This window comes from Nocardiopsis sp. iso_186 (assembly GCF_056173365.1).
The window spans coordinates 4,132,089-4,189,290 of record NZ_CM149670.1; the positions used below are offsets into that span (position 1 = coordinate 4,132,089).

The 57,202-nt window shown below is 68.1% G+C and carries 53 protein-coding genes (2 of these 53 only partly in view); 17 read left to right on the plus strand and 36 right to left on the minus strand.

Annotated features, from left to right (window positions below; translation table 11 throughout):
• On the plus strand, positions 1 to 433 hold the 3' portion of the coding sequence (locus AC0VYP_RS18165; protein WP_285757268.1) for a glycoside hydrolase family 3 protein. Its footprint begins 1,025 nt before the window's first position; only the last 433 of its 1,458 coding nucleotides appear in the window; the start codon falls outside the window, past its left edge; it ends in the stop codon at positions 431 to 433.
• Positions 434 to 604: 171 nt separating this feature from the next.
• The gene (locus AC0VYP_RS18170; RefSeq protein WP_285757269.1) at positions 605 to 1,057 is read left to right on the plus strand and encodes an RrF2 family transcriptional regulator; all 453 of its coding nucleotides are present in this window, start codon (positions 605 to 607) and stop codon (positions 1,055 to 1,057) included.
• Positions 1,058 to 1,134: 77 nt separating this feature from the next.
• Here the strand turns inward: AC0VYP_RS18170 and AC0VYP_RS18175 are convergent, their stop codons facing one another.
• From AC0VYP_RS18175 to AC0VYP_RS18220, 10 genes are all read right to left on the minus strand, one after another.
• Positions 1,135 to 1,602, minus strand: a complete 468-nt coding sequence (locus AC0VYP_RS18175; protein WP_475470866.1) for a Dps family protein — start codon at positions 1,600 to 1,602, stop codon at positions 1,135 to 1,137.
• A gap of 192 nt (positions 1,603 to 1,794) precedes the next feature.
• The gene (locus tag AC0VYP_RS18180) at positions 1,795 to 2,148 is read right to left on the minus strand and encodes a helix-turn-helix domain-containing protein (protein ID WP_475470868.1); all 354 of its coding nucleotides are present in this window, start codon (positions 2,146 to 2,148) and stop codon (positions 1,795 to 1,797) included.
• Positions 2,149 to 2,305: 157 nt separating this feature from the next.
• Positions 2,306 to 2,806: a CinA family protein gene (locus AC0VYP_RS18185; protein WP_475470869.1), complete on the minus strand. Its 501-nt coding sequence runs from the start codon at positions 2,804 to 2,806 to the stop codon at positions 2,306 to 2,308.
• Between the two features lie 4 nt (positions 2,807 to 2,810).
• Positions 2,811 to 3,413, minus strand: a complete 603-nt coding sequence (gene pgsA / locus AC0VYP_RS18190; RefSeq protein ID WP_285757273.1) for a CDP-diacylglycerol--glycerol-3-phosphate 3-phosphatidyltransferase — start codon at positions 3,411 to 3,413, stop codon at positions 2,811 to 2,813.
• Complete coding sequence (rimO, locus tag AC0VYP_RS18195) at positions 3,413 to 4,861, minus strand: 30S ribosomal protein S12 methylthiotransferase RimO (RefSeq protein ID WP_475470871.1); 1,449 nt, start codon at positions 4,859 to 4,861, stop codon at positions 3,413 to 3,415. The genes pgsA and rimO overlap by 1 nt, the downstream gene beginning before the upstream one ends.
• Positions 4,862 to 4,972: 111 nt before the next feature.
• Positions 4,973 to 5,821, minus strand: coding sequence for a helix-turn-helix domain-containing protein (locus tag AC0VYP_RS18200; protein WP_475470873.1), 849 nt, complete (start codon positions 5,819 to 5,821; stop codon positions 4,973 to 4,975).
• Positions 5,822 to 6,045: 224 nt separating this feature from the next.
• On the minus strand, positions 6,046 to 8,547 hold the full coding sequence (locus AC0VYP_RS18205; RefSeq protein ID WP_475470875.1) for a DNA translocase FtsK: 2,502 nt from the start codon (positions 8,545 to 8,547) through the stop codon (positions 6,046 to 6,048).
• 117 nt (positions 8,548 to 8,664) lie between these two features.
• Entirely contained in the window at positions 8,665 to 10,350 is a 1,686-nt protein-coding gene (locus tag AC0VYP_RS18210; RefSeq protein ID WP_475470877.1) for a ribonuclease J, read from the minus strand.
• Positions 10,347 to 11,324, minus strand: a complete 978-nt coding sequence (gene dapA, locus AC0VYP_RS18215; protein WP_475470878.1) for a 4-hydroxy-tetrahydrodipicolinate synthase — start codon at positions 11,322 to 11,324, stop codon at positions 10,347 to 10,349. The genes AC0VYP_RS18210 and dapA overlap by 4 nt, the downstream gene beginning before the upstream one ends.
• Before the next feature lie 90 nt (positions 11,325 to 11,414).
• On the minus strand, positions 11,415 to 11,795 hold the full coding sequence (locus AC0VYP_RS18220; RefSeq protein WP_475470880.1) for a phage holin family protein: 381 nt from the start codon (positions 11,793 to 11,795) through the stop codon (positions 11,415 to 11,417).
• 251 nt (positions 11,796 to 12,046) lie between these two features.
• Between AC0VYP_RS18220 and AC0VYP_RS18225 the strand changes: the two genes are divergently transcribed.
• The 5 genes from AC0VYP_RS18225 (at position 12,047) to AC0VYP_RS18245 (ending at position 17,463) form a co-directional block, all read left to right on the plus strand.
• Positions 12,047 to 12,598 (plus strand): N-acetyltransferase family protein, encoded by a 552-nt coding sequence (locus AC0VYP_RS18225; RefSeq protein WP_475470881.1) that lies wholly within the window; start codon positions 12,047 to 12,049, stop codon positions 12,596 to 12,598.
• A 109-nt stretch (positions 12,599 to 12,707) separates the two neighbouring features.
• Entirely contained in the window at positions 12,708 to 13,583 is an 876-nt protein-coding gene (locus AC0VYP_RS18230) for a 1,4-dihydroxy-2-naphthoate polyprenyltransferase (protein ID WP_475470883.1), read from the plus strand.
• Between the two features lie 511 nt (positions 13,584 to 14,094).
• Positions 14,095 to 14,865, plus strand: a complete 771-nt coding sequence (locus AC0VYP_RS18235) for an IclR family transcriptional regulator (RefSeq protein WP_475470885.1) — start codon at positions 14,095 to 14,097, stop codon at positions 14,863 to 14,865.
• Between the two features lie 181 nt (positions 14,866 to 15,046).
• Entirely contained in the window at positions 15,047 to 16,552 is a 1,506-nt protein-coding gene (glpK, locus tag AC0VYP_RS18240) for a glycerol kinase GlpK (RefSeq protein WP_475470887.1), read from the plus strand.
• Between the two features lie 161 nt (positions 16,553 to 16,713).
• Entirely contained in the window at positions 16,714 to 17,463 is a 750-nt protein-coding gene (locus AC0VYP_RS18245) for an MIP/aquaporin family protein (protein WP_285757284.1), read from the plus strand.
• A 17-nt stretch (positions 17,464 to 17,480) separates the two neighbouring features.
• Here the strand turns inward: AC0VYP_RS18245 and dapB are convergent, their stop codons facing one another.
• The 12 genes from dapB to rimP form a co-directional block, all read right to left on the minus strand.
• Positions 17,481 to 18,227 carry a 4-hydroxy-tetrahydrodipicolinate reductase gene (gene dapB, locus AC0VYP_RS18250; RefSeq protein ID WP_285757285.1) on the minus strand — a complete coding sequence of 249 codons (747 nt, stop codon included), beginning with the start codon at positions 18,225 to 18,227 and terminating at the stop codon, positions 17,481 to 17,483.
• Positions 18,228 to 18,302: 75 nt separating this feature from the next.
• Positions 18,303 to 19,637, minus strand: coding sequence for a M16 family metallopeptidase (locus AC0VYP_RS18255; RefSeq protein WP_285757286.1), 1,335 nt, complete (start codon positions 19,635 to 19,637; stop codon positions 18,303 to 18,305).
• 150 nt (positions 19,638 to 19,787) lie between these two features.
• A complete protein-coding gene (locus tag AC0VYP_RS18260) occupies positions 19,788 to 22,103 on the minus strand; it encodes a polyribonucleotide nucleotidyltransferase (RefSeq protein WP_475470889.1) in 2,316 nt (771 codons plus the stop codon).
• 437 nt (positions 22,104 to 22,540) lie between these two features.
• Positions 22,541 to 22,810 carry a 30S ribosomal protein S15 gene (gene rpsO / locus AC0VYP_RS18265; RefSeq protein ID WP_285757288.1) on the minus strand — a complete coding sequence of 90 codons (270 nt, stop codon included), beginning with the start codon at positions 22,808 to 22,810 and terminating at the stop codon, positions 22,541 to 22,543.
• 249 nt (positions 22,811 to 23,059) lie between these two features.
• Entirely contained in the window at positions 23,060 to 23,995 is a 936-nt protein-coding gene (locus AC0VYP_RS18270; RefSeq protein WP_475470891.1) for a bifunctional riboflavin kinase/FAD synthetase, read from the minus strand.
• A 152-nt stretch (positions 23,996 to 24,147) separates the two neighbouring features.
• Positions 24,148 to 25,032, minus strand: coding sequence for a tRNA pseudouridine(55) synthase TruB (gene truB / locus AC0VYP_RS18275; protein WP_475470893.1), 885 nt, complete (start codon positions 25,030 to 25,032; stop codon positions 24,148 to 24,150).
• Between the two features lie 107 nt (positions 25,033 to 25,139).
• Positions 25,140 to 25,580 carry a 30S ribosome-binding factor RbfA gene (gene rbfA / locus AC0VYP_RS18280; protein WP_285757291.1) on the minus strand — a complete coding sequence of 147 codons (441 nt, stop codon included), beginning with the start codon at positions 25,578 to 25,580 and terminating at the stop codon, positions 25,140 to 25,142.
• A 6-nt stretch (positions 25,581 to 25,586) separates the two neighbouring features.
• Entirely contained in the window at positions 25,587 to 25,880 is a 294-nt protein-coding gene (locus tag AC0VYP_RS18285) for a DUF503 domain-containing protein (protein WP_285757292.1), read from the minus strand.
• A gap of 110 nt (positions 25,881 to 25,990) precedes the next feature.
• A complete protein-coding gene (gene infB, locus AC0VYP_RS18290) occupies positions 25,991 to 29,077 on the minus strand; it encodes a translation initiation factor IF-2 (protein WP_475470895.1) in 3,087 nt (1,028 codons plus the stop codon).
• A gap of 253 nt (positions 29,078 to 29,330) precedes the next feature.
• Positions 29,331 to 29,564 carry a YlxR family protein gene (locus AC0VYP_RS18295; RefSeq protein WP_285757890.1) on the minus strand — a complete coding sequence of 78 codons (234 nt, stop codon included), beginning with the start codon at positions 29,562 to 29,564 and terminating at the stop codon, positions 29,331 to 29,333.
• Positions 29,565 to 29,598: 34 nt separating this feature from the next.
• Positions 29,599 to 30,636: a transcription termination factor NusA gene (nusA, locus tag AC0VYP_RS18300; protein ID WP_475474288.1), complete on the minus strand. Its 1,038-nt coding sequence runs from the start codon at positions 30,634 to 30,636 to the stop codon at positions 29,599 to 29,601.
• A gap of 24 nt (positions 30,637 to 30,660) precedes the next feature.
• Positions 30,661 to 31,140, minus strand: coding sequence for a ribosome maturation factor RimP (rimP, locus tag AC0VYP_RS18305; RefSeq protein WP_475470897.1), 480 nt, complete (start codon positions 31,138 to 31,140; stop codon positions 30,661 to 30,663).
• Between the two features lie 305 nt (positions 31,141 to 31,445).
• Here rimP and AC0VYP_RS18310 point away from each other — a divergent pair, with 305 nt between their 5' ends.
• Both AC0VYP_RS18310 and AC0VYP_RS18315 read left to right on the plus strand, forming a co-directional pair.
• Positions 31,446 to 31,940: a hypothetical protein gene (locus AC0VYP_RS18310; protein ID WP_285757295.1), complete on the plus strand. Its 495-nt coding sequence runs from the start codon at positions 31,446 to 31,448 to the stop codon at positions 31,938 to 31,940.
• Positions 31,937 to 32,395, plus strand: a complete 459-nt coding sequence (locus AC0VYP_RS18315; protein WP_475470899.1) for a ferritin-like domain-containing protein — start codon at positions 31,937 to 31,939, stop codon at positions 32,393 to 32,395. The genes AC0VYP_RS18310 and AC0VYP_RS18315 overlap by 4 nt, the downstream gene beginning before the upstream one ends.
• Before the next feature lie 96 nt (positions 32,396 to 32,491).
• Here AC0VYP_RS18315 and AC0VYP_RS18320 read toward each other — a convergent pair whose 3' ends face one another.
• Entirely contained in the window at positions 32,492 to 34,243 is a 1,752-nt protein-coding gene (locus AC0VYP_RS18320) for a proline--tRNA ligase (protein WP_475470901.1), read from the minus strand.
• 198 nt (positions 34,244 to 34,441) lie between these two features.
• Here AC0VYP_RS18320 and AC0VYP_RS18325 point away from each other — a divergent pair, with 198 nt between their 5' ends.
• From AC0VYP_RS18325 to AC0VYP_RS18335, 3 genes are all read left to right on the plus strand, one after another.
• Positions 34,442 to 35,209 carry an SAM-dependent methyltransferase gene (locus AC0VYP_RS18325; RefSeq protein WP_285757298.1) on the plus strand — a complete coding sequence of 256 codons (768 nt, stop codon included), beginning with the start codon at positions 34,442 to 34,444 and terminating at the stop codon, positions 35,207 to 35,209.
• 90 nt (positions 35,210 to 35,299) lie between these two features.
• Positions 35,300 to 36,136 carry a spermidine synthase gene (locus AC0VYP_RS18330; protein WP_285757299.1) on the plus strand — a complete coding sequence of 279 codons (837 nt, stop codon included), beginning with the start codon at positions 35,300 to 35,302 and terminating at the stop codon, positions 36,134 to 36,136.
• Positions 36,137 to 36,163: 27 nt separating this feature from the next.
• On the plus strand, positions 36,164 to 36,862 hold the full coding sequence (locus tag AC0VYP_RS18335) for an aspartate/glutamate racemase family protein (protein ID WP_285757300.1): 699 nt from the start codon (positions 36,164 to 36,166) through the stop codon (positions 36,860 to 36,862).
• A gap of 17 nt (positions 36,863 to 36,879) precedes the next feature.
• Here the strand turns inward: AC0VYP_RS18335 and AC0VYP_RS18340 are convergent, their stop codons facing one another.
• Positions 36,880 to 37,566, minus strand: coding sequence for a hypothetical protein (locus AC0VYP_RS18340; RefSeq protein WP_285757301.1), 687 nt, complete (start codon positions 37,564 to 37,566; stop codon positions 36,880 to 36,882).
• Between the two features lie 486 nt (positions 37,567 to 38,052).
• On the opposite strand from AC0VYP_RS18340, the gene AC0VYP_RS18345 reads away from it, so the two are divergent.
• The 4 genes from AC0VYP_RS18345 (at position 38,053) to AC0VYP_RS18360 (ending at position 41,838) form a co-directional block, all read left to right on the plus strand.
• Positions 38,053 to 38,973 carry a DMT family transporter gene (locus AC0VYP_RS18345; protein WP_285757302.1) on the plus strand — a complete coding sequence of 307 codons (921 nt, stop codon included), beginning with the start codon at positions 38,053 to 38,055 and terminating at the stop codon, positions 38,971 to 38,973.
• 970 nt (positions 38,974 to 39,943) lie between these two features.
• The gene (locus AC0VYP_RS18350; RefSeq protein ID WP_285757303.1) at positions 39,944 to 40,309 is read left to right on the plus strand and encodes a hypothetical protein; all 366 of its coding nucleotides are present in this window, start codon (positions 39,944 to 39,946) and stop codon (positions 40,307 to 40,309) included.
• A gap of 81 nt (positions 40,310 to 40,390) precedes the next feature.
• Positions 40,391 to 41,104 carry a TetR/AcrR family transcriptional regulator gene (locus AC0VYP_RS18355; RefSeq protein WP_475470903.1) on the plus strand — a complete coding sequence of 238 codons (714 nt, stop codon included), beginning with the start codon at positions 40,391 to 40,393 and terminating at the stop codon, positions 41,102 to 41,104.
• A 29-nt stretch (positions 41,105 to 41,133) separates the two neighbouring features.
• Entirely contained in the window at positions 41,134 to 41,838 is a 705-nt protein-coding gene (locus AC0VYP_RS18360) for a DNA alkylation repair protein (RefSeq protein ID WP_475470904.1), read from the plus strand.
• 9 nt (positions 41,839 to 41,847) lie between these two features.
• Here AC0VYP_RS18360 and AC0VYP_RS18365 read toward each other — a convergent pair whose 3' ends face one another.
• Positions 41,848 to 42,849: an FkbM family methyltransferase gene (locus AC0VYP_RS18365; protein WP_285757306.1), complete on the minus strand. Its 1,002-nt coding sequence runs from the start codon at positions 42,847 to 42,849 to the stop codon at positions 41,848 to 41,850.
• Positions 42,850 to 43,043: 194 nt separating this feature from the next.
• Between AC0VYP_RS18365 and AC0VYP_RS18370 the strand changes: the two genes are divergently transcribed.
• Entirely contained in the window at positions 43,044 to 43,232 is a 189-nt protein-coding gene (locus tag AC0VYP_RS18370) for a hypothetical protein (protein WP_285757307.1), read from the plus strand.
• Positions 43,233 to 43,479: 247 nt separating this feature from the next.
• Here the strand turns inward: AC0VYP_RS18370 and AC0VYP_RS18375 are convergent, their stop codons facing one another.
• From AC0VYP_RS18375 to AC0VYP_RS18425, 11 genes are all read right to left on the minus strand, one after another.
• Entirely contained in the window at positions 43,480 to 43,779 is a 300-nt protein-coding gene (locus tag AC0VYP_RS18375; protein WP_285757308.1) for a Dabb family protein, read from the minus strand.
• 141 nt (positions 43,780 to 43,920) lie between these two features.
• Positions 43,921 to 45,141, minus strand: a complete 1,221-nt coding sequence (locus AC0VYP_RS18380; protein WP_475470906.1) for an LPXTG cell wall anchor domain-containing protein — start codon at positions 45,139 to 45,141, stop codon at positions 43,921 to 43,923.
• Between the two features lie 1,341 nt (positions 45,142 to 46,482).
• A complete protein-coding gene (locus tag AC0VYP_RS18385; RefSeq protein WP_475470908.1) occupies positions 46,483 to 47,367 on the minus strand; it encodes a bile acid:sodium symporter family protein in 885 nt (294 codons plus the stop codon).
• A 205-nt stretch (positions 47,368 to 47,572) separates the two neighbouring features.
• Positions 47,573 to 47,836 carry a DUF6406 domain-containing protein gene (locus AC0VYP_RS18390; protein ID WP_475470910.1) on the minus strand — a complete coding sequence of 88 codons (264 nt, stop codon included), beginning with the start codon at positions 47,834 to 47,836 and terminating at the stop codon, positions 47,573 to 47,575.
• Positions 47,837 to 48,059: 223 nt separating this feature from the next.
• Entirely contained in the window at positions 48,060 to 49,169 is a 1,110-nt protein-coding gene (gene bar / locus AC0VYP_RS18395) for a barbiturase (RefSeq protein WP_285757313.1), read from the minus strand.
• Positions 49,170 to 49,249: 80 nt separating this feature from the next.
• Positions 49,250 to 50,197: a carbamate kinase gene (locus AC0VYP_RS18400; RefSeq protein ID WP_475470911.1), complete on the minus strand. Its 948-nt coding sequence runs from the start codon at positions 50,195 to 50,197 to the stop codon at positions 49,250 to 49,252.
• Between the two features lie 196 nt (positions 50,198 to 50,393).
• A complete protein-coding gene (locus AC0VYP_RS18405) occupies positions 50,394 to 51,398 on the minus strand; it encodes an NmrA family NAD(P)-binding protein (protein WP_475470913.1) in 1,005 nt (334 codons plus the stop codon).
• Positions 51,395 to 53,269, minus strand: coding sequence for a hydantoinase B/oxoprolinase family protein (locus tag AC0VYP_RS18410; RefSeq protein WP_475470915.1), 1,875 nt, complete (start codon positions 53,267 to 53,269; stop codon positions 51,395 to 51,397). Before AC0VYP_RS18410 ends, AC0VYP_RS18405 begins: the two co-directional genes overlap by 4 nt.
• 3 nt (positions 53,270 to 53,272) lie before the next feature.
• The gene (locus AC0VYP_RS18415; RefSeq protein ID WP_285757317.1) at positions 53,273 to 55,396 is read right to left on the minus strand and encodes a hydantoinase/oxoprolinase family protein; all 2,124 of its coding nucleotides are present in this window, start codon (positions 55,394 to 55,396) and stop codon (positions 53,273 to 53,275) included.
• Positions 55,397 to 55,567: 171 nt separating this feature from the next.
• A complete protein-coding gene (locus AC0VYP_RS18420; protein WP_285757318.1) occupies positions 55,568 to 56,260 on the minus strand; it encodes a response regulator transcription factor in 693 nt (230 codons plus the stop codon).
• Positions 56,248 to 57,202 carry the 3' portion of a sensor histidine kinase gene (locus AC0VYP_RS18425; protein WP_475470918.1) on the minus strand. Its footprint extends 380 nt past the window's final position, so the window shows 955 of its 1,335 coding nt (coding positions 381–1,335); its start codon lies off the right edge, out of view — the gene reads right to left on this strand; it ends in the stop codon at positions 56,248 to 56,250. The genes AC0VYP_RS18420 and AC0VYP_RS18425 overlap by 13 nt, the downstream gene beginning before the upstream one ends.

The following is a 57,202-nucleotide window of genomic DNA, read 5'->3' on the forward strand; positions in this document are numbered from 1 at the left end:
CGGAATCGGACTGGACGGGGCGCGGCGCGCCGTCCGCGTCACCGGAGAACTGGAGCGCCTCCACGCCCCATTCGTCCTTGAGGTGGACGCTCCCGCGGGAATCGCGGTGGGTGAGGTCCCGTGGGGGTTGTCCCCCTGGTTCCCCCAGACGGTGCGCCTGGACGCCGAGAAGGCCGATGTGGCGGACCTGCTGGCCTCGGCCTCTGGACGCGACCTGGTCGTCGTGGTGCGCGACGCCCATCGTTACCCCACGACCCGCGCGTTCGTGGACCGCGTGTGCCAGGCCCGTCCGGACGTAGTGGTGGTGGAGATGGGCCTTCCGGTGTGGCGTCCGGACAGCCGCGCGCACATCAGCACCTACGGTGCGGCACGGGTCAACGGACAGAGCGCGGCCGAGGTCCTGGGCTCGCCGACCGCGGCCTCGGTACGCTGATAGCGCCAGACGGCGCGCGGGGCCGGTACCGAACCGGCATCGGATTTCACGCGCTCCCGTCATCGCCAATCCCGGTAGGAGAACTGGTAATGCGGAACAACGACGTTTCGGCGCGGCCCCGCGGGTGCCCCATTGACCCGAACTCCCTTCGATTCACGGCATAATCGCAGCATGCGCCTTTCCGCCCGGGTCGATTACGCGTTGCGCGCCGCGGCCGAACTCGCAGCCGCCAGTGGCGGCCCCGTCACGGCCGAACAACTCGCGCGCGCCCAGGCCATACCCGGAAAATTCCTGGAGAACATCCTCACCCAGTTGCGCCGCGCCGGCCTGGTGCGCAGCCAGCGGGGCCCGGTCGGCGGGTACTGGCTCGCCCGGCCGGCGTCGGAGATCTCCCTCGCCGACATCATCCGAGCCGTTGACGGGCCACTGGCCAACGTCCGCGGCGAACGTCCAGAACACGTTGACTACGACGGCGCCGCACGCAGCCTGCAGCAGGTGTGGATCGCGTTGCGCGCCAGTGAGCGAGCCATCCTGGAGACAGTGACGCTGGAACACGTCTCCACGGCCAAGCTTCCCGACGCCGTCCGGGTACTCGCCGAAGACCCGGAAGCGTGGGCGAGCTGAGCCCACACACGTAAGCGCCGGCGGCGACTCCCCCGAGTCGCCGCCGGCGCTTGAACGTCAACCGATGGCCTCCGCGGTCAGCGCATGGCCTCGAACATCCAGTGCTGCTGTTCGAGGTCCTGCGAGGCGCTGATGAGGAAGTCCTGGGTCACCGGGTCGGCCTCCTCGGTGGCGTGAACGTGCGCGCGGAAACGCTTGACCACGTCCCCCAGGACGTTGACGATCGTGGCGATCGCCTTGTCCTCCTGCAAATATCCCGGGTCGGGCTGGTTGATCTGGGAGTCCTGCGCGACCTTGATCGACCGCCCGTCGGGGTTGACCCCGATGGCGATGGCCCGCTCGGCCAGTACATCGGTGTGGTTGCGGGCGGCCTCGACGAGTTCGTCGAGTTGGAGATGGATGGAGCGGAAGGTCCGCCCGACCACGTTCCAGTGCGCCTGTTTGGCCAGCAGCGACAGATCGATCAAGTTGACGACGGCTTCTTGCAGCGCCTGACCCGTGATCCTTCGTTCGTCCTCGCCGAGCGCTCCGTGAATCTTCGCCATTGCTGATCATCCCCCTGATGTGTTGCGTACGGCACCAGGACCACTGCCCGAGGGCGACCGGGGGAAACGGGCCGTCAGCCGCAGGGAGTCAGGACGCATCCGGGGAAAACCTGGGGGAACAGCAATGCGCCGGCCGCATCATCGCGACCGACGGCATCACCGATTGACCACTGGCACCGGCCGGGGTGTCCGTTACACACCCACCATGTTCACAACGTCGGGGACGCGGTCGGGGATCGACTCGATACCGAGCCGCCCCGCACCGGATCCGGCTGGAACGGCTCCGCCGAGCTGAGCCGCTTCCTGGAGCTCTGCCAGGGCCAGCTGGTCGGAGACCTCACGCAGTACCTGGGAGAGTGGGACCCCCAGTGCACCGCAGATCGAGGAGAGCAGTTCCGAGGAAGCCTCTTTCTGCCCGCGTTCAACTTCCGACAGGTATCCCAGCGAGACTCGGGCATCGGCCGAAACCTCACGGAGAGTGCGGCCCTGCCGCTGCCGTAGCCGCCGTAGCACGTCACCAAGTAGGTGACGAAGCAGGACCATCATTCGCGCTCCCTCCCACCGGTAGCGACCTTCTTGGAAACACCGTACCTGGCCGAAGCCCGATCGTCGCACCTCATGGCTTCCTGTTCGCTGGAGGGGTAACACGATCTTGGTCAGGGTTTGTTCCCCACCCCTGGTCACTTGAACGGGATGTGCCCCGCTATTTCAGGGTGGTTTTGGCCACGCTGCACAAAAGGAGGGAAAGTGCCTGGTCAACAGTTTTTTCGCGTATTTCGCCCCGGTCTCCTGTCAGCCGCAACTCCACCACGGTCAACCAGTGGCCGGGACCGGCCACCGCCGCGAACACCGTCCCGGGAGGTCGGCCGTCCTGGGAGTCGGGCCCCGCCACGCCGGTCACGGCGAGACCGAAGGTGGCCCAAAGCACTCTGCGAACCCCCTTCGCCATGGCGAGCGCGACATCGGGATGCACCGCGCCGTGTTCGGCGAGCAGTTCACCCGGCACTCCCAGGACGTCGCGCTTGGCGTCGGTGGCATAAGAAACCACTCCCCCGCGGAACGTGGCCGATACACCTGGAACACAGGTGATCGCGGCACCGATCAGACCACCGGTCAGCGACTCCGCGGTCGCGACAGTGGCCGCGCGGCCGAGGAGCAGGGCGTGCGCCTGCGCAGCGAGGGCCACCGTCTCGGGGCCGGCCATCGGATCAGCCCTTGTCCGAAGCGGACCTCGACTGCTTGCGCAGCTTGAGGGCTTGGAAGATGTAGTCGCCACCGGTCCACAGGGTGACGCCGAGAGCGACGGCCATGATCGCGTGCGCGATCGCCTGGAGGAACAGGTAGTCGGGCAGCGGGAAAAGGTAGACACTGATCGCGACGATCTGCAGGACCGTCTTGAGCTTCCCCCCGCGACTGGCCGGGATGACTCCGTAGCGGATCACCGCGAAACGCAGCGCCGTGATCCCCCACTCGCGCACCAGGATGACGATGGTGACCCACCACCACAGCTCCCCCAGCATCGACAGCACGACGAGCGCCGCACCGGTGAGTGCCTTGTCGGCGATGGGGTCGGCGATCTTGCCGAAGTCGGTGACGAGGTTGCGACGGCGGGCGAGTTCGCCGTCGATCCGGTCGGTGATCGCGGCGATGACGAAGACGGAGAATGCCGCCAGGCGCCACCACAGGCCGTCCTGGAACATGAAGATGACGAAGAGCGGCACCATGACGAGCCGGCTCACCGTCAAGACGTTGGCGATGTTGAGAACCGGGGCTTGCTGGCCTGCCGGGACAGCGGGATCGGGTCGGCTCATTACGGGGCCGTATCGTCGTCGAGTTCGGTCACGAGGTCCACGCCCAGCGCCGCCATAACGGTCGCGGTCACGATCTCGCCGATTGCCAGTTCGCGGTCGGCGTGCACGATCGTGCTGCCGTCCACCTCTGGCGCCTGGTGCTCCGAGCGGCCCTCGTAGGTGCCCTCGCCGAGCTCGGCCTCCACGAGGACCCGCACGGTCGATCCCACGCGCTCCTCCGCGCGCTGGGCCATGAGCTCCTCGGCCAGTTGGTTGAGTGTCTCGACCCGCGACGCGACGACCTCCTCGGGGAGCTTGTCCGCGTGGCCGGCGGCCTCGGTGCCGTCCTCGTCGGAGTATCCGAAGATCCCGATCGCGTCGAGACGGGCCTCCTGGAGGAAAGCCGCCAGGTCGTTGAACTCCTCTTCGGTCTCCCCCGGGAAGCCGACGATGAAGTTCGAGCGCGCCCCGGCCTCGGGGACGGCCTTTCGGACGGTCTCCAACAGTTCGAGGAAACGCACCCGGTCGCCGAAACGGCGCATGCGCCGCAGCAGTGTCCCGCTGGCGTGCTGGAAGGAGAGGTCGAAGTAGGGGACGACACCGGGCGTACGGGTGAGCACATCGATCAACCCGGGACGCACCTCTGCGGGCTGGAGGTAGCTCACCCGCACCCGCTCGATACCGGGAACCGCGGCCAGGCGGGGCAGCACCCCCTCCAGTGCGCGCAGGTCGCCCAGGTCCTTGCCGTAGGAGGTGGAGTTCTCACTGACCAGGAAGAGCTCTCGCACTCCCTCCCCCGCCAGCCATTCCGCCTCGCGCACCACGTCGTCGGGCGTGCGGGAGACGTAGGCGCCGCGGAAGGCAGGGATCGCACAGAAGGTACAGCGCCGGTCGCAGCCGGAAGCGATCTTGAGGTTGGCGACAGGACCACCGGTCAGGCGCAGCCTCGGCAGGACCGGGCCGGAGGCCGGGGCGACGCCCTCGGGCAGCGGGGTCAGCGGGTCGGCGAAGGGCGCGTGGCCCGGGACGTGCACACCGGCCTGCGCGCTGCGCTCGACCGGGGAGATCGGCAACAGGGTCCGCCGGTCCCTGGGCTCGTGCGGGACGAGCGACCTGCCTTCGACGACGTCGTCGAGACGCTGGCCGATCTCGGCGTAGTCGTCGAAGCTGATGACCTGCGCCTCGGGCATGGCCTCGGCGAGCTCGGAGCCGTAGCGCTCGGCCATGCAGCCGGCGGCGACGACTTTGGTCCCGTCCTCGGCCGCGTTGAGCAGGGCCTCGATGGAGTCCTGCTTGGCGGCTTCGATGAAACCGCAGGTGTTAACGACGACGACGTCGGCGCTTTCGCCTTCGTCGGGGTCCACCAGGTCCCAGCCGCTGACGGCGAGCCGACCGGCTAGTTCTTCGGAGTCAACCTCATTTCGCGCGCACCCCAGGGTGACGAGCGAAACAGTACGGCGCGATGACATGGCTTCCAAGGTACGGGAGAACGGGAATACGGCGGGACCGCCGCGGTCCTTCAAGGGTAGGTCGTCCCAAGGGGCTCTTCGGCCTCAGGGTTGCCTTCCCTCGGGTCTCCGTCACCGTCCGGCGACACCCTCCGGGGTGAAAGTGAAGCGGGTCACCTCACCCACGGACCCGGGCTCCCCGATGTCCTCGCCGTTGACTTCGATACGGAGACCTCCGGCGTTTCCCACGTGGAGCCGCAGCTCCCGACCGTCGGTCCATTCGTCGGTGGTCCCCTCGTCGAGCACACCGACGAAGAGGTTGTCGCCCGCCTCGTTGTGGACGCTGAGCCACGTGCGCTCCCGAGCGGTGATCCGCAGGGTCACCGGGCCCTCCACGGGAACGGCTGCGGCACCGGTCGTCCCCGTGTCGTCGGGACTCGCGGCTGGAGCGGCCGGCTCGGCGTCCCTGGCCGGTACTTCTGCTCCGGCCGGTACCGACCTCTTCTCCTGTTCGGACGCCTCGCTCCGGGCCGGGGAGGGCCCCTCCGCCGTTTGCAGTGCGATCCGCGCCGCCGTGCCGGACTGCTGGCTCGCGGAGTCCGACCAGGCCCAGACCGTGAGCGCACCCAGCATCAGCGCGATCGCCGCCCCGGCCACGACCCTGCGCCTGTCCCGGACACGCGCGGCCACGGACGCCTGGGGCCCGGGCGCCATGACCTCCTCCGCACTCGCCGGCTGAGGAGGGGCGTCGGCGTACTCCTCGTCGAACCAGCGGATCAATGGGGCCGGATCGACCGCCAGCACCCGGCAGACGGACCGGAGGTGACCCCGGGTGTAGAAGTCCCCTCCGCAGGCGTCGAAGTCGTCACGCTCCATCGCATGGATCACCTGCTCGGTGATGCAGGTGGCCCGGCTCAGGTCGGCGACCGAGCGGCCGGCGTCCTGACGGGCGCCGGCGAGGACCTGGCCGATCGTCGTCATACGCACTCCCATCGACACGCGTGTGGTTACGTCTTCAATCTCCCAATGTCTCGACTGGGCGCCGCAACGATGCGCAAACACGCCTAGGCCCAAGGTCAAGAAAAGACCAACATCCGCGCAGGTGTCATGGAGCGGCGACGGGGCCCGACACGTGACCGGCAGAAACCCTTCCTGCACGAGACGGTCGGTGTCCCGGGCGAGAAACCGGTGCTCCCGTGCCCCGCTCAGTCAACTCGCAGACCCGCCAGGACCTCGGGAAGCCCCTCAGGAGTGACGAGTACGTCACGAGCCTTGGACCCCTCGCTGGGGCCCACGATGTCGCGGCTCTCCATGAGGTCCATCAACCGCCCGGCCTTGGCGAAACCGACGCGCAGCTTGCGCTGCAGCATCGAGGTCGAACCGAATTGGGTGGTCACGACCAGTTCGATGGCCTGGAGCAGCAGGTCGAGGTCGTCGCCGACCTCCTCGTCGATCTCCTTCTTCTTCGCCTCGCCTACTCCGACGTCCTCGCGGTAGGCGGGTTCGGACTGCTTTTTGCAATGGTTGACGATCGTACGGATCTCCTTCTCGGAGACCCAGGCGTTCTGCAACCGGATGGGTTTGGAAGAGCCCATCGGCAGGAAGAGCGAGTCGCCCTTTCCGACCAGTTTCTCGGCACCGGGCTGGTCCAGGATGACACGACTGTCGGAAAGGCTGGAGGTGGCGAAGGCCAGACGCGACGGCACGTTGGCCTTGATGAGCCCGGTGACGACGTCAACGCTGGGGCGCTGGGTGGCCAGCACGAGGTGGATCCCGGCGGCACGGGCGAGCTGGGTGATGCGCACGACCGACTCCTCGACGTCGCGCGGAGCGACCATCATGAGGTCGGCGAGCTCGTCCACGATCACCAGCAGGTAGGGATAGGGCTCGTAGACCCGTTCGCTGCCCAGTGGTGCGGTGAGCTCTCCTGCGCGCACAGCGGCGTTGAAGTCGTTGACGTGCCGGTAGCCCGACGCCGCGAGGTCGTCGTAGCGGCGGTCCATCTCGCCGACCACCCACTGCAAAGCGTCGGCAGCCTTCTTCGGGCTGGTGATGATCGGCGTGATGAGGTGCGGGATGCCCTCGTACATGGTGAGCTCGACGCGCTTGGGGTTGACCAGGATGAGTCGGACCTCGTCGGGGGTCGCCCGCATCATGATCGAGGTGATGAGTCCGTTGATGCAGGTTGACTTACCGGCACCGGTGGCACCTGCCACCAGCACGTGCGGCATCTTCGCGAGGTTGGCGACCACGTCGGACCCTTCGACGTCCTTGCCCAGGCCCACCAGCATGGGGTGGTCGTCGGAGGTGGCGGCGGTGGAGCTCATGACGTCGCCGAGACTGACGATGTCCTTGTCGGTGTTCGGGATCTCCACCCCGATCGCGGACTTTCCCGGGATGGGCGACAGGATGCGCACGTCGGCGCTCTTGACCGCGAGGGAGATGTTCTTGGTGAGCGCGGTGACCTTCTCGACCTTCACCGCCGGGCCCAGTTCGATCTCGTACCGGGTGACCGTAGGACCACGGGTGAAACCGGTGATCTCGGCGTCCACGTTGAACTGGTCCATGACACCGCTGAGCGCCTCGACGACGATGTCGTTGGCCTTCGTCCGGGGTTTGGACGGAGTCCCCGGCTTGAGCAGCATCGGCGGCGGGAGTTCGTAGTCGCCGTCCACCACCCGGGAGGGGATGGACAACTGCTCCACCGCGGCCGGCGCCGGGGTGGGGTCGGGGGCAGGCTTGCGCGGCGGCTTGGCGGTCTCCACCACAGGCGTGTCGTAGGGACGCTCGTGGTCCCCCGCATGCGTTTCCGGCTGCTCCTCGTCCTTCTTCGCCCTCGGTTTGCGCTTGCGCTTGGGCGGGGCCTGCTGCTCCCCCTCGTCGTCGAAGATCTCCAGGCCGGCCGAGGGGCCGTCGTCCTCACGCTCCACGAGGCCGCCGAAGAGCTGGCTGAGCCGCTCGGGAATGCGGTGGACGGGGGTGGCGGTGACCACGAGCAGACCGAACACCACCAGCATCAACAGCAGGGCACCGGTGAGCCACGGGGTGATCAGCATGCTGAGAGGGCCGGAGGCGGCGAACCCGATGAGGCCTCCGGAACTGCGCATGGCCTCCTGCCCCTCCGAAGGCCAGGGAATGCCGTGACCGATGTGGATGAGGCCGAGCAGGCCGACCAACAGTGCCACGCAACCGATGACCAGGCGGCCGACATCGGTCTGTCCGGTCCCCGGTGTGCGCATGAGCCGCCAGGCGAACGGCAGGCACAACAGCGGCAGCACCGGGGAGAAAGCACCGAAACCGCCGACGACGACCATACGGGTGGCATCCAGCAGAGGCCCCTCGGTGTCCCACCATACGGCTGCGGCGATGAGCAGCCCCAGCGCGAGCAGGATCATCCCGGCGCCGTCGCGGCGCAGGTCGGGGTCGAGGTCGCGTGCGCTGCGCCCGGTGGCACGGGCCAGACCGCCGACGGTATGGGCGAGCATGCGCCACGCGAAGAGGATCGCGCGACCGATCCAGGTGAAAAGCAGGGCGATGGGGCCCTCAGAGGCGTTGCCCCGCCTGGCGGCCGGGGCCCGCTTTGCGGACTGCCGGGGACGAGACGTCGGAGCGGCGGGCCGGCGGGCCGGGGCCTTCCGGCCCGATCCGCCGCCACGGGACGTTTCACCGCCGGAACGCTGGGAGGACTTGGGCGCGCGGGTGGCCATGACCGGCAGCCTACTAAGGAAGTCACCGGTTTCCCGGAACAGCGGTCCCTGGCGTGTCGCGCCCCGGGGGGCGGCCAGCGGGCCGCCCCCCGGGGCGCGTAATGGTGGTGCCGGTGCCTAGACCTCGACCACCACGGGAACGATCATGGGGCGACGACGGTACGTGTCACTGACCCAACGACCGACGCTGCGGCGCACCAGTTGGCGCAATTGCCCGGGATCGGTGATGCCGTCGGAGGCCGCCCGCTCCAGTGCGCTCTGGATCTTGGGGATGACCTCGTCGTAGGCGTCAATGTCGATACCGGCACCGCGCGTGTGGATCTGGGGTTCCCCGATGAACTTGCCGCTGGTGGAGTCCACCGCGATGACCACGGAGATGAAGCCTTCGTCCCCGAGGATCCGACGGTCCTTGAGCGCGGACTCGGTGACGTCGCCCACGGAGTTGCCGTCCACGTAGACGTACCCGGCCTGGACCACTCCGGCGATGCGCGCCTTGCCCTTGTACAGGTTGACGACGACGCCGTCCTCGGCGATGACCACCCGGTTCTCGGGAACACCGCTGAGTTCGGCGAGGCGGGCGTGGGCCCGCAGGTGGCGCCATTCGCCGTGGACCGGCATGAAGTTGCGCGGCTTGACCATGTTGAGGACGTACAGCAGCTCGCCGGCAGAGGAGTGCCCCGACACGTGCACCAGGGCGTTGCCCTTGTGCACGACCTTGGCGCCCCACCGGGTCAGGCCGTTGATGACACGGTTGACCGAGTTCTCGTTGCCCGGGATGAGCGAAGAGGCCAGGACGACCGTGTCGCCCTTCTCGATGCGGATCTGGTGGTCGCGGTTGGCCATCCGGCTCAGCGCGGCCATCGGCTCGCCCTGGGAGCCGGTGCACACCATCAGCACCTCGCTCTCGGGCAGGCCGTCGAGCTCCTTGACGTCCACCAGCAACCCGCCGGGGATCTTCAGGTAACCCAGGTCCCTGGCGATGTTCATGTTGCGGACCATGGAGCGCCCGACGAACGCGACCTTGCGGCCGTGTGCCTGGGCAGCGTCCAGGACCTGCTGGACACGGTGGATGTGCGAGGCGAAACAGGCCAGGATGATGCGCTTGTCTGCCTTGGCGAAAACGTTGTCGATGACTCCCGCGATGTCGCGCTCGCTGGTGACGAAGCCCGGCACCTCTGCGTTGGTGGAGTCCGACAGCAGCATGTTGACGCCTTCGGCACCGAACCGGGCGAATCCGCCGAGGTCGGTGATGCGTCCGTCCAGCGGCAGCTGGTCCATCTTGAAGTCGCCGGTGTGCAGCAGCGAACCTGCCGGGGTCCGGATCCCCACGGCCAGGGCATCGGGGATGGAGTGGTTCACCGCGAAGAATTCGAGGTCGAAGTCACCGAAGGAGCGGCGCTCCCCCTCTTCGACCTGGACCACCTCCGGCTTGATGCGGTGCTCGCCGAGCTTGGCCGAGATGAACGCCAGCGTCAGGCGGGAGCCGACCAACGGAATGTCGGCACGCTCGCGCAGCAGGAACGGCACGGCACCGATGTGGTCCTCGTGGCCGTGCGTGAGCACGATCGCCTCGATGTCGTCGAGGCGGTCCCGGATGTAGTCGAAATCCGGGAGGATGAGGTTGACACCGGGCTGCTCCTCTTCGGGGAAGAGCACCCCGCAGTTGACGATCAGCAACCTGCCGGCGTATTCGAACACCGTCATGTTGCGGCCGATCTCGCCCAGTCCGCCGAGGGCGACGACCCTCAGCGCCCCTTTGGCCAGGGGCGGAGGCGGAGCAAGCTCGGGATGCGGGTGACTCATGCGGATCCTTCCGTCAGCCGTTCCACTCCCACGGCACCCCCGGGAACCGCCTGGTGCGGAGCAAGCCCGATGGGCCCCTTCACACCGGCCGCGGCAAGGTCCTCGCGCAGCAGCGCCTGGAGCTCTGCCGAGGCATCGGCGAGCGGAGTGCGCACCGCGCCGCCGGGCAGCCCGAACATGTTGAGCACGGCCTTGGTCGTGATCACGCCCTGGGTGCGAAACATCCCGGTGTAGACCGGGGTCAGCCGGCGGTGGATGGCGAGTGCCCGGGTGACGTCGCCGGAGTGGTAGGCGTCGATCATGTCGTACAGATCGGTGCCGACGATGTGGCTGACAACGCTCACAAAGCCGGCTGCGCCGATGGAGAGCATCGGCAGGTTGAACATGTCCGAGCCGCAGTAGTAGGCCAGGCCGGTGCGTTCCATGACCCAGGAGCTCGCGCCCAGGTCGTCCTTGGCGTCCTTGTTGGCGAGGATGCGCGGGTGCTCGGCGAGGCGGACCAGGGTCTCAGAGGCGATCGGGGTCCCGGTGCGGTGCGGGATGTCATAGAGCATCACCGGAAGCTCGGTGGCGTCGGCGATCGCGGTGAAGTGGCGCAGCAGCCCCTCTTGGGGCGGCTTGTTGTAATAGGGAGTGACCGTGAGCAGGCCGTGCGCGCCAGCGCGCTCGGCGGCCTTGGCCAACTCGATGCTGTGTCGGGTGTCGTTGGTTCCCACCCCGGCGATGACGGTGGCCCGGTCGCCGACGGCCTCTACAACGGCGCGCAGGACACGGTCTTTCTCGTCATCGCTCGTGGTCGGCGACTCTCCGGTCGTGCCACTGACAACGATCCCGTCGTTGCGCTGCTCGTTGACCAGGTACACCGCGAGCCGGGCAACGCCGTCGTAGTTGACGTCGCCGTCGTCGTGCATTGGGGTGACCATCGCGGTCAACATCTGGCCGAAGGGCGCGTTCGGCGTAGTACTGCCTACCATGCAGCAAACGGTACCGCGAAAGCCGGACGGACGGCGCCAACGACCCCGTTCAGCGGGGACTGCGGCGTGCCGCGCCCGCCCGGCACCGGGTCACTCGTCGTCGTTGCCGCCGACAAAAAGGCTGAGGAGCCAGCTGACGACGGTGATGATGATCGCCCCCCAGAAGGCCGGCCAGAAACCGGTGATCACGAAGGGGATTCCGAGGATGCCGGCAAGCCACTCGGTGAGCAGCAGCAGCAGCGCGTTGACGACCAGGGCGATGAGGCCCAGCGTGAGGACGTAGAAGACACAGCCGACCGTCTTGACGATCGGCTTGATAACGGCGTTGACGAGGCCGAAGAGCGCGCCGACGCCGAGATAGACCAGGATCGTGGTGGCCACGTTCTGGGTGTTGACGTTGATCCCGTCCACCAGAAGAACTGCCGCCCACAGTGCGAACGCGTTGACGATGACTCGAATAATGATGCTCACGTTGCCGATGCTCCCATGACCGCTACCGCCTGCTGAACGCCGAATCACCGATTTCAGGGACATCTCAGGGGAGGTGCCCCACGCCCCCGACCGGATACTCCGGGATGAACGCGTGTCAGTTGGGTCTCCCCACGGCAGCCGGCTCCAACCCGGGTCGCCCCGGTTGACTCCGCCGGTTTCACCGATCCCGGTCCGGCTGCGACGATGGTCGCTGGTCAGCGTTGACTACCGAGCGAATGGGGACGCTTCCCGTGTTGACAGAGAAACTTTCCAGTTTTGTTCGTACCGCGCGTACCGAGGACGTCGGGCCGGTGGTGGGCGTGCAGGTAGCCGCCTGGCGGGACATGTACGCAAGCGTCCTGCCGGCGGACGTATTGGCCGAGCTCACCGGGGACGAGGCGGGGGCGCGGTTCGCCGAACAGTGGCTGGACGCGGTGGAGAAGCCTCCGACCGGCAAGCATCGTCTGCTGGTGGCCACCGAGGAGCGAACCGTCGTGGGGTTCGCCGCGATCGGCCCGGCCGAGGACTCCGATCGCTGGCCGGGCACCGACGCGGAGGTCTACGCGCTGCACGTGGACCCCGGGCACCTGCGGAGAGGGCACGGCAGCCGGCTGCTGAACGCGCTCGTGGACCACCTGCTCGACGACGGTTTCCATGCCGTCTACGTGTGGGTTCTGGAGGCCGACAACCCGTTGCGCGCCTTCCTCGAAGCAGCCGGGTGGCGCTCGGACGGCGCCCGCCGCGAGCTGGACATGGGCGTCCTGATCCCCATGGTCCGACTGCACGCTTCGATCAGCCGCTGATCGGGGACGACCCGCCCGGCGATACGGTTGGGGACCGAACCAGGTGGAACGCCTGCTCGCGGGGCACGCCCTCGACGCTGCAGGCCGAGTGCGGAAATGGGGCCGGTGCGTGGCCACGGTCAGCGATTGGGTGGCGGGCGCACGCCCGCGGACCCTGCCCAGCTCGGTCGTCCCTGTTGTGGTGGGGACGGGGGTCGCCTTCGGAGTGGGGGCGGCCGTGTGGTGGAAGGCCCTCCTGGCCATGGTGGTGGCACTGGCGCTTCAGGTCGGGGTGAACTACGCCAACGACTACAGCGACGGGATCCGGGGCACCGACGAGAAACGCGTGGGGCCGCTCCGTCTGACCGCCAGTGGGCTGGCAGCCCCCGAACAGGTGCTGGCCGCCGCCCTAGGGGCCCTGGCAGTCGCGGCGGTGGCGGGGCTCGCCCTGGCAGCGACCTCCTCCTGGTGGCTGCTGCTGGTGGGCGCGGCCGCGATCCTGGCGGCCTGGTTCTACACCGGTGGTGCCAACCCTTACGGGTATCGGGCGTTCGGCGAGGTCTCGGTGTTCGTGTTCTTCGGCCTGGTCGCGGTCACCGGGACCGTGTTCGTCCAGGTGGGTTCCGTCCCGTGGCAGGGTTGGCTGGCAGCCGTCCCGGTCGGGCTCCTGTCCTGCGCGGTCCTGGTGATCAACAACGTGCGCGACATCCCCACGGACTCCGAGACCGGTAAGCACACCCTGGCCGTCCTTCTCGGCGACACGAAGGCGCGTGGGCTCTTCGCTGTCTGTGTGCTGGTCGCCTTCGCCGCGGCACTGGCGACCGCTCCGGCGAGCTGGTGGGTACTCCTGGTAGTGCTGTCGGCCCCACTCGCGGTGCGTCCGACCAAGCGCGTCCTCGGCGGCCAATCCGGCGGCGACCTCGTCCTGGGACTGGGCGAGACCGGCAAGTTCCAGTTGGCCTTCGGGGTGCTCTACGCGGTCGGGCTGGCGCTGGGGGCGCTCTGAACGGCCCGGACCGCGCTCCGCACTGGACGACCACTGGCCTTCTCGGCCGCCGGACCGGTTTTCGTCAGGGTCAACGCACGAGCCTGATCAGCGCAGTGGACATCACCTGCCGCCCGGTGCACTCGTCGCCTGTCGGCTGCTTCCTGCCCGAGCGGCTGCTCCCTTCCCCCGACGACGAGGCCGGGCGCCCGGTTGGTGGGGTGCGTCGGCTCCGCGCTCCCCGTGCACGAGGAGGCCGGTCCTGCGCACCGACGCGGTGGGCGCGATGTAGCGCCATGGCCGGGCGCGGTTCGGCCGTCCCGGTCATGCCGGAGGTCCACTGCGCCGACCGTCCCAGGGGCGAGGCACTGCGCCGTACGGGCCCTGCCTCTCTCGTGTCCTTCTGCTCCCCGCGCCGGGCGCCCGCACCCGTCCGCTGAGCAGGGCTGCGGCGCGCGGATCAGTAGCCCAGGTCACACGCACGAGTAAGATCGGCGTGTGACATTGTCGTATTAAGGAGCGTTTGTAGCCGATGCCTGGACGCATTCAGTCGATCGAACGCGCGGCGGCTGTCCTTCGGCTGCTTGCCGGCGGGAACCGCGGGCTGAGCCTGGGCGAGATCTCACGGTCCCTGGAACTGCCCAAGGGGACCGCGTTGGGCATCCTGCGCACTCTCCAGCACGTCGGGTTCGTCGAACAGGACTCCGGGTCCAGCCACTACCGCCTGGGCGGGGGCGTACTCAGCCTGGGCACCCGCTACCTGGACGGCAACGAACTGAGGGCTCGCGCCCTCAACTGGGCGGACTCCCTGGCGGGCCGCAGTGGGGAGAGCGTGCGCATCGGTACGCTCCACAAGCACCAGGTGCTGATCGTGCACCACGTGTTCCGGCCCGACGACAGCCGCCAGATCTTGGACGTGGGCACTCTGCTGCCCTTGCACGCCACCGCCCTGGGCAAGGTCCTGCTGGCCTTCGACCCGCTCGCCACTCCTGAGTACTACGCCGAGGGCGGAGCCCTGGAGTCCTACACCCCTCGGACCATCACCTCTTTCGCCGACCTGACGGCGCAGCTTTCACTGGCGCGGGCCAGCGGCTGGGCGGCCGATGTGGAGGAACTGGTGGAGGGCGAGGTGTCGATCGCCGCTCCGATCCGGGACCGCCGTGGAATGACCGTGGGTGCCATCGGGGTGCGCGGCGCCGTAGAACGACTGTGCGAGGACGGGAAACCCGACATGGGCCAGGTCTCCTACGTCCGCGATGCAGCCCGTGCGGTCTCCCGGGACCTCGGTGCGACCCCCTGGTAGTGGGGGCTCCGCGGGTCGGTAACACAGCCGGATTGCCAACGCTTGACAAAATCTGGAGAGGCACATCACACTTTGCGTACGACAATGACGTACGACGTTCGGGAATAGCAGGCGACCGCACTGGGACAGTTCCACAACGGGCCATCTGCCACCCCCGGACACCCACCGGAGGCGAACACCGATGACCCAGCAGTACGTGGCCGCGATCGACCAGGGAACCACGTCGAGTCGTTGCATCATCTTCGACCGCGACGGACGGATCGTGTCCGTCGGCCAGCGTGAACACCGCCAGATCTTCCCGCAGCCCGGCTGGGTCGAACACGATGCAGCAGAAATCTGGGACGGCGTGCAGCAGGTCGTGCACGAGGCGCTGGAGAAAGGCGACATCACGCCCGACCAACTCGCCGCGGTGGGCATCACCAACCAGCGCGAGACGACTGTCGTGTGGGACCGCGAGACCGGCGAACCCGTTCACAACGCCATCGTGTGGCAGGACACCCGAACCGACGATCTGATCCGACGGCTGGGTGGTGTGGTCGGCCAGGAACGTTTCCGTGAACGCTGCGGTCTGCCGCTGGCCACCTACTTCGCCGGCCCGAAGCTTCGGTGGTTGCTGGACGAGGTCCCCGGTCTGCGCGAACGGGCCGAGCGCGGCGAGGTGCTCTTCGGCACCATGGACAGTTGGATCATCTGGAAACTGACCGGACAGCACATCACCGATGTCACCAACGCCAGCCGCACCATGCTGATGAACCTGCACACCCTCCAGTGGGATCCCGAGATCCTGGACGCGATCGGCATTCCCGCAGCCGTGCTGCCCGAGATCCGCTCCAGTGCCGAGGTCTACGGCGAGGCCACCGGTTTTCTCGCGGGGGTACCGGTCGCGTCCGCTCTGGGCGACCAGCACGCCGCACTGTTCGGCCAGACCTGCTTCTCCCCCGGCGAGGTCAAGGGCACGTACGGAACCGGCACCTTCCTCGTGCTCAACACCGGCACCGAACCGGTCATGTCGGCCAACGGACTGTTGACCACCCTGGGTTACAAGATCGGCGACCAGCCCGCGGTCTACGCGCTGGAGGGCGCCGTCGCCGTGACCGGCTCACTCGTCCAGTGGCTGCGCGACAACCTGGGCCTGATCGCCAGTGCCCCCGAGATCGAGACACTGGCTCTGACCGTGGAGGACAACGGCGGCTGCTACATCGTCCCGGCGTTCTCCGGGCTGTTCGCCCCTCATTGGCGCAGTGACGCGCGCGGTGTCATCACTGGGCTGACCGGCTATGTCAACAAAGGCCACCTCGCGCGCGCCGTGCTGGAGGCCAGTGCCTGGCAGACCCGCGAGGTCGTGGACGCCATGAACACCGATTCCGGCATCCCCTTGACCTCGCTCAAGGTCAACGGAGGCATGACCGCCGACAACCTGCTGATGCAGACCCTCGCCGACGTACTGGATGTGGAGGTCGTGCGGCCGATGGTCGCCGAGACCACCTGTCTGGGAGCGGCCTACGCGGCCGGCCTCGCCGTGGGCTACTGGAAGGACATGGAGAGCCTGCGCGCCAACTGGCACAAGGCTGCCGAGTGGAGCCCCCGAATGGACCCGAAGGTCCGCGAACGGGAATACCGCAACTGGACCAAGGCCGTGCAGCGCACCCTGGGCTGGGTGGAGCACGACGAGCAGCCTCAGGACTGACCAGGTGCGCTGGCCGCACGGTCGGAGCGGCCCGTTTCCCTCCTCGCCGACCGTGCGGACATCCTCGAACATCACCCCGCTCATCCCCATCACCGCCGCGCGTCCCCTCGGCATGCCCGAACACCCGGGGCGGATCCGCCGTTCAGTGGAAGGTCCCCGAAATGGAATACCTAGCGGAGTTCATCGGAACCGCCATCCTCGTCCTACTCGGCAACGGTGTCGTAGCGGGCGTCCTACTGGCCAAGTCCAAGGCCAACAACGGCGGCTGGATCGTCATCACCCTGGGCTGGGGAATGGCCGTGATGGTCGCCGCCTACGTCACCGGCCAGGTCAGCGGCGCGCACCTCAACCCCGCCCTCACCCTGGGGCTGGCCTCCATCGGCGACTTCTCCTGGGCGATGGTGCCCGGGTACATCACCGCCCAACTGGCCGGCGCCGTCATGGGCTCGGTACTGGTGTACCTGGCCTACCTCCCCCACTGGAGGATCACCGAGGACGCCGACGCAAAACTCGCCGTCTTCAGCACCGCACCGGCCGTCCGCAACGCGCCCGCCAACTTCACCACCGAGGTCATCGGCACGTTCATGCTGGTGCTGGGCATCTTGGGCATCGGGGCGAACTCAGGCGCCATCACCCAGGACAACGTGGACCTGTCGGCACTGTTCAGCACGGGAATCGCCCCCCTGCTGGTCGGGCTGCTGGTGCTGGCGATCGGCCTCTCGCTGGGCGGTCCCACCGGGTACGCCATCAACCCTGCTCGCGACCTGGGACCGCGTATCGCGCACTTCCTGCTGCCGATCCCGGGCAAGCGCGACTCCGACTGGTCCTACGCCTGGATTCCGGTCGTCGGCCCCGTCGTCGGTGGAGTGCTGGGCGCCCTGGTCTGGAAACTCACGGGTTTCGGAGGCTGAGCGCCCAGCGGTCGGGGTCAGTCGGTGAGACCGAGCAGCGGTTCCAGGCCCAGGGTGAGCGGTCCGGCCAGGCCGGCCACCTCACGGACACCGAGCAGCACCCCCGGCATGAACGACTCGCGGTTCATTGAGTCGTGTCGAATGGTCAGCGTCTCACCGTGCGTGCCGAACACGACCTCCTGATGCGCGATCATTCCGGTGATGCGCAGCGCGTGCACGTGGACCCCCGCCACCTGGGCACCACGGGCCCCCTGGATCTCGGAGGTCGTGGCATCGGGGGCCGGGGCCAGCCCCGCCCGGTCACGAGCGGCACCGATCAGTTCAGCGGTACGGTACGCGGTCCCGCTGGGCGCATCGGCCTTGTTCGGATGGTGGAGCTCGATGACCTCGGCCGACTCGAAGTAGGGGGCGGCCTTGGCAGCGAAATGCATCATCAGCACCGCGGCAATACCGAAGTTGGGAGCGATGAGGACCTTTGCCCCAGGGGCCTCGTCGAGAAGGCCGCGCAACTCGGCAAGACGGCCCTCGTCGAAACCACTGGTTCCCACCACGGCATGAATGCCGTTGGCGATGAGCCAGCGGAGATTGCCCATCACCTCGTCGGGGTGGGTGAAGTCCACGACCACGTCCGCGCCGAGCACGGCATCGCGCTCGCCCGGCCCTCCGACGCCGGCCACCAATTCGGTGTCCGGAGCCGCCTCGACGGCCTTGACAACTTCAGACCCCATACGCCCTTCGGCGCCGAAAACTCCTACCTTGATCACGGGCCTCACCGTACCAAAATCACCGGTGGACGCCGCCCAACGGCTACTGGGCGGCGTCCGTCCGCCAGCCCCGAATCAGAAGGAACGTCCCTCCTCGTAAGGACCGACTACCGCCAGCGCCTCCGGACGGGAAAGAATGTCGGCGGCGATGGCGTGCACGTCGTCGAGGGAGACGGCGTCGAACAGCGCGAGGTCGTCGCTGAGCGATACATGCCGGGGGTAACCCAACTCGTGAGTGGTCAGCCTGCTCATCCGAGCACTGGTTCCTTCGGTCCCCAGCACCCACGAACCCCGGATCTGACCCTTGGCGCGCGTCAGTTCCTCCGAGGTGATCCCGTGCTCCGCGGCCTTGGCGAGCTCCGCCCGGCACACCGCGAGTACCTCGTCGATCTTGTCCGGGAGGCACCCCACATAGACCTGGAACAAACCGGTGTCGCAGTAACTGGAGGAATAGCCCTGCACCGAGTAGGCCAGCCCACGCTTCTCTCTCACCTCCTGGAAGAGCCGTGAGGACATGCCGCCGCCCAGCGCTGCGCTGAGCACCCGCAGGGCGTACCAACGCGGATCCGTGCGTTTGAGGCCCTCCCTGCCCAAGATGAGATGGGCCTGCTCGGTGTCGCGGCTCTCCAGCACGGTCCCGGTACTCGTGGCGGGACGGCTTCCGGCCGGCCGCGGCCCGACCGGACGGGCGTCGCCGGCGGTGGCCGACTGCTCCGCGAAAACCGCTGCCACCTTGCGCACCACGTCGTCGTGGTCGAGGTTGCCGGCCGCGGCCACAATCAACCGGGCGGGAACGTACGCCTCACGGTACTGCTCGAAGATCCGGTCCCGGGGAAGGGCCTTGATGGTCTCGTTGGTGCCCAGTACCGGACGCCCCAAGGGGGAGTCCGCGAAGAAGTGGGCGGCGAACACGTCGTCCACCAGGTCGGCGGGCTCGTCCTCGTACATGGCGATCTCTTCGAGGATCACCCCCCGCTCGGTTTCCACCTCGCCGGGGTCCAGAACCGAGCCGGCGAGCATGTCGCCGACCACATCGATCGCCAGCGGCAGATCCTGGTCCAGCACCTTGGCGTAATAGGTGGTCTGTTCCTTGGTGGTATAGGCGTTGTGGTCGGCACCCACCCCGTCCAACAACGCCGATATCTCCAGCGCGCTGCGCCGGCCGGTCCCCTTGAACAGCAAGTGTTCCAGGAAGTGCGCGGAGCCCGCGTGCGCGGTGTCCTCGTCGCGTGATCCGGTGGTCGCGGAGATTCCGAAGGCCGCGGAGCGCACGCCGGGCATACTCTCGGTGACGACCCGCAGACCACCGGGCAGGACGGTGCGGCGTACCAGGCCGGTCCCCTCTTGGGGGTCGAGCAGGGTGACGGTGCTGCCGGGCTCCTGCTCGGCAGCTGTCGGGACATTGCTCATGCGATTTTCTTCTCCCGAAGACGAAGGGACGTGGCGGGGCGGTTGGTGATCGGGCGACACACCAAGGGGCGGCCGCACCTCACGGTACGACCGCCCCCTAGGTGGTACGAAGCGCCCCGGCCCGTGCCGGGGCGCTCTTGTGCAACCGGATCAGGTGTTCTCGCCCGAGCGGCCGGCGCCACCCGAGGAACGGGTCCGGCGGCGACGGCGGTCACCCTCGCCGGCGCCCTCCGAGCCCTTCTTCTCCTCAGCCGGAGCAGCGGCGTCGCCAGAGGCGGCAGAAGCGGTCTCGGCCTCGGCCTCCACGACCTCGACCGGGACGAGCGAGAGCTTCCCACGGTCGTCGATCTCGCGGATCTCGACCTGAATCTTCTCGCCGATGCTGATCACATCGTCGATGTTCTCGATCCGCTTGCCACCGTGCAGCTTGCGGATCTGCGAGATGTGCAGCAGACCGTCCTTGCCGGGGAGCAACGAGACGAACGCACCGAACGCGGTCGTCTTGACGACCGTGCCCAGGTAGCGGTCACCGATCTCGGGCATCGTCGGGTTGGCGATGGCGTTGATCGTGTCGCGCGCGGCCTCGGCGGAGGGTCCGTCGGTGGCACCGATGTAGATGGTGCCGTCGTCCTCGATCGTGATCTCGGCGCCGGTGTCGTCCTGGATCGAGTTGATCATCTTGCCCTTGGGGCCGATGACCTCACCGATCTTGTTGACAGGAACCTTGACGGTGAGGATGCGCGGCGCATTCGGGCTCATCTCGGCCGGGCGCTCGATGGCCTCGGCCATGACGTCCAGGATGGCCAGACGGGCACCACGGGCCTGCTGCAGTGCGGCAGCAAGCACACCGGCGGGAATACCGTCGAGCTTGGTGTCCAACTGGAGCGCGGTGATCAGGTCACGAGTACCGGCGACCTTGAAGTCCATGTCGCCGAAGGCGTCTTCGGCGCCCAGGATGTCGGTCAGCGTGACGTACTCGCCGCCTTCGCTGATCAGCCCCATCGCGATTCCGGCGACCATCTCCTTGAGCGGCACACCCGCCGACATCAGTGACATCGTCGAGGCGCAGACCGACCCCATGGACGTGGAGCCGTTGGAGCCCAGCGCCTCCGAGACCTGACGGATGGCGTAGGGGAACTCCTCGCGCGCGGGCAGCACCGGCAGGAGGGCGCGCTCGGCGAGCGCACCGTGGCCGATCTCGCGACGCTTGGGCGAGCCCACCCGACCGGTCTCACCGGTGGAGTAGGGCGGGAAGTTGTAGTTGTGCATGTAGCGCTTGGTCCGCTCGGGGTTGAGCGTGTTGACCATCTGCTCCATACGCAGCATGTTCAGCGTGGTGACACCCAGGATTTGGGTCTCGCCGCGCTCGAACAGCGCCGAACCGTGCACCCGCGGGATGACACCGACCTCGGCGGTCAGGGAACGGATGTCCTTGACTCCGCGGCCGTCGATGCGCAACTTCTCGCCGATGACGCGCTCGCGCACGACCTGCTTGGTCAGCGAGCGGAACGCGGCACTGACCTCTTTCTCCCGACCTTCAAAGTCCTCGGCAAGCTTCTCGGCGGCGAGCGCCTTGACGCGGTCGAGTTCGGCTTCGCGGTCCTGCTTGTCGGCGATGGTCAGCGCCGAGGCGAGCTCGGAGCGGATCGCACCCTCGACCGCCGCGTAGGCGTCGTCCTGGTAGTCCAGGAAGATCGGGAACTCCCCGGTCTCCTTGGCCGCCTCGGAGGCAACTGCCTGCTGGGCCTTGACCAGGAGCTTGAGGAAGGGCTTGGCGGCCTCGAGACCCTCGGGGACGGTCTGCTCGTTGGGGCCCACTCCGCCTTCGGCGACGAGCCGCAGGGTGTTCGGGGTGGACTCGGCCTCGACCATCATGATCGCGACGTCGCCGTCGTCGAGCACCCGGCCGGCCACAACCATGTCGAAGGTGGCGTCGGCGAGCTCGGTGTGCGTCGGGAACGCCACCCACTGGCCGTCGATCAGCGCCACTCGCACACCCGCGATCGGGCCGGAGAACGGCAGCCCCGCCAGCTGCGTGGACAGCGACGCGGCGTTGATGGCCACGACGTCGTAGAGGTGGTCGGGGTTGAGCGCCATGATCGTCTCGACGACCTGGATCTCGTTGCGCAGGCCCTTCTTGAACGACGGGCGCAGCGGCCGGTCGATCAGGCGGCAGGTGAGGATGGCGTCCTCGGAGGGACGGCCCTCACGCCGGAAGAACGAGCCCGGGATGCGACCCGCGGCGTACATGCGCTCCTCGACGTCCACCGTCAACGGGAAGAAGTCGAGATTGTCCTTGGGACGCTTCGATGCGGTTGTCGCCGACAGGACCATGGTCTCGTCGTCGAGTACCGCGACCGCCGATCCGGCGGCCTGACGGGCCAGCCGGCCGGTCTCGAAGCGGATGGTACGGGTGCCGAATCGACCGTTGTCGATCACTGCTTCGGCGGAATACACGCCCTCCATGGGCGACCTCCTACACGGATTTCTTGAGTCTCTTGAGGGAAACTCCCGCGTCCGTGCCCTGTGCAACCCGAACTTCCGCCGTCGAGTGTCGCCTCGACCAGGCGGCGCGGCGCATGGTCGTGCCAGCGCGGGCCGCTCGATGGTTCTGACGGCCGGCCATCGATCGAAGCCCCCCGGCGCCCCTCGTCGCCGCAGCGGAGAAGTTCCGGAAGACCACTACCGAAGACCGGCCTCGACGTCGTAGGGCGGTTCGTTCATCCGCCCGACGGAAATCCTGGCCATGGCTGTCTCCAGCCGAGGGTAGGGGCGCGGGAAATACTTGATTGAGTTGTCAGTCGGTTACGACGTGGCCGAGTAAGACCTGGCCACGACGCCCAACAACAACACACTACTAAGAAAGGGAGCGGCCGTGGCCACTCCCTTGGCGAAGAAACCGACTAGCGGCGCAGACCGAGGCGCTCGATCAGCTTGCGGTAGCGGTTGATGTCCTTCTTCGCAATGTACTGAAGCAGCCGGCGACGGCGGCCGACCATCAGGAGCAGACCACGACGGCTGTGGTGGTCGTGCTTGTGCTCCTTGAGGTGCTCGGTGAGCTCAACGATCCGGTGCGACAGGAGCGCGACCTGAACGTCGGGGGAACCGGTGTCGCCTTCCTTCGTGGCGTACTCGGCAATGATCTTGTTCTTGGTGTCGATGTCGATGGACACGCGACGCTCCTTCTCACACTCTTGGCACGCTGGCGTTTACTTGTCCCCGCACAAAGCGGCCCTGTCGGGCCGCGTCGGGGCCGGCAACCATGCGCACCCACAGTCGCCGGATGAAATGACGGTCGGGCGTGTCGCGGGCCCAGAGGCTCGGCGCGAACTCAACGCACGACAAGTGCTGGCATCAGCACTGTTTCCGAACCCAGCGTATACCCTGCCCGGCGTTCCCGGGACGGCAAGGGCCCGGGACCACTACCCGACGAGCAGCTCACGGCAGCGCCGGACGTCGGCCGCCATGGCCTCGACCAGTTCATCGACGCTGTCGAAACGCAGTGTCGGGCGGATGTGATGGGTGAACTCCACCGCCATATGGAGGCCGTAGAGGTCGAGGTCGTCACGGTCGAGTGCGTATGCCTCGACCGTACGCGCACCTTCACCGAAGGTGGGATTGGTCCCCACCGAGATCGCGGCCGGCCAGCGCGCCTCCCCCTCGCACGGCCCTGTGCGGGACAACCATCCCGCGTACACCCCGTCGGCCGGTACGACACTGGTCGGCGGAACATCAAGGTTGGCGGTCGGGAAGCCGAGGAGCGCGCGACCACGGGCCGCGCCGTGCACGACCACCCCTTCGACCAGGTGCGCCCTCCCCAGCAGAGTCGCGGCGGCCTCGACGTCGCCGTCGGCCAACAACGAGCGGATCCTGGCGGAACTGACCCGGCCGTTTTCGGCCAACGGCACGACGCTCTCGACGGTGAACCCGTACTTCGTCCCCAGTTCCCGCAGAACCGGGAGGTCGCCCTCGGCCCGGTGACCGAAGCGGAAGCCCTCTTTCACCACGAGCGTTGCGGCGTGCAACCGGTCCACCAGGACCTCCCGCACGAAGTCCTCCGCCGACAGCGCGGTCAATCCGGGGCTTCGGGACAGCAGACACAGTGCATCGACCCCGCGGTCGGCCAACAACGCGGTCTTGTGATCGGGGCCGGTCAGCTCGGTCACCCCCTCCGTCCCGGGACCGGAGTCCGGCTCGAAGGCGACGGCCACAACGGGCACCCCCAACTGGGAGGCGTGTCCGACGGCCTGCCGCACAATCTCCTGGTGCCCGAGGTGGACCCCGTCGAAGCTTCCCACCGTGACAACGCAGCGCCCCCAGTCCTCGGGCACCTCGTCCAACCCGTGCCAGCGCCGCACGTCTTCGCTCCCCTCGATCGCACCGGGCTTCCCGGTGGTGGTTGACAGAACCAGGGTCCCACGAGCCCCGCCCCCGGGATCAACGACTCCGGCACGCCTACCCAGTAACCGGTAATCAGGCGCTACCCGGGGGAGGGCTGGCCGTTCGCCCATCAAGCAGGGGCGAAGACGACCGTGGGCCTGCTGTAACCGGTCGCGTCCTCGGCCAGCGCGATAACGGTCCCGTCCGGGGCGAACAGCCCGACCGGGCCGGGGCCGAGCCCCGCCGGGGAGATGCGGTTGCCGTGCGCGACCTTGCGGGCTTCCTCCTCGGTCAGTGTCCGGCTGGGAAAGGACAGCGCGACCGCATCGGCGAGCGGTGTGACCGCGAAGTCCGTGGCCAATGCGTCGAGAGTGCGGGAACCGTCTTCCGTGTAAGGGCCGACCCTGGTCCGGCGCAACGCGGTCAGGTGTCCCCCCACCCCCAGTCCCTCGCCGAGGTCCCTGGCGAGCGAACGGATGTACGTACCGCTCGAACAGGTGATCAACGCGTCCACATCGGTGAAACCGCCCTCGGCGTCACCGAGCCGACGGATTGCGGTGACGGTGAACTCCGCGATCGTGACCGAGCGGGCCTTCAGCTCCACCGTCTCCCCCGCGCGGGCCTTCTTGTAGGCTCGCTGACCGTTCACCTTGATCGCACTGACTTGGGGCGGCGTCTGCTGGATCACTCCGGTGAGCGCCTCGATCCCCGCACGCAGCGCGGACTCGTTGACGTTTTCGGCCGCCACGCGGACAAGAGGCTCACCCTCGGCGTCGTCGGTACTGGTCGTCTGCCCCAGACGCAAGGTCGCCGCATAGACCTTCTCGGTCAGGGTCAGGTGACCCAGCAACTTGGTTGCGCGGCCCAGTCCGAGGACCAGTACACCGGTGGCCATCGGGTCGAGAGTGCCGGCGTGGCCGACCCTGCGGGTCCCCGCCAGGCGCCGGACCCGCGCGACGACGTCGTGCGAGGTCCAGTCGGCGGGTTTGTTGACGATGACGACGCCGTCGGTCATGGGCGGTCTCCTGTACGCCGGAGGCGCACCCGTTGCGCGCCTGAGCGGGTGGACCCGTCCCCAGCGGTGGGGACGGGGAAAGCTGGCCGGACGGACCTGGGGCGGTCCTAGTCCTCGTCCTCGTCGTACTCACGCGGAACCTTGTAGGGGTCGGCTTCGCCGGCAGGTTCGGCGTCCACCGCGGACTTGGCCACCTCTGCATCGGCGAGCTTGGCCTTGGCCAGCAGTTCCTCGATGTGCTGGGCGTTCTCCTGCACCTCGTCGGAGACGAAGACCAGGCTCGGCGTGTGGCGCAGCCCGGTCTGGCGCCCCACCTCGGTGCGGATGACGCCCTTGGCGCTCTCCAGCGCGGCGGCGGTTCCGGCCTTCTCCTCGTCGGTCCCGAACACCGTGTAGTAGACGGTGGCGTCGCGAAGGTCGTTGGTGAGTCGCGCGTCGGTCACCGTCACAAAACCCAGACGCGGGTCCTTGATCCGGCGCTCCAGCATTTCGGCGACGATCCGCTGGATCCGGTCGGCCAGTTTGCGCGCGCGGGCGGCGTCAACCATGTGTCTCTAGTCCTCGTCGTTGAAGAGCCGCTGCCGGGCCGACAGCAACTCGATTTCGGGGCGGCCGGCGACCAGCCGCTCACAGGATTCCAGTAGATCCGTGCAGTGCGCCGCGGTGGACGCGGCCACGGCCACACCGATCTCGCAGCGCCGGTGCAGATCATGGTTGCCCGTCTCGGCCGCCGACACCGCGTACTTGCGCTGGAGCTCGGCCACGATGGGCCGGACAACCGAACGCTTCTGCTTCAGGGAATGGACGTCGCCCAACAGTAGGTCCAACGTCAGTGCCCCAACGAACACACACTCACCTCGAAGAAGTGGTTGGAAAAGGCTGCCGCCCCCTTGGACGGCCGGAACACGGGACCGGGCCCCGGCCGTGACGGCTGGGGCCCGGAAACGAACCGACGACCTTAGTCGCGCGGCTTCTCCTGCATCTCGTACGTCTCGATGACGTCGGCGATCCGGATGTCGTTGTAACCGACACCGATACCGCACTCGAAGCCCTCGCGGACCTCGGTCGCGTCGTCCTTGAAGCGACGCAGCGACTCGACGTTGAGGTTCTCGGAGATGACGACACCCTCGCGGATGAGTCGTGCCTTGGTGTTGCGGCGGATGATCCCGTCGCGCACGATCGAACCCGCGATGTTGCCGATGCGCGGAACCTTGAAGACCTCGCGGACCTCGGCGGAACCGAGCTGTACTTCCTCGTAGATGGGCTTGAGCAGACCCTTGACGGCTGCCTCGACCTCATCGATGGCCTGGTAGATGACCGAGTAGTACCGGATGTTGACGCCCATGCGGTCGGCGAGCTCGCTGTTCTTGCCCTCGGGCCGAACGTTGAAGCCGATGATGATGGCGTCGGCGGAAGAGGCGAGGTTGATGTCGTTCTGCGTGATCGCACCGACGCCGCGGCCGATGACACGGATGCCGACCTCGTCGCCTCCGGCGTCGATCTTGAGCAGCGACTCTTCCAGGGCCTCCACCGAACCGGACATGTCGCCCTTGATGAGCAGGAGCAGCTCGTTGCGCTCCCCCTCGGCAAGGGTGGTCTGCCAGTTGTCGAGAGTGACTCGACGGCTGGCCTTCGCCTGCTGGGCGAAACGCTCGCGCGCCTCGCGCTGCTGGGCGATCTGACGGGCCACCCGGTCGTCCTTGACGACCAGGAAGTTGTCACCGGCGCTGGGCACGTTGGTCAGGCCAAGCACCTGGACGGGACGCGACGGCTCAGCGAACTGCACCTGGTCGCCGTTCTCGTCCAGCATCGCCCGCACACGGCCATAGGCATCGCCGCAGACGATCGAGTCGCCCACGTTGAGCGTTCCACGCTGCACGAGGACGGTGGCCATGGAGCCGCGACCGCGGTCCAGGTACGCCTCGATGGCGAGGCCCTGGGCCGGCATGTCGGGGTTGGCCCGCAGGTCCAGCGAGGCGTCGGAGGTGAGCACCACGGCCTCGAGGAGACCGTCGATGTTGATGCCCTGCTTGGCGGAGATGTCCACGAACTGGACGTCGCCACCGAACTCCTCGGCCACCAGGCCGTACTCGGTGAGCTGCGCGCGCACCTTCTGCGGGTCCGCGCCTTCGACGTCGATCTTGTTGACCGCGACGACGATCGGCACATCGGCCGCCTTGGCGTGGTCGATGGCCTCGGCCGTCTGCGGCTTGACGCCGTCGTCGGCCGCGATGACCAGGACCGCGACGTCGGTGGCCTGGGCTCCGCGAGCACGCATGGCGGTGAACGCCTCGTGACCCGGCGTGTCGATGAAGGTGATCCTGCGCTCTTCACCGTTGACCGTGGTGGCCACCTGGTAAGCACCGATGTGCTGGGTGATTCCGCCGGCCTCGCCGCTGACCACGTTGGTGTTGCGGATCGCGTCGAGCAGACGCGTCTTACCGTGGTTGACGTGACCCATGACGGTCACCACCGGCGGACGGGCACGCAGGTCCTCGTCGCCGCCCTCGTCCTCACCGAACTCGATGGAGAAGGACTCCAGCAGCTCGCGGTCCTCGTCCTCCGGGCTGACCACCTGGATGACGTAGTTGAGCTCTTCGCCGAGCAGCTGGAGCGTCTCGTCGGGCAGCGACTGGGTCGCGGTCACCATCTCGCCCAGGTGCATCATGACCTGGACCAGCGACGCCGGGTTGACGTCGATACGGTCACCGAAGTCCGACAGGGACGCCCCGCGGGACAGCCTGATGACCTGGCCGTTGCCACCGGGAATCTTCACGCCGCCGAACGACGGCGCCTGCATGTCGTTGAACTCTTGGCGCCGCTGCTTCTTGGACTTGCGAGCCCGTCCGGGGCGCCCGCCCGGACGCCCGAAGGCACCGGCCGTTCCGCCACCGCGACCACGACCGCCGCCACCGGGACGACCGCCGAAGCCACCAGGACGCGGGCCGCCCGTGCCCGGGCCGCCGCCGGATCCGCTGCGCGGGCCGGCACCGACCGGGCCGCGACCGCCGCCACCGGGACGACCGCCACCACCGCCGCGGCCACCGGGGCCGCCACGACCACCACCGCCGGCCGGGGCCGGACGGGAGGACGGCATGTTCATCGGGCTGGGACGCGGACCACCACCGGGACGCGGGGGGCCACCGGCGCCGGGCCCCGGACGGGGACCGCCTGCGCCGCCCGGACGAGGCGGACCGCCCTGCGGGCGAGGGGCCTGGGGACGCGGAGCGCCGCCGCCGGGACGCGGGGCGCGGTCGCGCTCACCGGCACCGCCACCGGGACGCGGGGCACGGTCACCGCCGGCGGGAGCGCCAGGAGCACCGCCCTGCGGTCCGGGCCGGGGCCCGGGACGCGGAGCGGGCTTGGAGCCCATGCCGGTCGCGGTGGACGCGAAGGGATTGTTGCCCGGACGGGGACCGGAAGGACGCGGCCCCGGTCGGGGACCACCCTTTCCGGACTCGGAACGCTCGGGACGCGGACCACGCTCGGGGCGCGGACCACGGTCACCGGAAGAACGCTCGGGACGCGGACCGCGCTCGGGGCGGTCGGTGCCGCCGGCTGCACGCTCGGGACGCTCGGTACCGCCGGCTGCGCGCTCGGGACGCTCGGGGCGGTCCGGACGCTCGGCCCGCTCGGCAGGCTGGCTCGGCTTACCGGAACCTGCGGCCGGACGAGGTCCGGGACGCGGGCCGGGACGCGGGCCGCTGGCGGCCGGCGCGGTCTCCGGAGCGGAGAAACCGCCGGGCGCGTTGGCAGCAGGACGCGGAGCCGGCTTGGGGCCGGGCTTGGGCGCCGCCGAACGCGGAGCGCCGCCGGCGGATGCCTGCGGCTTGGGCTGCTCGGGACGCGGACGCGGCTTGGGGCCGCTCTTCGCGCCGGAGCCGCCGTTGTTGTTGAAAGCTTCTTGGAGTCGTCGCACAACCGGTGCCTCTATCGTCGAGGACGCCGAACGAACGAACTCACCCATTTCTTGGAGCTTGGCCAGCACGGCCTTGCTCTCCACACCGAACTCTTTAGCGAGCTCGTATACCCGGACCTTCGCCACTGCTCTCCTCTACTTCGGTCCGGGACGTGGGCTTGTGCCGGACCGTCGCTAGCTTGACGTACTCATCGCTGCGTACTCATCGAGCGCTCATCGCAATCTCGACCCGCTTCCGACTCGTCTGTTACACAACAATGGGTCAGTGATGGTCGGATCTGCCGACACAACAAGACCCGCCGTCTGTCTGGTCGTTACAACCGAACAGGCGGCGTGATCATTCCAACCATAATCCAGAACCTCGACCGGCTCGAACCATTTAAACCGCGGTGAAGTGCGCGGCGACACGCGAGGTGTCGAGGCCACGCTCGGCACGGAAGGCCCGCGGCCACACCCGGCGCCGCTGCGCCAACTCCCAACACTGCTGGTCGGAGTGCAAATAGGCGCCTCGGCCAGGCATCCGGTTGGCCAGGTCGCAGACGATAACGTCTTCGTCCAGGGCCAGCCGAACGAGATCGGACTGGGCTGCTCGCGATCGGCAGCCCACGCACATGCGCACGGGGGCCACCTGATCGACTGACTCCAGTCTAGCGCGCCGGTGTGTCACTGGAACCAGCGGCGCGGTCGTTCTCTCCGTCGGCAAGGGCACGGTCTCCCTCGACCGAACTCGCCGCGAGCTCGGCGTCGGAGCGGATGTCGATGCGCCATCCCGTGAGGCGGGCGGCGAGGCGGGCATTCTGCCCTTCCTTGCCGATGGCCAGCGACTGCTGGTAGTCGGGCACCGTGACGCGGGCAACCCGAGCCGCGGCGTCAAGGACCTCGACGTGCGTCACACGAGCAGGCGAGAGCGCGTTGCCGACGAACTGCGCAGGGTCGTCGGAGTAGTTGACGATGTCGATCTTCTCGCCGTGGAGCTCGGCCATGACGTTGCGTACCCGACTGCCGAGGGGACCGATACAGGCTCCCTTGGCGTTGACGCCGGACTTGTTGGACTTGACCGCCATCTTCGTACGGTGTCCGGCCTCGCGTGCGATCGCCGCGATCTCGACGGTGCCGTCGGCAATCTCGGGGACCTCTAGCTGGAAGAGCTTGCGCACCAGGTTGGGGTGCGTGCGCGACAGTGTGACCGAAGGGCCGCGATGCCCCTTGCGCACCTGCACCACATAGGCGCGCAACCGGTCGCCGTGAGTATAGGTCTCGCTGGGGACCTGCTCCTGCGGGGGCAGGATCGCCTCGATCTTGCCGAGGTTGACCAGCACGTTGCGCGGGTCCTTGCCCTGCTGGATGATGCCGGAGACCACCTCGTACTCACGCCCGGCGAACTCGCCCAGGGTGAGCTCGTCCTCGGCGTCGCGCAGACGTTGCAGGATGACCTGCTTCGCGGTGGAAGTGGCGATCCGGCCGAAGTTCGACGGGGTCGCGTCGTACTCACGTACGAACTGGTTCTCCTCGTCGCGCTCCTCGGCCCACACGGTCACATGACCGCTGGGGCTCAGCTCCACTCGGGCAGGGGTGTCAGGCCCCTCTTGACGGTGGTACGCGATCAACAGCGCGTCCTCGATCGCCTTGACGACGAGGTCCACCGAGATGTCCTTTTCGCGCTCCAGACTGCGCAGGACACTCATATCGATATCCACGGGGCTCCCCCTCTAGTCCGCCGCGTCGTCGTCCTCGTGACGGAATTCAACCTGGACCTTGCCGCGCCCCAGGTCAGAGAAGGCGTACTCCTGGCTCTGACCATCGACGTCCAAGGTGACACCCGATTCATCGGCGAGCGTCACTCGTCCCCGTACCTCTCCACCGGCTGCGAGGGAAGCATGAACAAGGCGTCCCCGTGCGCGCCGCCAGTGTCGAGGCTCCGTGAGCGGCCGGTCCACACCGGGTGAGGTCACCTCAAGTACGTACGGAGCCTGCCCCATGACATCAGTCGCGTCAAGCGTGCTGGAGATCGTCTGGCTGACTTCGCCGACGACATCGAGGTTGACCCCGTTGTCGGAGTCGACCACCACCCGGATCAGGCGCCGTTTGCCGACAGGAGTGACCTCTAAGGTCTCCAGGTCAAGGCCGACTTCGGCGAGCACGGGTTCCAGCAGCTGCGCGAGACGGTCATGGCGAGCCTGCGCGCCCATTGGTGGTCCTCCTCGGCGAATTCCGTCCCGCGTCGGTAGCGACGGCGGGGCGGTCCAGCTGTGCACGTAGTCGTCCACTCGCCCATACGAGCGGCGGTTTGATCCAAGAGTATCCACAGTCAGCGGATATCCCGGCATTGTTTCCCGGACCGGGTGGCGCAAATCAGCAGCGCGAGGAGGCGCCACCGGACGGGTCGGCCCCTCCTCCGACACGCGCAGGAGAGGCGCCCACCGTGGAAAGATGGTGCGGCCCAGCCGGTGAGCGCCGGCCGAATCCCCGCCCACCACCATCGAGGAGGCCCCTGTTGCGCCAGGACGCAGTCAGCCGCCGAACGGTCTTCGCAGGCGCGCTCGTGGCCACGCTGGGTGCCTGCGGCTGCCAGGGCACGCGCTGGTATCCGCATGAGATCTCCCCCGACGAACACCTGCTGCGGTCGGCTATCGCGGAGGAGGAAACACTCATCGCCCGGTATCAGGCGTTGATCCGCTCTCTCGACGAGGACGAGACAGGATTTCTCGGCGACTGCCTGAAGCGCCACGAGCGGCATCGTGCGGCCCTGGTGGAACGACTGCCCGAGTCGGCTGAGACGGTACTTCCGACAGAACCGAGCCGTGGACCCGGCCCAGAAGCCGAACCCGACGAGGACGTGACGCGGATCGGTGTGGCCGAGCAGGCAGCGTCAACGAACCGGATGCGTCAACTGACCGAGGTCTTTGACCCCGCCCTGGCCCAATTGCTGGCCAGCATCGGCGCGTGCGAAGCATCCCACGCCTACTTGATCCTGGGACCCAACCGATGAGTACCACCCCACCGAGTCCGGACCCGACAGGCAGCGAACTTCCGGGAGTCAACTCCCTACAGGACGCGCTGCATGCGGAGCACGCGGCGGTCTACGGCTACTCCTACTTGGGAGCACAGGCGTCGGAGCGCTTCGAGGAAGCCTTCCGGGAAAGGTTCAACGCTCACCGCGCACAGCGCGACGCAGTGCGCACAGCGCTGGTGGAGCGTGCTGCGGAGCCGGTGGCCGGGGCGGCAGCATACGCGCTGCCCGACGACACCGACGAGGATTCACTGGTCAACCACGCCGACCTGCTGGAGCAGGTCGCCGCCCAGGCATATCTGGAGTTGGCGGGGTGCACCGACCCGGAACTACGCGACCTGGCCGGACGCTCCCTGCGACAGACCGCTCTGAGCAGGGCGGCACTCGCACTCCCGCTGGGCCCCTTCCCGGGTTTTCCCGGCGAGGAGCTCTGACCCGGCCCCGGCAGCGGGAGAAACCACCGTGGCGGGTGCGCCGCGCTGACCGCAATCGCGCCGCACCCGCCGAACGTGTGGGCAATCCATGCCCGGCTACACGCCGCCGACGATGCCGGCGACCGTGTTGACGACCGTGTCCAGGGCCACCTCCGACCGCTCACCGGTGGCGCGGTCGCGGAGCTCGACCACTCCCCCAGCCAGTCCCTTGCCCACGATCACGCAGGTGGGGATACCCAGCAGTTCGGCGTCGGTGAACTTGACCCCGGGCGAGACACCCTTGCGGTCGTCCACGAGTACCCGGACCCCCCTGGCCTGGAGTTCCTCGGCCAGGCGAAGCGCGACCTCGATCTGCTCCCCCTTGCCGGTGCCGACCACGTGCACGTCGGCGGGCGCGATGGCCCGCGGCCAGACGATTCCCTTGTCGTCGTGGGACTGCTCGACGATCGCGGCCACCGCACGGGAGACCCCGATGCCGTAGGACCCCATGGTGACGCGCTTGGGCTTGCCGTCGGGTCCCAGCGCGTCGAGGGAGAACGCGTCGGCGTACTTGCGCCCCAGCTGGAAGACATGCCCGATCTCGATGCCGCGCGCAGCGATCAGGGTTCCCCGGCCGTCGGGTGAGGCGTCGCCCTCGCGGACCTCGGCTGCCTCGATGGTCGCGTCAGGGGTGAAGTCGCGGCCGCACACGAGGTTGACGACATGGCGCCCCTGCTGGTCGGCGCCGGTGACCCAGGAGCTTCCCGACACGACGCGCGGGTTGACGAAGTAACGCAGCTTGTTGTCGAGCAGGGCGCGGGGACCGATGTACCCCTTGACGAGGAAGGGGTTGGCTGCGAAGTCGGCCGCGTCGAGGAGTTCGACCTCGGCGGGCTCCAGGGACGCCTCGATCCGCTTCATGTCAACCTCGCGGTCGCCGGGGATGCCGACGCCGATGATCTCCCACTCCGCCTCACCGGGCCTGCGGATCTTGAGCAGGACGTTCTTGAGGGTGTCGGCTGCGGTGAACTCCCTGCCCAGGCCCGCCGCGTTGAAGAAGTCCACCAGAGTTTGGATCGTGGGGGTGTTCGGGGTGTCGTGCACCTGCGCCTCAGGCAGACCCTCGATCGCGCGGGCTGGGGGCGCGGGGGTGACGACGGCCTCGACGTTGGCAGCGTAACCGGACTCGGTGCTGCGCACGAACGTGTCCTCGCCGCTGGGCGCGACCGCGAGGAACTCCTCGGAGGCCGAGCCTCCCATTGCGCCGGAGGTCGCCTTGACGACCACGTACTCCAGGCCCAGCCGGTCGAAGATCCGGATGTAGGCGGCGCGGTGGGCGTCGTAGGAAGCCTGGAGCCCCTCGTCGTCGATGTCGAAGGAGTAGGAGTCCTTCATGTGGAACTCCCGGCCACGCAGGATTCCGGCGCGGGGCCGGGCCTCGTCCCGGAACTTCTCCTGGATCTGGTAGAGCACGACCGGGAAGTCCTTGTACGAGGTGTACTCGCCCTTCACCAGAAGGGTGAACAGTTCCTCGTGGGTGGGGCCGAGCAGGTAGTCGGCCCCTTTGCGGTTGACGAGACGGAAGAGGTTGTCGCCGTACTCGGTCCAGCGGTTGGTGGCCTCGTAGTACTCGCGGGGAAGCAGCGCGGGGAGAAGGACCTCCTGCCCGCCGATCCGATTCATCTCCTCGCGGACCACCGAGGCCACGTTGTCCAGGACGATCTTGCCCAGGGGCAGCCAGGAGTAGACGCCCGGCGCCGCCCGGCGCACGAAGCCGCCGCGGACCAGGAGCTGGTGGCTGGGCACCTCGGCGTCCGCCGGGTTCTCACGCAGGGTGCGCAGGAACAGGTTCGACATCCGCAGTAGCACGGCCACTCCTTGATAGGGCGCGGAAAAGCTCCGCTGAAAAGCGTTCGGGGCCACGACTCATATGACGGTCGCGGAAGGTGTTCCCAGGCTAGCGCTCTCCACCGAGGCTCGTGGACGGCGCCCAGCAGGGGCCTCGATGACGGGTCGGCGCAGAAAACCAGACGGATTCCGCCGGACGAACCATTAGCCTGCCTGGCCATGACCGCTCTCCCTGCGCCCAGGCGCTTCTCCCGGCTCGACTTCAACTCCCCGTTGTCCGGCCGGCGGGCCGACGCGATCGCGCGACGGCTGGCGGAAAGCTCCCCCACCACCGTGGCCGACCTGGGCTGCGGCTGGGGCGAACTGCTCCTGCGGATCCTGGAGCGCACCCCTGGAGCAACCGGGACCGGGATTGACACCGACACCGAACTGCTCGGCCGGGGCCGAGCCAACGCCGCAGCCCGTGGCCTGTCCGACCGGGTGGTGTTCAGCGCAGGGCCGGCCGGTTTCCGGCGTGCTCCCGTGGACCTCGTGGTCTCCGTCGGGGCCAGTCATGCCTTTGCTGACGACACCGCTCCTCGTGCCGACTCCGAGGCAGCGTTGCGGGCGTTGCGCGGGGCCGTCGGCCCAGGAGGACGGGTCCTGTTCGGCGAGTGCTTCTGGCGCCGCCCGCCCGGCACCGAGGAGATCGCGGCATTGTGGCCCGACTTTTCCACCGACGAGTACACTGACCTGCCCGGACTCGTGGACCAGGCGATCGCAGCGGGGTTTCGCCCGTTGTGGATCGAGACCGCGGACGACGACGAATGGGAGCACTTCCAGTCGGGGTTCCTCTCCGACCGGGAGGAATGGCTCTTGGAACACGGGGACCGTCCCGAGGCCGATCACGTACGCGCCCAAACGGACCTGCTGCGCAATGCATGGCTGCGCGGCCATCGCGACTCCCTGGGCTTCGCTTATCTCACCCTCGGTGTGGCGCGAGACTGACAGGTCCCCCGCCGCGGTGCCGCGACGGTGCGTCTAACGTGGCTCTGGGCCGCTCGGTCCAAGGCAACGAGAGCGACGGGGTGAACACGGATGGGCAGGCGCGGCACCGAAAGCGCTGAACAGCCGGCGATGGAACTGCTGCGCGACAACGAACGTCCCGACTCCTGGGTTCTGGTGGTCGGAGGCACTCCTCAGTCGCACGTGGACCTGGCCGATCCCACGTACTTGGATTTCGAATACGTACGTCGGCTGGGCCATGTCGCGGACCTCGCCGCTCCCGAGCGCACCCCCATCGAAGCGTTCCATCTGGGGGCGGGGGGCCTGACGTTGGCCCGCTACGTGTCGGCGACCCGCCCGGGATCGCGTCAGCGCGCCGTGGACATCGACCCCGCGCTGATCGAATTGGTACGGCGCGATCTCCCATGGGATCGACGCACCGACCTACGGGTAGGCACAGGTGATGCGCGCGCCTGGCTGGCAGCCCGCCGTGACGCGTCGGCCGACCTGGTCGTCTGTGACGTCTTCGCCGGAGCACGCACCCCGGCGCACCTCACTTCGGTGGAGTTCGCGTCCGACGCCGCCAGGGTGCTGCGCGCAGGCGGCGTGTACGCGGTGAACGTGGGCGACGGGCACTCCCTCTCCCATGCGCGGGCGCAGGTCGCCACCCTCGGTGAGGCATTCGCACACGTCGCGCTGGTCGCGGAGCCGTCGGTGCTGCGGGGCCGCCGGTTCGGCAATCTGGTCCTGGTCGCGTCCGACCGTGCCCTACCGGTGGAAGAGCTGACCCGACGCGCCCACCGCGACCCGGACATGGCACGCCTGCTGTGCGACGGTGAATTGGAGCGGTTCGCCGCGGGTGCGCACCCGGTGCACGATTCGGGTGCGCACGATTCTCCTGCTCCGCCACAGGACGTCTTCGGTCGCTGAGCGGCCACTGCGCAGATAGGGAACGGGATGCTCACGATCGGAATGCTTGGCGGAATGAGCTGGGAGAGCAGCGCCCAGTACTACCGGTTGGCCAACGAGATGGTCCGCGAGCGGCTCGGTGGACTGCATTCGGCTCGCTGTGTGCTGGTGTCCCTCGACTTCGCCGAGGTCGAGCGGCTGCAATCGGCGGGTGAGTGGGCGAAGGCGGGGCTGCTCCTCGCCGAGGCCGCCCAGCGCGTCGAGGCAGCGGGGGCCGATCTCCTGTTGCTGTGCACCAACACCATGCACCGGGTCGCCGCCGAGGTCGAGGCGGCGGTGGGCATTCCCCTGATCCACCTGGCCGACGCGACGGCGGCAGCCGTGCTCGCCGCCGGTGTGCGCACCGTGGGGCTGCTGGGCACGGCGTTCACGATGGAGCAGTCCTTCTACCGGGACCGCCTCGCCTCGCACGGTCTCGACATCCGTGTTCCGTCCGCCGAGGACCGGGCCCTGGTGCACCGGATCATCTACGAGGAACTGTGCGTCGGCCGGGTCCTGGCCTCCTCACGACAGCAGTACCGCGGCGTCATCGAGAGGTTGGTGACCGACGGCGCGGAAGGGGCGATCCTGGGGTGCACCGAGATCGAACTGCTCATCGGCGCCGGGGACAGCCCGGTCCCGGTCTTTCCGACTACCCGATTGCATGTGGCAGCCGCGGTCGAGCGGGCGCTGATCGCGTCCGGGTGAGCGGATACGGGACACGATCAAGGCGAAAGCTCGTGGTCGATCAGCCGACTGAATTCGGGTGAGTGCCTGATCTGCACGCCCCCGTCGGGAGTGGGCCGGGCGGACATCCCGCTGACCCGGCCGTCCCTCCACCAGAGGAGTTGGTCGCTGACCGGCGGTGCGCTTGCGGCGAGCGGACGGAAGGTCTGGTGCAGGAAGGGGAGCATCGGCAGGGACCGCCGGCTGCGCAGTACCGCGTAGATCATCGTGTTGCTGTCCGGAAGCATCACCACCGCACCGAAGGGCAGGGGTGCGCGGACCAGATCGGGGAGCCGCATCACGTGCGCGGTGCCGGGCCAGTCGATGCCGCTGACGACGTGGACGTCGGTATCGGCACCGCTGGTCAGGGTGTAGCCCTGGAACCGGTCGTGGGCCATGTTGGCCAGCGCGGTGAACCACAGGTCCTGTTTGGTACGTCCCCACACCTGGGCGTGCCGCTTGTCCAGGACAACGCCTGCGTAGTTGCCGGGGCCGGTTCGGTACACCAGGAGTGCGGTCAACTCGGGATTGACGGAGTAGGCCAGTTTGTCGGTCCCCATGGCGGTGGCGTCACCGGTGAGAAGAATCCTCAGCCGGGGTGCGGCGGCAGGGAAGGGGAGGTGCAGGAGCTGGTCGTGCACGTGGTCGCTGGGCCCGGAGGGGCGGCCGGGATACGGCAGGTTCATCAGTACTGGGTCGCTTCCCTAGCGGTGGCTCACCGGAACCGACTCGCAACCCGGCCGACCAGTGCTTTTCCTGAGTCGCACGGTATCGCGCGACGATGACAGGCATGTCTTCGCCCCGGGCCGCTCATCGGAGGGGGCGCGGTCGTACGGCTCGTCGTCGTCCCCTTCGCCCCGTACAGCCGCTGGTCCACGTCTCTACTTTCCACGAAGACACCGCGCACCTGATCGGGTGCGGTGTCCGTCCGGTTGCGCATCGGCGGCCCCCGAGGAACGGGGACGGGCACCAGGCGTTCACCGGACCTGCCGGAAGAAGCGGGTGCGCAGTGCGCTAAATTCATCGGCATGACGCACCAGGCCGGACGCTTCGTCACTCCCCCGCCGCACGCCCACTAGGGGCGCTTGTACGGGGGCCGCCTGCGAGGCGGTCCGACGATCAACGACGCCCCACGACGACATTCTTTTCCTCCGTCAACGGGTGTTTTCTTCATGTCCGATTCCGTTTCCACGGTGCCTGGTACCGCTGCCGGTAAACAGGGCCTGTTTCTTCTGACAGCGGCAGGAGTGCTCTGGGGGACCGGTGGTCTCGCGGGTGCGACCCTGCAAGCGTTCACCGATGTCCAGCCGCTGGCCACCGCGTCCTACCGGCTGCTGGTCGGCGGCGCGCTGGCCACCCTCGCGCTCTTGCTCATGGGCCGGTTGCGACAGGTGCCACGCTCAGGAGCCGCCCTGCGCAGGGTGCTTGGCGCCGGAGTGCTGCTGGCCCTGTTCCAAGCCGCGTACTTCATGTCGATCTCGTTCACCTCGGTGAGCCTGGCCACGCTGATCACCATCGGCAGCGTGCCTGTGTTCGTCACGGCGGCGACCACGGTGCTGGAGCGACGCGCCCCCGGGCCCGCACTGCTGGGTGCGGTGGGCTGCGGGGTTGTGGGGCTGGCGCTGCTGGTCCAGTCCCCCGGAGGGTCCGGGAGCGGCACCGATACCGTCTTGGGGGCCGGGTTCGCACTCGCCGCAGGCGCGGGATTCTCCGCACTGACCTTGCTCAACCGTCTCCCGGTTCCGGGACTCGACCCACTGGGCATCACCGCGCTGGGCTGCCTGGCCGGGGGCCTGATGCTGCTGCCCGCGGGGCTGGTCACGGGCATGGCCTTCACCCCGACTCCGCTGTCGCTGGGCGTGCTGCTCTACATGGGAGCGGCCCCCACCGCGCTGGCCTACCTGGCCTACTTCGGTGGTCTGCGCAAGGCTCCGGCCACGGCTGCGGCACTGGCTGCGGTGCTGGAGCCGTTGACGGCGACCCTGTTGTCGATCGCACTGCTGGGCGAGACGCTCAGCCCGATCGGCACCGTGGGCGCCTGTCTCCTGTTGGGCGGAGTGCTGCTGGAATACGTCCGGCCAAGGGCGGGGTAACGCCCGATGGGGTGTGGGCGGCGCCGGGACGGCCCTGTGCGTACTGGCCCGTCCTGAGCGGGGCGTTGGCGGTGACGACGGGGGCTTCGGGGCCACGCTGGTCGAGACACGTCGGCGTTGGCCTTGGGGCCGGCCCCCGTTCCTGGTTGCGGTGGGCATCGAACGACCGTGCCGGCGGCCGGTCCAGAGGCGTTGACGATGGTCGTACCCGTTCTTCCGGTCATGGCGATAGGGCAGATCTGGCTCTACCGAATGCTGCGCCGCCCTGCTGTCGTGTCCGGTTTCTTCGCTTGAGTTCCACGCATTCTCACCTGCGGAATTCCTAAACCCCGACGTGACCGGGTTGCCGAATCCGGCCAATGCGATTGGTGATCTTGCCCGCTGGGAAACCCAGTTGTCGTAATGGGCAGACGCGTTCTCGGCGCTCACGCGGCTACCGGAACCAGGATTTCGAGGAGGAACCATGACCACGTCCGACCCGAATGCCCGCAGCGGTTGCAGTTGCGGTTCTGGTTGCAGTTGCGGTTGTCAGAGCGGTGGCTCGTGCAGTTGTAGTGGCGGCTGCTGACCGAGGTCTGTACCGCATACCCCCCGAAGAACCACTCTGAGCGACGAAGCCCCCTTCCCGCCGGCAGTGGAGCGCGGGTCGTCCCAAGCCCCCGGGACGACCCGCGCGTTTTTTCCGAGTTCGGTTATCGCCCCAGCAGGCAGGGGCCGCTTGCTGGGGCGATAGGTCTCAGGCGGCCCCTTGTGCCAATGCGCGCTCGGCCAGTTCGCCGGTCCGAAACCGTGGGTGGGCTCGCGCGAAAGAAGAACCCGCTACCCTGAGTCAATTCGCGGCGCGCCGGGACCTCACGGCACACCGCATTCTCTCCCGCGACCGAAAACGATCATCGGCTACTTTCTGTGTACGCTTGATCGCGATTATCGTCCGGGGTAGCCCAGAGTTCCGGTCGGGGGAAACACATCGATGTCCATTGACATGTACACGTCGGAAACAGGACGGCTCGATGAGCACGAGCGACTGCGAATGTACCTGGAGGGGGTGCGCGAGCGCGCCGCCACGGCCGTCACCTGGAGACCCGAGCTCATCGAGCCCTTCTCCCCCTCTGGCACAGAGGCGCCGACACGACGCACCGACACTTCGTTTCACGCCAGCGCCCGCCAGGAGGTCAGTGCCCTTGCCGAGTTCTGTCTGACCTTGTTGGACCTGCATCGCCCCCGTGATGCCGGCGGAATCTCCAGCGCCCCCGCGGCGGCGATGCGTCGGTGCAACTGCTGCATGCTGCGTTGGCCCTGCCCCACTGTGCAGGAAATGTCGCAGCTGTTGAAGTGAGCGGGCGCGGGGCACCGATGTCCGAGGACAGGGACCGCCGAACCTGACAAGCGATTGGACAGGTCGCCCGTAATGAGGGACGTGAATACCAGCAGCGACGACGTTTCCGTTACCCACGGTGACGAAAATCGGGCGGGTCCGGCGGCTACCGGCCAGCGCGGGCACGGCCGTCGCCAGAGCGGTTCGGCACCGCTCGTGTCGCAACGTCGCGGCTCACTCGTGCGACTGGCCGCCGAACTGTTCGCCCGGAAGGGCTTCCAAGCCACGACCGTACGCGAAATCGCTGACAAGGCCGGAATCCTTTCCGGAAGCCTGTACCACCACTTCGATTCCAAGGAATCGATTGTGGACGAGATCCTGTCCTCCTACCTGGAGGAGTTGCTGCGGGACTACCGTGCGGCGATCGCTGCGGGCGGCACCTCTCGCGAGTTACTGGCCCGGTTGATCACGGTCGCCTACGCCTCCATCGAACCGCACCGGGCCGCGATCACCGTCGTACAGAACGACTGGCAGTACCTCCGGCAGTTTCCACGCTTCGCGTATCTGGACCGCTCCGAGAAGGAGATCGAGGAGCTTTGGCTGGACGTCATCGTGGCGGGTCGGGCCAGTGGCGCCTTCCGCGAAGGCGCGGACGCCAAGCTGACCTACCGGATGATCCGCGACACCATCTGGGTGACGGTTCGTTGGTATCGGCCAGATGGCCCACTCGGCACGTCCGACCTCGCGGCCCATTTCATGACGGTGCTGTTCGACGGCATCGGCACGGACGGGCAACCGGGCGCGCCCAGCCTGTGACCTGCGGCGGGGCCGACATAATGTGGCGTATGACCGCACACTTGGGATTGATCGCCGCCGTCCGCGAGCGATTGCGGTCGGCGGCCGACCCCTCCGATGCCGGTCCGATGCAACAGCACGCACGGTCGGATCTGCCTTTCCACGGGGTGCGCGCCTCTTCACGACGGTCGGTGTTCGCGGACGTGTTCACTGCCCACCCGATCCATGGGGCGGGGAACTGGGAGGACACCGTCCGCACCCTGTGGCGCGTGGCCTCGCACCGGGAGGAACGCTACGCGGCCGTGGAACTGACCGGCCATCCGCTCTACTCGGGCCACCAGACCCCGGCCGTCGTCAACTTGTACGAGGATCTAGTGGTGGCGGGCGCGTGGTGGGACTACGTGGACGTGATCGCCCCCCGCAGGGTGGGACCGCTTCTGCGCGCCCACCCCTTGGAATTGCGGCCTCTGGTCGGCAGCTGGTCCCTGGGAACCGATCCGTGGCTGCGTCGCGCCGCGATCCTGTGCCAGTTGGGATCGCGGGAACAGACCGACACCGATTTGCTGTTCGCGAGCATCGAGCCCAGCATCGGACACCCCGATCTCTTCGTCAGGAAGGCGATCGGCCGAGCCCTTCGTGAGCACGCCAAAACCGACCCCGGCTCGGTACTGAAGTTCACCGCCGAGCACGGGGACAGGATGTCGGGGCTGTCCCTGCGCGAGGCGCTCAAGCACCTGGAGTCTGCGCAGGCCTGACCCTTCCGTTCAGCCGACCGGACTGGTGCCGGCCACGCGGTCGGCACCGGCGGCGACAGGGATACCGATCTCGGCCAGTGCGGCGGGTGTGCGCGTGGTGAAGTACCAATCCCGAAACCTCGGGTGCGCCGCCAGTTCCCCTGCCGGAGCAAGCGCGCGCTCACCGACCAGGTGGAAACGGTAGCCGTACGGTTCCAGTAGGGCGCGCAGCCGTGCGCAGTCCGCGTCGGGGAGCACCTCGCACAGGATGTCGGGGTGGTGGGCGGCAAGGAAACGTTCACCGTGCTCGAAGACTGTCGTCTCCGTCCCTTCGACGTCCACCTTCATCAGCACCGGGCTTCCATGGGGCACCTGGTCGGTGAACTCGTCGAGGGCGACCACCCGCACCGGGACGCCGTCGGCGAACTCCAGTTCGCTCGAATAGAAACAGGGCAGGGCAGAGTCACCGGACGCAGCAGGCATCGTGACCTGGGCGGTGGGATCTCCGACACCGGTGTGGTGCAGCGTGACACGGTGCAGTACCCGGTTGCGCACAGCATTGTCGAACAGGGCCCGGTAGACCTCGGGCACGAGCTCGAAGGCGTGTGCGCGCAGATCGGGGTTGACGGCGGTCCCCACGAGGGTGAACAGCCCGGTGTAGGCACCCACGTCGAGCAGCGCTCCTGCTTTTCGGGCGGCCGCCGCGAACACCTGGACGGCGAGGTCGTCAGCAGGCTGGGGTCGCCTCCCCTGCCCCCAGTAGAGCTCCTTGGCGATCACACAGCGGGCCGGAGCGAGCATCACGTACTCCGCGTCCGCGACCTTTCCGGTGACCTCGCCGATCGCGGCCGGAGCAGGCAGCCGACCCGTTGCGCGCAGTTGCGGGGCGACAACACCGACCGCTCCACGCATCGCAAGGTTGGGCAGTCGCCAGCCCAGCAGCGTCTTGACGTGTTTCTTGGCTCCGTACCAGCTCCGCCTACGGCCGACTTCCCCGGTCCGATAATCGTTCGATTCGTTCGACTGCGGCATGCCAGGCTCCCGTTCGCCAGGGGTGAGGGGCTTGCGGCCCACGGGTGCCGACCTTCCCTGTTCCACCGATTCCATGCTGACACGGACCGGCCGACCATCATCTGCACAACACCCAATTCGACACCCTGGGCTACAGTTAAACTACACAGAGTAATCAAACGAGACTGGTTTCCACCTCGCCCAGGAGATGACCGATGTTCGACCGTTTTCCCTCCACCCGCGTCGCCGCACTGCTCGCAACCGCAGCACTGGCAGGCGGTATCGGCTCGGTGATGGGGTTCGGTATCCCCGAAGACGCCTACGACCTTCTTGAGGACGGCCGTGACAACTCCGTCCACCTGCTGAGTGCTGCCGAACCGCACACCGGCCGCGTAGCCGTCTAGCGAAACACGGTGGGCGTGGGTGGGGGTGTCCCCGCCCCGCCCACCGGTGGACATCGACCACCGACGACGCCTTGGATGGTGCGGTCGAGCGGGCAGGTCTTCATCCGGTCCCGAAACGGTGCAGGGGCCGGGGGCCGTCCTCTCCGCGCTTTTCCTGTGCAGATGCCACCGGTCCTGCCGAACGCCGATCCGATCGAGGGCCCGGAAGAGCAGCGGTGGCACCACCCGGAAAGCCGGGCCGGCCCGCCTAGAGTTCGATACCGAACTGCACGGCAGCGCGGTCGGCGAGAAGCGGCCTGATGACGGCCAGCGCCGCCTGATGCTCGGGATGCCGCTGGTAGGCGAGGAAGTCCTGTTCCGTCTCGACATCGGCGACCACGGCGAAATCGTAGTTCCCCGACCCTATTCCCAGGTCCGGACCGAACCCGTACCCCTTCAACTCCGCAATGACGCCGGGCAGCGTGCCCAGTACGGCCCCCACCCTCTCGACCTGCTCTGGCGAGACGCCCTCGTTCCAACGAAACAGCGCGATGTGCCGAATACCCATGCCCCGAACCTAATGGCTTCGCGACGACTCACGGTCTGGCCTGGCCGTACGAGCGGCACATCGGCGAAAACGGCGACGGGCCCGGAGGAGTGTCCCCCGGGCCCGGAACCGGCGCTGCCTCAGGCCGTGAAGGCCGAAGCCCTACGCCTGGGTGGCCTCCACCGAAGCGGTGGACTTCTTACGACGGGCGAAGTACAGCGCGGCACCGCCGCCGCCGAGCACCAGTGCCGAACCGGCCGCGATCAGGCCGCCCAGCGAGGATCCGGTGGTGGGCAGGGCGTTGTCCACCTTGTCCTTGTCCACCTTGTCCTTGATGGCACCGCTGGGCTGCTCGTTGTCGCCCGTGCCGCCGCCTTTGCCGGGACCGGTGCTGCCGCTACCGGGACCGCCCTCGCCGACCTCCTCTCCCACCGACACCGAGGAGCCGATGTAGAGCTCACCCACGTGCTCGCCGCCGAGGTGGATCTCGGCGCCCAGCGTCGAGGTGGCCCACTCCTGATCGCTGTCGGCCCAGGAGAAGAACTGGACCTTGATCGGAACCTTCTCCCCGTCAACGTTGACAGTGCTGGTCACGACCCCGTCGGATCCGGGCTCCTGGCCGAAAGCGGTGGCCGTCCCGTACTCCAGGGTCGCCTCGTGGTCACCACCGGCGGTAACGGTGGCCGCGGACTCCACCCCGGTGAAGGCGATGTTCACAACGGTGTTGGCGTCCCCGGAGACCAGGGTGGTGCTACCGGAGTCCAACAGGAGCACGGGGGCGATCTCGGGCGTCTCTTCTTCGACGGGGACCTCGTCGCTGCCTTCGCCTGCCTCGGGGAGTTCCTCCGCGGGCGGGGTCGCCTCCTCGGTGGGCTCGACGGGCGGGGCCTCGGCACCGGTGTCGGTGTCGTCGGGCGCGGGGGGCGCATCTGGGGCCGGAGTGGTGGAGGGCGCGGGGGGCGGCTCCGCCTCGGCAAGCACACCCTCGTCGTCGGCCTCGTCGGGCTCCTGCTCCTGGAGTGTGAAGAGGTCTTCGACGGTCATGGTGAGTCTCGCGCTGCGCACCGACGAGGTTGCGGAGGCCGTTGACGCGTTGACGTTGACCGTGGTGGTACCCGCGACCTTGAGGAAGGGCGTGAGCGAGCCGTAAACATTGGACTGGTCGGAGCTGGCGCTGCCGTCCCAGGTCTCCACGAAACCGACGATGCCGGAATAGTAGCCCGTCTCACCGCTGATGAACGCCTCTGCCAGGGAGCTGGCAGCGTAGCCCTCCCACTCCGGCTCCGCCGCCGCGGGAGCCGCTGCGGCGAGCCCGACCGCACCGAGTGCGACGAAGGCCGCTCCCCCGCGCAGGACGCGGTGGAAAGTCGTGGACTGAGCCATTGGGGACACTCCTTGAGTGTTCTGTGGCCTCTGCGAGGCACCGGGGCAGGACGATTCGGATCCGCAGCGGGGAGAAAACCGACGCCGAAGGATCGAAGGTCTGCCGAAAAGGGGGATGACATGGCGGGTGTCGGTGTCTGACGAACCGGACGGAGCACTCACGGACCGGCACAACCGACACAGCCCGGACGTACGCGGTAGGCGAATCGGGGAAACCACTTCGCCGGAACCGAACATAGTGGGAGAAAAGCGAGAGATCTCCGGTTTTTGGTCACCAAGATGTCTCAATTCGGCCCGTCAGAACTCCGCTACGGAATGCACTCAGCTTCGCGCACGATCAAGGGACTCGAGGTGGCCCAGTCGAATTGAAGCACATTCACCCGACAGCAACCTGGGGCAACATGTCCGCTGTCCGGCTACGGCCGTCGGTGAGATTCTTACCGAATCCGGTAAACCGATCGGCCGCGCGTGGAATACGGCCCTCGTTCAGGGATGTCCGAAACGGAGACGAGCACTCCCAGAGGCACCAGAGCCGTTGTGTGCGGGGCTACCCCACGGTGCGCACGTCCTCACGGGCCGCGCGCAAGCCGGAGGCCGCCTCGACCCTGTGGGACGCCACGATCCCGATCGTCGAAACGGAGTTTTCCTTCGCGCTCGACCAGCCGCTCTGATCACATCGCAGCCTGCGTGAACGCCATCGGCCCCGAACCGGGTGCCTGGGACCGCGTCTCCGGGTTCAGTTTGAAGATCGAACCCCAGGACGCGCGAGCCATCCCCATCAGGGGCGACGGCTGGATGCCTCCTCAACGTGCCGGGCATCGATCAGGCCGACATCGTCGCTGACGATTATCGGCGGCGCCATCGGTCAGCGCTTCGCCGTCGCCCGCAGACACGCCCGGCGAGCCGGGCATGAGCGCACAGGCGCTGCACACAGGAAAAGCGCCCGTCGAGCCGGGATGCCGGCGACCGCTCGCTTCGCACTGGGCGGCGAAACGGGCGCGGGACCGCTCCCCCGCGCCGGCTGGCGCCTTCGGTGCCCCCGAACCGACAGCTCATCGCACCTGGCAGGAGCTGCGGCCCGATCGAAGGCGCCAACCGGACGCGTCCGTGTCCAGCGCGCGCACATGGAGCGGAGTGGGTGCGCACACGGACGCTGGGGAGAGTCCCCCGGCTTGGTGACTCCGGGGGCCCTTCCGCTCACACAAAGCATTGTTTCTGGTACGCACTCGGGCTGGACAGGCCCAAACGGGCTCAATCGGCCCTGGCCCTACTTGGGCCCCGGGGCCCAAGCATCCGGGCCCCGGGTCCTGGTTCGCTTGATCCACACGGGTAGCGCGTGGATCAACCGCTCTGCGCCGCGGCTTCGATCCTCTCGCCGCCCCTCGACCTGGCGAGGAAAGCCCCGAAGAGCGCGGCGATGACGAAAGCGAGGACACCGTAGACGGCGGCGGGTACCGCCAGCTGAATGTCCCCCAACAGCGAAGCGCCCACGGTGATCGCGATCGTGTTGTTGTGCAGCCCGATCTCCATGGCCGACGCGGTTGCCTGCGACGGCGCGATCCTGAACAGGCGCGGCACGAGGTAGCCGACGCTGAGACTGATGAGACAGAACAGTCCGGCGACCGCCCCCACCGAGGCGAAGTAGGTGGCGAGGTTGCCGGCCTCGGCAAGCATGGCGCCGAGAGTGACCGTTACCAGCACGACGATCGAGGCGATTTTGACCGGACGGTCCATCCCTCGGGCAAAGGAGGGGAATCGCGCCCGGACGGCCATGCCTGCCGCGACGGGGACCAGGACTACCGCGAAGACCTGGACCACTTTGTCGAACTGCAACCCCAGCGAACCGGAATCGCTGAGGAAGTAGGCCAGCGAAAGATTGACCACGAAGGGCAGCGTGATCACCGATATCACCGAATTGATCGCGGTAAGCGTGACGTTGAGGGCGACATCGCCACGGAACAGATGACTGTAGAGGTTGGCGGCAGTTCCTCCGGGAGAGGCCGCCAACAGCATCATCCCTACCGCCAGCGGCCCGGGAAGGTCGAACAGCAGTACCAGGCCCAGGCAGACGCCGGGCAGGAGGAGCAGTTGACACAACAGCGCGACCAGAACGGCACGGGGGTAGCGCACGACCCGGCGGAAGTCGTTGACGGCCAGGCTCAGTCCCAGACCGAACATGACGACAGCGAGCGCCAGGGGCATGAAGACGTCGATCAGGAGTTGCACGGGGTCCTATCGGGGTCGGGCCCGAGCCGGGGCAAAGGACAGAGAAACGTGAAAAACACTCGGCTTCAGGGCGTATTGTGCCGGATAGTCAACGGGGAAGACGGAGCGGCATACATTCAGCACCGGCACCGGCTCCCGACCGCCCCCACCGAAAAGACAACGAGCCCCGTCCCGGAAGCGGGATAGGGCTCGAAATCGGGCCTGATCAGCCCACACGCGTGACGACCAAATAGGCGCCGGGATTGTCCGCGTTGACGATGTCCTCAACACGCCAAAGCTGACCGCCCACCGTAAAGGTCTCTCCCGTACAAACTTGGATCATTCCCCGCCATTCGCCGGGGCCGCCGAGGCGCGCCGTGGCGCGACCGTCTTCATCGATCCAGAAGCGCCCCCCACCGACGGGGCCACCCGTGAACCTGTCGTTGCGACCGTATGTGATTTTCTCCTGTGCGCCGACCTCATGGGCCACGTTGGACTCTCTCCCTGCCATTTGAGATGAGCCTCAGCCATGGTAGTGCCGTTTATTCACGGCAATACCTGTTCCGTGAATTCAGCCGGGGATTCCCTCGACACTACCCAGCTCCCATGCAATTGCATAGATACGGTGTGCTCTTTCGCTCGCCGCCGCATAGGACTGCCCCCCGGTGATGACCACCAGAGGGCAGTGAATTCAGTTCAGTGTAAACCGGGGGTCACTCGCCCAGGTCCACAACCGCTGCAACGGGCCCACCACCGGAGGGGCCCTGGTGAACGGCCGCAACCGAGACGAAGACCGCGGGGTCGCCGGTGACCGCAGCGGTGACCCCGCCGACAGTCGCCTTGATCTGGCGGTGCCAGTGCACGTCGCTGTCGTCGAGCATGATGTTGCGGCGCCCACGCACCCGGCCGGTGGGATCGGCCTCACACTTGAGGAACACATTGACCAAAGCGCTGCCGAGATCGCTGGAGTGCGGGCGTTCGGGGAGTTCGAGGCCCGCCGAGCGGATCGCCCCCCACACGCCGTCGGCGTCGAGGGCGTCGCGCATAACGCTGTGTCCTACGCGGAAACGACCGCCGATGCCCCGTGCGTTGCCGACGACCACGATTTGGGCCCGGTCCAGTTCGACACCGGAGGAGCAGGAGGCGACCGAGGAGTAGAGGGACAGGTCGGCGTGAATCTGCTCGGCCGCGGGCTCCTCGATCTCCCCGAGCGCCACCGCGATGCCCAGCGCGGTCGTGGAGTTGGAGACATCCATGGACTTGAGGGTGTCCTCGGTGAACACCGAGTGCCCACGGGACTTCGCGTCGTTGATCGTCTCCAGCACCAGGAGCGGCGTCTTGGTCTGGACGTAGTGCACATCGGCGGGATCGGTGATCCCGGCGGTCTTCATCGCGGCGCGTACGCCCTCGGCGACCTTGGCGACCATCGCGGGCCGGCCGATGTCCTCGGGCAGGATCTGCTCGCTCATGGCGACGCCGACGGTGACCCTGGGCTCGTCGGTGGGCGTGTAACGGCCCTGGGGGGCGTAGGCGAAGACCGTGGCGTGCGGGGAGATCACCCCGTCCGTTCCACCGGACCAGACCAGCGGCACCTCTTGTGCCTGGTCGTCGGTGCGAGTCCCCTTGGCGACCAGGACCTCTCTGAACGCCCGATCGGCGAGGATGCGGGTGTAGTCGTTGACTCCGCCGTTTCCCTCGGTCTTGCCGATCACCGCGAGCACGTCGTCGGCGGCGAACACTCCGTCGTCGATCAGCCGAGCGAGACCGGATGCGTCCGTCACGCTCTCGATCGCGACTTTGTGGACTTCGATAGGCCTGGTCACTGTGGGGCCACCTCTCCTCGTAGCGGTACTTTCCTTGTTGCCGGACACATGGATCCGTGCCGGTTTCGAGCGTCCCGAGGTCAGCCGGGTTCGACCACTGTTCCGGCCTCCCCGGCGATCCCCTCGGCCAGCCGGTCGAGCGCGGTGATCACCGCCCGGCCTCCCCCTTCGACGACGAACCGCAGCGCGGCCTCGACCTTGGGCCCCATGCTGCCCCCGGCGAAGTGCCCGGCGACAGCATGGCGGCCGAGTTCGGTGGCGCTGATCCGACCGATCGGCACGGCGTCGGGCGAGCCGTAGCGCAGGATCGCGTTGGGCACATCGGTCGCGATCACCAGGGTCTGGGCCTGGACCGTGCGGGCCAGCAGAGCGGCCGTGCGGTCCTTGTCCAGTACGGCCTCCACCCCGCGCAGCGTGCCCGACGCGTCCCGCACCACCGGTATCCCCCCACCGCCCGCGGCGACGGGAACGATCCCCGCGGCCAGCAGCGCGTGGACGGCGGGGGCGTCGAGGATCTCGTGCGGCTCCGGGGAGGCGACCACCCGGCGCCATCCACGCTCGCCGAAATCGGTCCAGTTCTGGCCCAGGGCGATGAACTCGGCGGCCTGGGCGGCAGGCAGGTAGCGGCCGATCGGTTTGTCCGCAGCGGTGAACGCAGGGTCCGCGGCATCCACCAGGGTCCGGGTCACGATCGCCGAGACGAACCGAGGCGTCCCTCGGGCAGCCAGTGCCGTCTCCAGCGCGCCGGCCATGGTGAAACCGATGGTTCCCTGGGTCTGGGCCCCGCACCAGTCGAGCGGTACGGGCGGGACCACGTGCGCGGCCATCTCGTTCTTGACCAGGAGGTTGCCCACCTGCGGTCCATTGCCGTGCGTCAGAACGACCTCGGTGTCGTTGACGATCAGTGCGGCGATGTCGCCCATCGCCGCTTCGATGGCCCTGCGCTGGTCGTCAGGGCGCGCGCTTCCGTCGGGGGTGGTCATGGCGTTGCCGCCGAGGGCGACAAGAACGCGGCGCGGTTGGGACATCTGGCTCCTCGGGCAAGCGCTCCTCAAAAAGCGGTGCTGCCGACTCTAGAAGAGCACCCCATCTACATCCCGGTCCACAGTTGCCCAAGAAGGTCGGATTGAATGTCACAAGTAGCCATATGGTCCGGCTAGGCCCCGCGCGGCCCGAGGCAGGGCGGGGCCGGTCGCGCGGCTGCGCGACCGGCCCCCGATCCGGTTACCGCCGGCGCGCGGCCCTGGTCCGCACGAACGCGTCGCGCTCCTCACGGCTGAGGGCCATGCGGGCCTCGCGACGCAGGCATTCGTAGGCGTCCAGGCCCGGGCGGCGCAGCAGGGTGCGCAGGGTCCGGCCGTTGCCGCGCAACCCGTGGGCGTCGTAGTAGTCGAACATCGCCGCCAGCCCCGCGCGCACCGGCTCGGCCATGCCCGCCTCCTCCGCCCGGGACCGCCACTCGTCCAACGGGACCGTCACCGCGGTCACCGGACTGCCCAGCACGGTACCGAAAGCGCCACTGACCTGACGGACCGACACGTTGCGCGGTCCGGCCAGCTCGTAGACGGCGAAGGAGTGATCGTCGTCGGCGCCGTGGTCGTCGAGCGCCGCGAGCCCCACTCTCGCGTCGTCGCGGAACAGGTCGGCCTCGGGTGCGCGAACCGGCTCGGTGAGGCAGCGCGCCGCCACCGCGGCGACGTCCCACAGGTTGACCATCGCGAACTCCACCTCGATGGAGTAGGGCACCCGTAGCTGTCCGGTGGCGCGCACGGTGTCGAGTTCGGCCAACAGGTTCTGCGCGTAGGGACCGGGTTGGAGCACCGTGACGTTGAGGCCCGACCTGAAGAGCGCCTCCTCCACCAGGAGTTTGGCCCAGTGGTGCGGCATCGCCTGGATCTGGGGCCGCAGGACCGAGTGGTAGACCACCCGCCACACACCGGCGGCCTTGGCCGCCGAGATCAGCGTCTCCCCGATCTCGACCTCGTCGGGACTCATATTGGGCGCGATGTGGTAGATCGCGTCCACCCCCGAGGCCGCCTGCTTCAGGACGGCGCGGTCGCGCATGTCACCGACGACCGTCTCCGCCGCTCCCCAGGTGCGCGCCCCGGCGCTCTGGTCCTCGCGGTGCACCAAGGCCCGGGCCCGTGCCCCTTTGTGGGCGAGCGCGGCCAGGACGGCACGCCCGGTCTTGCCGGCCGCTCCGGTCACGAGGACCCGTGGTTGTGTCACAGTCGATCCACCTCCGAGGATGTCGCGCCCCCCGACAGGATCGCGTAACCCGGCCCTCTGTCGAAGAAGGGAAGGTCGGGGTCGCGGTCGGCGCGCAGTCGGTCGCGCAGCCGCTCGGTCGCGGCCAGATCGGCCTGGGGGGTGCTGTCCGGTCCGTTGACCACCACACCGTAATCCTCCCGGGCCGCCTCCCGTGAGACTTTGCCCCAAAGCACATCGCAAAGGACGGAATCGACTTCCCGTTCCAGCGGATCGCCCCAACCGCCCCCGCCGGTGGTACGGATCCGGATCACCTCTCCTGCACGCACCGGCTCGGCGTCAACCAGCCCGTCCATCTCCCGCTCGTTGGGGCCGCCCGGGTCGATGGTGACCTGGAACGGCCGGCCGGCCTTGCCGCCCTTGACCCCCCAGCAGGACAGGATGGAACGGTCGGCGATGGACATGAAGGAGGCGTCGCGCAGCATCCGGATGTGCTTCTCGTACCCCAGGCCGCCGCGGTAGCGCCCCGCTCCCCCGGAGTCACGGGCCAGCCCCAACCGCTCCACGAGGAACGGGAACCGTGACTCGGTGAACTCGGTGGGCAGGTTGCGGGAGTCGGGCACGACGTGGATGGTGTCCTCGCCGTCCGCGTAGTAGCGTCCGCCGGAGCCACCGCCAAGCACCTCGCGCATCAGGTAGTGCTCGCCGCGCTCATCCGTGCCGTGCACTCCGGTGTAGCGGATGGTCTCCTGGTCGGCGGGCATGCGTCCGTCCACTGCCTTGGCGAGAACCCCCGACAACACGCCCAGCAACCGCAGGATGACGAAGGTGCGTGCGTTGGTGGGGGCTGGGAAGACCGGGGTGAGCAGGGTGCCCTTGGGCGGGAAGCGCATCTCGATGAGCGGCACGACGCCCTCGTTGACGTCGAGTTCGGCCATGCGTTCGGGAGTGTCTGCGAGATTGCGCAGGATCGGGGCCAGCCACTTCTTCAGGAAGTTGCCGTCGGCGTAGTCTCCGCAGTGGTTGATGGGCCCCTTCGCCTGGGCCGAGGTCCCGGTGAAATCGATGATGATCTTGTCGGGGACCTTGGTGAGGGTGATGCGCTGGGTGTGCAGTTTGGGGGCGTCCACGCCGTCGTGCTCGGCGTAGTCCTCCCACACGTAGGTGCCGTCGGGGATCTTGGCCAGGATCTCGCGCCGGTAGGTCTCGGTGGTCTTGGCCAGTAGCGCGTCGAAGCACGCCTCGACGGTGGCCCGACCGTAGCGGGCGAACAGCTCGCCCAGGCGACGCGCGCCCATGAGGCAGGCCGAGCACTCGGCGTCGAGGTCGGCTGCCAGCGAGTCGGGCATCCGTGAGTTGCGGGTCATGATGCGCAGCGCCGCTTCGTTGGGCACGCCCCGGTCCCACAGGCGGATCGGCGGGACCATCAGGCCCTCCTCATACACCGAGGTGGCGCCTGAGGGCATCGAACCGGGGCAGCCGCCGCCGATGTCGTCGTGATGTCCGAACGCCTGCACGAACGCGACGACCTCGGGTCCGTCACCGTCGTCGTGGAAGACCGGGACCGTGACGCACAGGTCCGGCAGGTGCCCGATACCGCCCTCGGACTCGTAGACGTCGTTGTGGAAGAAGACGTCCCCCGGATTCATCGTCTCCAAGGGGAAGTCACGGGCGATGGGGTGCACCAGCGCGGAGTAGGAACGGCCGGTGAGCTTGCGCAACCGGCGGTCGTGAATCCCTGCGCGGAAATCGTGTGCGTCGCGGATCATGGGCGACCGGGAGGTGCGGGCGATCGCCGTCTCGACTTCTTTCTCGACCGAGGCCAGGCTGCCCTCGACGATCTCCAGCAGGACGGGATCCACAACGGGTGCGGCGGTGTTCGTGGCGGTCATGGCTCAGCGCTCCTGGTCGGTCGGGGCGGTGGCGGCGTCGGCGGTGACCAGCACGTTGCCGTAGCCGTCGATCCGGGCGGTGAACCCGGGGTGCAGCGGAATGGTGGAGCCGAACTCCTCGATGATCGCGGGCCCCTCGATCCGGTCGCCGGACGCGAGGTCGGCACGGCGGTAGACGGGGGTTGTGCGGTAGCCGGGCCGGGCACCCTCGTCGAAGTGGACGTCGCGGTGCCCGCTCAGCGCCCGCTCGGGTCCCCCCTCCCCGCTGGGCAGTTCGCGCAGTTCCGGCCGGCGGATCCGGCCGACACCCGTGACGCGCAGGTTGACCCATTCGACCTGCTGGTCGGTGTCGCCACGGAAGTCGTAGCCATAGAGGGAGCGGTGGGCGTCGTGGAACGCCTCGGCGACCGCGTCGGCCAGGGACGCGTCCACCGGACCGTCGGGCACCGCTACCCGCACCTCGTACGCCTGACCGAAATAGCGCAGGTCGGCGGTGCGCGCGTAGTGGTGGTCGGGGCGGGCGAAACCCTCCCGTTCGAGGGCGTCGGCCGCGGAGCCGGTGAGCTCGGCCAGGATCGACCCGACCGCGACCAGGTCGAGTTCGGTGTGCCGGGTGACGTGGGTCTGAACGTAGTCGTTCTTGACGTCCACGGTGAGCAGGCCGAACGCGGAGACGTTGCCGGGGTCCCTGGGGACGATCGCGCCGGCCAGACCGAGGATGTCGATGAGCCTGCACAACAGCAGTGACCCGGATCCGCCGAAGGTCGCCATGTGGAAGTCGCGGACGTCCAGGCCCCTCTGCACGGTGATCTGGCGCAGGGCGTTGGCCTGGTTCCACGCCGAGATCTCCAGGATTCCGGTTGCCGCCTTCTCCACACCGATCCCCAGTTCCTGGGCGATCTTGGCGATGCCCTCCCTCGCGGATCCTGCGTCCAGGCCGATCTCCCCGCCCAGCAGGTGCGGGGGGATCCTGCCCAGGAGGACGTGGGCGTCGGTGATGGTGGGTTCGGTGCCGCCGTTGCCGTAGCAGATCGGGCCCGGATCGGCACCGGCCGAGTGCGGTCCGACCTTGAGCGCCCCCTCGGGCGAGATCCACGCCACCGACCCGCCGCCGGCCCCGACCGTGACGATGTCGATCATCGGGATCTTGGAGGGGTAGCGGCCGATACTGCCCTCGGTGGTGAGGCCCGGCTCGCCGCCGAGGACGACCGAGACGTCGGTGGAGGTGCCGCCGCCGTCGAGGGTGAGGACGCGGTCGAACCCTGCGCGCGCGGCGATCAGGGCCGCTCCCAGCGCGCCTGCGGCGGGGCCGGACAGCACCGTGGTGATGGGCTGGTGCACGATCTCCTCGGCGGAGAGCACTCCGCCGTTGGACTTCATGATGGAGAAGGGCACGCGCCGCTGCTCCGCGGTGAGCGGCCCGGCGTCGATGCGGGAGCGGATACCGCCGACGTAGCGGGCGACACGCGGCTTGACCGCCGCGTCAACCAGGGTGGTCATCGCACGCTCGTACTCGCGGTATTCGCGCAGGACCTCGGAGCTGATGGAGACGACCGCGTCCGGGTGCTCCGCGCGCAGGATCTCGCGGACCCGCTCCTCGTGGGAGGGGTCGGCGTAGGAGTGCAGCAGGCAGACCCCGATGGTGTCGATGCCCTGGTCCCGGAACCAACGGGCGGCTTCGGCGGCCTGCTCCTCGTCGAGGGGGCGCACCTGGGCGCCGGTGTGGTCGAGGCGTCCGCCCACGGTGCGCACCCGGTCGACGGGGACGATCCGGTCGGGCTTGACCCAGAAGTAGGAGTTACCGTAGCCGTCGGGGACGGCCTGGCGGGCGATCTCCAGAAGGTACTCGTAGCCCTCGGTGGTGATGAAACCCAGGCGGCCGATCTTGTCCTCGAGCAGCTGGTTGGTGGCCACGGTGGTCCCGTGGGCGACCGCGCTGACCTCGACGTCGCCGCCGAGCAGCTCCACCACCTTGGCGATGCCGTTCATGAACCCGTCCGCGGGGTCCGCAGGCGTCGAAGGGGTCTTGGTCGTGGTGATTTCCCCGGTGTCCTCGTCGAAGGCCACGACGTCGGTGAAGGTACCGCCGGTGTCGATGCCGATCCGGACTCGCCGTTGCCGTGCCATCAGCGCCGCTCCCTACATCAGTTCTCTGCGGTGATGTAAGGATTCAACTGCGCCGAATGAACGGTTTAATCGGCAATACCTGCCAACAGAGTTGGCAGGTATTGGCGCCCCTTTACCGCTGGTCGCACCGTTGCCCCCTGACCCCCGAGGACGGCAACGGCAGCCTCCCGGTCAGCGGGGAGGGGTGGTGCGCAGATAGGCGAGGACTGCCATCACACGGCGGTTGACGTCTCCGTCCTCCGGCGGGAGGTCCAGTTTGGCCATGATGGCACCGATGTGCTTTCCCACCGCGGCCTCGGTGACCACCAGGGCCCGGGCGATAGAGGTGTTGGAACACCCCTCGGCGACGAGTGCCAGGACCTCGCGCTCGCGAGAGGTCAGGCGCTCCACCGGGTCACGGCGGCGGTTCAGCAGCTGGCGCACCACCTGAGGATCCACAATGGTCGCACCGGCCACGACCCGGCGCAGGGTCTCCGCGAACTCCTCGACGTCCACCACCCGGTCCTTGAGCAGGTACCCCACCCGTTCACCGTTTCCGGAGTCGAGCAGGTCGGCGGCATAGCTCTGCTCGACGTACTGGCTCAGGGCGACCACTGCCAGATCGGGATTCCGCCTCCGCAGCTCCACCGCCGCGCGCAGCCCCTCGTCGGTGAAGCCGGGGGGCATCCTGATGTCGGTGACCACCAGGTCCGGGTCGTGCTCGGCGACCGCGGCGATCAGGTGGTCGGGCTCTCCCACCGCGGCAACCACTGTGAAGTCGAAGCGGGCCAACAACCCGGCCATCCCCTCCCGCAACAGCACGGCGTCGTCGGCCAGGACGACCCGGGCCCGCTCGGTTCCGGCAGGCGACGCTACTTCGGACACGGCAACTCCACGCGGATCAGGGTGGGCCCGCCTGACGGGCTGGACAGGGTCATTATGCCGTCCATGACGGAGACCCGGTTGACCAGTCCGGTCAGCCCGCTCCCCTTCCCCGGCTCGGCACCGCCCTGTCCGTCGTCGTGCACCTCCACCACCAGAGCACCGTCGTGCAGTGCCGCGGTGACCGCGGCCGTGGTGGCTTCACTGTGCTTGACGAGGTTGGTCAACGCCTCGGCGACCACGAAGTAGGCCGTGCTCTCGACGTGGGCGGGCGGACGTTCGGCGATGTCCACGCTGACGCGTACCGGGAGGGCGACGCGATCGGCGAGCTCGGGCAGCGCCGCGGCGAGACCCCGGTCGGTGAGCACTTGGGGATGGATACCGCGGATCAGTTCGCGCAGCTCGGCGAGGAGCAGCTTCGCCTGTTCGTGCGCCTGTTCCACGGAGGCCGCTGCCGGGGATTCGGCGGGGACGTCCAGGCGGGCCATGCCCAACTGCATGGTGAGCGCGACCAGCCGCTGCTGGGCACCGTCGTGCAGGTCGCGCTCGATGCGCCGCCGCTCGATCTCGAAGGCGTCCACCAAGCGCGCCCGGGAGTCGGTCACCTGCCCCAGTTCGTCGCGCAGTTCATCGGTCGATTCCCGCCCGAGCAGGACGCGGGCGCCGAGCGCGTGCCCACTGGTGAGCAGACCGAGCAGATAGGGGCCACCGCACAGGAGCAGGGCGACGACTCCGATCGACCAGGGAAGTGCCTGAAGCGGTTCGGTGAGTTCGGTGAAGCCCAGCGAGAAGGGGACGTCGTCCTGCTCGAACAGGAAAATCGGGGAGAACACGACGAGCCCGCACATGAACAGGAGCATGCCCAGGAGGCCGATGAGCGGAAGCATCACCAGGATCAGTACGCCGGCGTAAGCGAACTCGTACCACGTGGCGGCCTCGGTGTAG

Bases quoted from the DNA above. Each gene is read 5' to 3' on its own strand.
- AC0VYP_RS18170 (WP_285757269.1), top strand. From the start codon at position 605: ATGCGCCTTTCCGCCCGGGTCGATTACGCGTTGCGCGCCGCGGCCGAA.
- AC0VYP_RS18175 (WP_475470866.1), bottom strand. From the start codon at position 1,602: ATGGCGAAGATTCACGGAGCGCTCGGCGAGGACGAACGAAGGATCACG.
- AC0VYP_RS18180 (WP_475470868.1), bottom strand. From the start codon at position 2,148: ATGATGGTCCTGCTTCGTCACCTACTTGGTGACGTGCTACGGCGGCTA.
- AC0VYP_RS18185 (WP_475470869.1), bottom strand. From the start codon at position 2,806: ATGGCCGGCCCCGAGACGGTGGCCCTCGCTGCGCAGGCGCACGCCCTG.
- pgsA (WP_285757273.1), bottom strand. From the start codon at position 3,413: ATGAGCCGACCCGATCCCGCTGTCCCGGCAGGCCAGCAAGCCCCGGTT.
- rimO (WP_475470871.1), bottom strand. From the start codon at position 4,861: ATGTCATCGCGCCGTACTGTTTCGCTCGTCACCCTGGGGTGCGCGCGA.
- AC0VYP_RS18200 (WP_475470873.1), bottom strand. From the start codon at position 5,821: ATGACGACGATCGGCCAGGTCCTCGCCGGCGCCCGTCAGGACGCCGGC.
- AC0VYP_RS18205 (WP_475470875.1), bottom strand. From the start codon at position 8,547: ATGGCCACCCGCGCGCCCAAGTCCTCCCAGCGTTCCGGCGGTGAAACG.
- AC0VYP_RS18210 (WP_475470877.1), bottom strand. From the start codon at position 10,350: ATGAGTCACCCGCATCCCGAGCTTGCTCCGCCTCCGCCCCTGGCCAAA.
- dapA (WP_475470878.1), bottom strand. From the start codon at position 11,324: ATGGTAGGCAGTACTACGCCGAACGCGCCCTTCGGCCAGATGTTGACC.
- AC0VYP_RS18235 (WP_475470885.1), top strand. From the start codon at position 14,095: ATGCCTGGACGCATTCAGTCGATCGAACGCGCGGCGGCTGTCCTTCGG.
- glpK (WP_475470887.1), top strand. From the start codon at position 15,047: ATGACCCAGCAGTACGTGGCCGCGATCGACCAGGGAACCACGTCGAGT.
- AC0VYP_RS18245 (WP_285757284.1), top strand. From the start codon at position 16,714: ATGGAATACCTAGCGGAGTTCATCGGAACCGCCATCCTCGTCCTACTC.
- AC0VYP_RS18255 (WP_285757286.1), bottom strand. From the start codon at position 19,637: ATGAGCAATGTCCCGACAGCTGCCGAGCAGGAGCCCGGCAGCACCGTC.
- AC0VYP_RS18260 (WP_475470889.1), bottom strand. From the start codon at position 22,103: ATGGAGGGCGTGTATTCCGCCGAAGCAGTGATCGACAACGGTCGATTC.
- truB (WP_475470893.1), bottom strand. From the start codon at position 25,032: ATGACCGACGGCGTCGTCATCGTCAACAAACCCGCCGACTGGACCTCG.
- rbfA (WP_285757291.1), bottom strand. From the start codon at position 25,580: ATGGTTGACGCCGCCCGCGCGCGCAAACTGGCCGACCGGATCCAGCGG.
- AC0VYP_RS18295 (WP_285757890.1), bottom strand. From the start codon at position 29,564: ATGTGCGTGGGCTGCCGATCGCGAGCAGCCCAGTCCGATCTCGTTCGG.
- nusA (WP_475474288.1), bottom strand. From the start codon at position 30,636: ATGAGTGTCCTGCGCAGTCTGGAGCGCGAAAAGGACATCTCGGTGGAC.
- rimP (WP_475470897.1), bottom strand. From the start codon at position 31,140: ATGGGCGCGCAGGCTCGCCATGACCGTCTCGCGCAGCTGCTGGAACCC.
- AC0VYP_RS18315 (WP_475470899.1), top strand. From the start codon at position 31,937: ATGAGTACCACCCCACCGAGTCCGGACCCGACAGGCAGCGAACTTCCG.
- AC0VYP_RS18325 (WP_285757298.1), top strand. From the start codon at position 34,442: ATGACCGCTCTCCCTGCGCCCAGGCGCTTCTCCCGGCTCGACTTCAAC.
- AC0VYP_RS18330 (WP_285757299.1), top strand. From the start codon at position 35,300: ATGGGCAGGCGCGGCACCGAAAGCGCTGAACAGCCGGCGATGGAACTG.
- AC0VYP_RS18335 (WP_285757300.1), top strand. From the start codon at position 36,164: ATGCTCACGATCGGAATGCTTGGCGGAATGAGCTGGGAGAGCAGCGCC.
- AC0VYP_RS18340 (WP_285757301.1), bottom strand. From the start codon at position 37,566: ATGAACCTGCCGTATCCCGGCCGCCCCTCCGGGCCCAGCGACCACGTG.
- AC0VYP_RS18345 (WP_285757302.1), top strand. From the start codon at position 38,053: ATGTCCGATTCCGTTTCCACGGTGCCTGGTACCGCTGCCGGTAAACAG.
- AC0VYP_RS18350 (WP_285757303.1), top strand. From the start codon at position 39,944: ATGTCCATTGACATGTACACGTCGGAAACAGGACGGCTCGATGAGCAC.
- AC0VYP_RS18360 (WP_475470904.1), top strand. From the start codon at position 41,134: ATGACCGCACACTTGGGATTGATCGCCGCCGTCCGCGAGCGATTGCGG.
- AC0VYP_RS18365 (WP_285757306.1), bottom strand. From the start codon at position 42,849: ATGCCGCAGTCGAACGAATCGAACGATTATCGGACCGGGGAAGTCGGC.
- AC0VYP_RS18370 (WP_285757307.1), top strand. From the start codon at position 43,044: ATGTTCGACCGTTTTCCCTCCACCCGCGTCGCCGCACTGCTCGCAACC.
- AC0VYP_RS18375 (WP_285757308.1), bottom strand. From the start codon at position 43,779: ATGGGTATTCGGCACATCGCGCTGTTTCGTTGGAACGAGGGCGTCTCG.
- AC0VYP_RS18380 (WP_475470906.1), bottom strand. From the start codon at position 45,141: ATGGCTCAGTCCACGACTTTCCACCGCGTCCTGCGCGGGGGAGCGGCC.
- AC0VYP_RS18400 (WP_475470911.1), bottom strand. From the start codon at position 50,197: ATGTCCCAACCGCGCCGCGTTCTTGTCGCCCTCGGCGGCAACGCCATG.
- AC0VYP_RS18410 (WP_475470915.1), bottom strand. From the start codon at position 53,269: ATGACCGCCACGAACACCGCCGCACCCGTTGTGGATCCCGTCCTGCTG.
- AC0VYP_RS18415 (WP_285757317.1), bottom strand. From the start codon at position 55,396: ATGGCACGGCAACGGCGAGTCCGGATCGGCATCGACACCGGCGGTACC.